Genomic DNA, 57,671 nt, shown 5'->3' with positions numbered 1-57,671 from the left:
TCAACAGATCATGTTATTACAACGACTGATTTATTGACTAATTTTATCAATCCGATTATTGTTTATTTAAAAGCAATCATCGCCGGACAACAGCCGGCTGCAGTGACAACGTATACAATAAATGCCGAAGTAACAACAAGCAACATCATAACGTTACCCGAAATTTCATTGGTTTCTACCAGTATAACGATGAAACGTATTGCTAATTTGGATCCTAATTTTGCAACTGTTGCAGGAGTGGCTTTATCCAATACCGTTATACAGCCTTCATCAGACAATGGTGTAAACAGTATGCTGGCACTTTCTTATTTTGCGGAACAATTTGAAGCCGCTTTTATCAATCAGCCTACTGCAGGCATAGTGCTTAAAGCCGCAACCGGAGCCAATTTAACCAAAGGAAACAGTGATACCACTGCAAATGCTCCTCTTTGGATGGTGCGTTTTGACAGCACAGGTGCCAATGGTCTTAAATTTGGTTTCAATAAAGAACAGGTCTACTATTTTGCTCCTATTCCGTTGGCAACCAGTTTACAGTCCTTCTCCGCTAAAATACAAACGTACCAACAAGGTAAAGCATATCCTGCTGATAGCGGTGTAACCAAAAATTACACGAGTATTGACATGGACAGCTGGGGCTTACAATTCTTACAGGCTGTTGATAAATTCCTAAGTCCGTCTTATTCTGTCCCTGCCTTTTTATTGACTGCAAGTGATGTCTTTGCCGGAGATCCTGATTATTTACAATTAATACTGGATGCCAAACAAAAACTGGCAGAAGCGATTGAAGGTACTATCGACTTTATTATTGAACCAACCGCAGGAAAAGGGCCTTCAAATATTGGCAATGCGCAGGACAAATGGAAACAACAAATCCTGATACAATTAGCAAATGCTTATCGTTATATTGCTTCTGTACAAACAACTGCGAGTATAAATTCAGCCTATTCGGGTAGCGAGTATGCCAATTCAAACAACGTGCCACCGAAGGCTCCATACGTTCCTGCCTTATACGGAAAAATGTTGGGGCTTGATCCTACGACTGCCGGATCTGACACTGTTCTTAAGTCTACTGAGTACTCTTTGTCAACGGCCAAAGTACCGACCGCCAATGGAGACTCTTGGTTGACGTATATGTTTGAAGCCAAAGATGCTGCAGAAAGTCGTAGTTTCGCTTTTGGAGATATGGAGTACAGCGTAAGTCATTTGGAATTTGATATTACCGATATACCGGATTTAGACGATTATCTGGCCTCTTCATGGTTGACATTTATTATTCCGCTTGATGGAGATATCGATCACAAAGACAGTCCACTGGCAGGTATGACCGATGTTGGCGAAACCACAATACCGGTACCATTGCGTGCCTATCCGACGCCACCGTCAATATCTGCGCAGAACTTTGATTATCCTTTGAACGAATCCAACCAACAGGAAGCCATAACGATACAAAACGCTCGTATTTGGGAGTACTATTACACGTATCAAAACCCATCTGCGGCACAGGATACCATAGTAACTGAAATTCAATTTAATGTTACCGATGAAAATCAGAGCTATTATGCCACTGCGAATACACCGAATTTGCCGTTATACCAAGCATTAGCACAGTTTATTGATTCCTATCCGCAAATCAGTGCTGATTTTGATAATTACCTGGCACTTCTTACACCTGCAACTTTAAATGCAACTTCACCTTTGGCAATCAATGCTCGTTATGCTATGCTGGCCTTTATAGATATCGTAAATGAAGTAGCAGAGCAATGGTCACTAACCAATCAGGTCAATCCAAGAAACCAATTCTTGAAGGCAATGGTTGGTACACCTGCACCTGCACCACCATTTACGTTGGCCTATACCATCACCGAAAGTCCTCAGGATGGAACGGATCATCTAATTGTCACTGTTGATTATAATAACCCACAATCTGCTGATGTCGAAATCAATGTCGGAATTAACGGTTATAGTATTGGATTGGTAGACGGCAAGAAAAATGAATTCCTGTATTACAAACTAAACGACTCCGGTGAGAAAGTTTATTTGATGTATGATGACCGAAACAATGATCCTTCAAGAACTGTTTTAATCAATGGTCTTGATATCTTAAGTGCGCAAAATGCCTGGAGCAGTGTCGCCGTAATCAGAAATGAAGAATTATTACAAAATGAAGACGGAACATGGGAAACAACTAATCCGTTGTTTATCTATCAGACTCCGCAAGTGATGTTCTATAATAAACTGATTCCGTTCTTAAATGCCGATAACGCAATAGCTATTAATACCATCGGAACTACTACTTATCCGGTACAGCCAACGCGTACCCTTAGTGTTCAGATGCTGGCGTTGTTCGATTCTTTAACAGAAAATATCAATGCAGCTGTTACGGAATTCACCATAAAAATGCAATGTGATTATACCTATGTCATTCCAACTACAACCTTCTCTGTAGACGTACCGGTTTTACTGGTTACTCCTACTACATTGACTGTTGCGGATCACGGAAAAGCTATCGCCGACATGATCACCGAAGGAATAAACACCTGGATGCTAAACAGTACTCCACAAAGTAATGCCGGAACATTTACGTTCATGTTAACAGCTTATTCAGTAACGGACAGCTATGTTCCAATATTACAGATTCCGTTTACATTGTCTTTAACAGATATTACACCACAGTAGCCTTTTTTTACTATTGTTTTAAAAGCAAAAATCCCAAATATACTTTTGGGATTTTTGCTTTTTATGGAGTACTCAAAAAATGTTGTTCCATAACATAGAATCCCTTTCATGCAATTAATTTTAACACCTGGAAACCTAATCCCACGAACTATAATCATACAAGTATTTTTCATCCTTTTTAACTTCATTAATTTCTCCAATAAAAGTGTTGAATTGCACCTCTTTCGAAGCGTCAAATCACAAATCATTTTCAAAATTCAGATCGCATCATTTCCCGTCTAACAAGCAACAAGCTGACGAATAAGTTCTTAATAATTTTGCTTCATAGCATTTTTAAAATATATTTGCAAATCACATACGTTAATTCAATCTAAATAAATATAAAAATGAATGTTAAAAATTTAATTTTACTTGGATCTTTTTCGGCTTTAATGCTGACAGCCGTTTCTTGCTCAAACGATGACGATAATAAACCGCAAGAACAAGGCATCGCTCCTTACACGGTACCGGCAACCTACACTTTTACAAGAGAAGGTGCTACATCTGTTGATTATTCAGGACAAACAACTCGTTTAGTAATGCTTGATGAATTGGGTAATTATATCAAAAATGCCGGAACTAACGGAACTGTGGCTGACAAAACCTTTTTATCTGATATGTATGCTAACAAGAATGCACGTTTCACCGGAGCAGGATTAAATGCATCCGGAAAACAATTAAAAGACAAAACAGCCGCATCTAAAGATTATTTTGTACTAAACCAAGGAGGTGGTTCAAGTGCCGAGCAGGTTGCTGTACGTGAAGTATTTGAAAATTCATTTGCAGATGCTCAGGCAGGAACACAAGGTACTACCGCAGCCCCGGGTGTTGCAGGAGTTTATCTGGACGGAACGAGCAAAAGAGTATTTGCTGCAAACGGTATGGAGCCACAACAACTTTTATTGAAAGGTTTAATGGGAGCTTGTCTTTTAGATCAGATTCTGAACAACTATTTGAGTACAAACAAATTGGATGAGGCTTCAAATAAAGAAAACAATACTAAAAAAATATTAGAAGCCGGAACTAAGTACACTACAATGGAACATGCATGGGATGAGGCTTACGGATACATTTACGGCACTGACAATCTTACTGTTACGCCTAATGTTTTTAAATACTGGAGCTCTTATATCAATCAGGTAAATGCTGATGCTGATTTCAACAAAACAAAAGCGGCTATTGAGTTGGCTTTCAGAACCGGTAGAGCTGCCATTATCGCCAATGACTATGCCGTTCGTGATGTGCAGATTGCCATTATTAAAACCAACTTATCGATAGTTCCTGCTGTTCGTGCGGTTTACTACCTTCAGGACGGAAAAGCAAAATTAACTGCAGGAGACCAAGGAGCAAAAGCATTACACTCTTTATCTGAAGGTTATGGATTTATCATGAGTTTGCGTTACACAAACAAACCGGGTACAAACAGTCCGTACTTTACTAAAGCTGAAGTGGATACCATGTTAGCTAAATTATTAAGTGGTACAAACGGTTTATGGGATATTGACGGACTATCTCCAAAACTAGATGAGATTTCTACTCAAATTGCAACAAAATTTGGTTTTACTGTAGCGCAAGCTTCAAAAGTAAACTAATTTTACATAAATTTGACTCTCAATAAAATAGCTTTTATATTGAAAATTTACGATTATGAAAAAAATAGTTTTAATTCTAGGTCTTATTGTTGGCATTTATGCCTGTTCTTCAAGTAATGATAATAAGGATACCGGAGGAGAGAGTAACTTCGACAGGACAGCAATGTTGACCAATTGGGCCGACAATATCATCATCCCGAGCTACACCAACTATCAAACAAAAGTAGCCACATTGCAGACCGCAGCTACCGCTTTTAATACCACTCCAAATGATGCAAACCTAAAAATAGTTCGTGCTGCATGGCTAGATGCCTACAAAGCATTTCAGTATACCGCAATTTATAATTTTGGTAAAGCACTTGATATTAATTTTAATGCCATGAGCAATACCTACCCTGCAGATGTCAATGGTATCAATGCCAATATCACAGGAACCTATAACCTTGATTTACTTTCGCAGTACAGCAGACAGGGTTTTCCGGGTTTAGATTATCTGTTGAATGGTCTGGCTAGCGATGATGCTGGTATTCTTGTTTTTTATACCACTAATGCAAATGCAGCCAAGTATAAAACCTACCTAGCTGCGGTTATCACTAAATTAAAACAAAATAGTGATGCCGTTCTTACCGACTGGAAATCCGGATATCGTGAAGCTTACATCAAAAGTAACGGAACTTCAGTAGGATCCTCTGTAGCGGAAACTACCAATAATTTTGTAAAGAATTTTGAGAAAGATGTGAGAACCGGAAAACTGGGTATACCTGCCGGAAAATTCTCCAATGGAACAACTTTCCCTGAAAAAGTAGAAGCTTATTACAAAAATGATGTTTCGAAAGACTTATTGAATATTGGTATAAAAGCATCACAAGATTTTTTCAACGGAAAATATTTTGCATCTGAAACCACAGGCCCATCACTAAAATCGTATTTGGATTTTGTGAATGCCACACGTGATGGAAAAAAACTAAGCGATATCATCAACACACAGTTTGCTACTATTTATACAACCAATCAGGCGCTAAGCAATAGTTTATCTCAACAGGTTATAAATGACAATACAAAAATGCTCACCTCTTATGATGCTTTGCAAAAAAATGTAATCTACACCAAATTAGATATGATGCAGGCATTGAATATTACAATTGATTATGTAGATGGTGATGGAGATTAATTATGACTCATTATATCCAAAACTATATTAATAAAACAACTCAGGCCACAACGCTAGCTTTTTTCAGGCTAGCGTTTGGTTTAATGATGCTTCTTAGTTTGCTCCGGTTTATGAGTTATGGCTGGGTCGAAAAATTTTATATCGAACCTCTTTTTCACTTCACTTATTACGGATTTGAGTGGATAAAACCTTTCGGAACATTAACTTACCTTCTTTTTATCAGTGCTCTAATCTCTGCTGTCTTTGTGGCTGTGGGCTTTTTGTACCGCTTCTCAGCGATCGTTTTCTTTCTAAGCTTTACCTATATCGAATTGATGGATAAGACCACATATCTTAATCATTACTATTTTATTTCGGTCATTAGCTTCGTTTTGATTTTTTTGCCGGCAAATGCAACTTTTTCACTAGATGCTTTTAGGAATCCTAAGTTGGCTTTTGAGAAAATTCCACGTTGGAACACTGATATTTTAAAGCTGTTATTGGCCATAGTTTATTTCTATGCGGGTTTAGCCAAACTCAATTCAGATTGGCTCTTTCAGGCTATGCCGTTAAAAATTTGGCTGCCAACCAATCATAATTTGCCTCTGATTGGCGGTTTTTTAAATCAGAATTGGGTGCATTTTACTTTTAGCTGGACCGGGATGTTATACGATCTCACCATTCCGTTTTTATTATTGTACAAACGCACACGCCTTTTCGCTTTTGTTTTGGTTGTTGTCTTTCATATTTTAACCAAAATTTTGTTTCCAATTGGTGTATTTCCTTATGTAATGATCATCTGTTCCCTCCTCTTTTTTGAAAATAGTTTTCACAAAAGAGTTCTGGTTTTTATAAGTCGATTTTTCAAACTAGATTATGCTATTTTTGACAATGGCAAAGAAAAAAAACCGACATTCTCTATTCTCTATAAAACAAAACTGGCATTACTCACAATCTTTCTGGTTTTTCAATTGACATTCCCTTTCCGTTATCTTTTTTATCCCGGAGAACTATTCTGGACTGAGGAAGGATTTCGCTTCTCCTGGCGCGTCATGCTAATGGAAAAAGCCGGTTATACACAGTTTACCGTAACCGACAGTATTACAAAAAAGACAATCCAAATAAATAACCGTCATTTCTTGACGACTTTTCAGGAAAAACAAATGGCATTCCAACCCGACTTTATACTCGAGTATGCCCATTTTCTACATGATTATTATCAAAAACAAGGTATTGTCAATCCCGAAGTCAGAGTGGACAGTTATGTTGCTCTCAACGGAAGATTAAGCAAACAATACATTGATCCCAATATCGATCTCGCAAAAGAATATGAATCATTCCATCGTAAAACATGGATCTTACCTTTCAACGATGAAATTAAAGGACTTTAACCTTATTGTAGTACTGCTTTTTACGATTAATGGTTTTGCACAAACGCAAATAGCAGGAACAGTAACAGATCAAAATGGTGAGAAATTACCTTATGTCGAAGTATTTACAACTGTTGGCACACAAAAAGTATATACCGACAAGCAAGGGCATTTTTCCCTGACAGTTCCAAATCCCGGAGATTACACGCTTTTATTTTACAAGGAAAACTATGCTGCTTTGGACGAACCTTTTACCGCACCAACTACGACAGTTAAAATTGTACTTCATAAAATGACCAATCTTTCAGAAGTAGTCATACAAAAAGAAAGAGATAAAGTTTTTGCCCTACGCAAACTAAAAGACGTTGAAGGGACAGCCATCTACGCCGGAAAAAAAACAGAAGTAATTTCTTTGGATAAAATAACCGCAAACAAAGCGGCCAACAACCCTCGTCAGATCTATGCACAGGTTGTAGGTCTTACGATTAATGAAAGCTCAGATGGAGGTCTGCAATTAAGTATTGGGGGCCGTGGATTAAATCCCAACAGAACGGCGAATTTTAATACCCGCCAGAACGATTACGACATTAGCGCGGATGTACTGGGGTATCCGGAGAGTTATTATGCAACTCCTACCGAAGCACTGGAAGAAATTCAGATTGTGCGTGGTGCCGCCTCTTTACAATACGGAACTCAATTTGGAGGACTCGTGAATTTTGTAATAAAAAGTCCAACTAAAAAGCCATTCGAATTTGTGACCCGAAACACTATTGGTTCTTATGGTTTGTTTACTAATTTTACAAGTCTAAGCGGAACAAATGGAAAATTCAGCTATTACAGTTTTTACAACTACAAACAAGGCGATGGTTTTAGACCGAACTCCGGATTTGACAGTAAAAACTTCTTTGCTAATTTAAACTATCAGTTTACTGAAAATACTTCCTTACATTTTGACTACACCTATTTTACTTACCTAGCACAGCAGGCAGGCGGATTAACAGATAAAATGTTTAATGAAGACCCTACGCAAAGTAACAGAGCCCGAAATTGGTTTGGTGTCAACTGGAACTTATTTGCTTTGCGCTTCAAACATCATTTTAACCATGATGCCGACTTCTCTATACAGCTATTTGGTCTGGATGCCAGTAGAAAAACGGTAGGATTCCGCCCAAACCGCATTTCAACGAATGATAAGGAAGGAACGGTCCGAGATTTAATTAAAGGAGATTTTGTGAATTGGGGTACAGAAGTCAGATATCTTCAAAAATATCAAATAAAAGGAAATACAAGTACTTTTTTAATTGGAGCCAAATACTATCAATCTAATAATACCGGAATTCAAGGTCCGGGCAGCTCAGGTAACGACGCCAATTTTAATCTGGCAACAGATGAATTTCCACTTTATCCAAACCAATCCGATTATCGTTTTCCGAATCTAAACTATTCCTTATTCGGAGAAAATATCTTTAGAATTTCACCAAGTTTTTCTATTACACCAGGCTTTAGAATTGAAAAAATAAAAACAAAAGCGATCGGTTCCTTCCGAAGAATAAATCTTGATCTTGCCGGAAATGTTCTTTTAGATGAGACCAAGTACGAAGACAATGTAAAAGACAGGAATTTTGTTTTGTTTGGTGTTGGCTTGAGTTACAAACCACAAAACGGTATTGAATTCTATGGTAATATATCACAGAACTATCGTTCAATTACTTTTAATGATATTAGAACTGTTAATGCAGGTCAATACATATCTCCTGATATTTCGGACGAAAAAGGATTTACTTCAGATATTGGTATTCGTGGTAAGTATAAAAACATACTTAATTTTGACTCTAGTATTTATGGTTTGTATTATAATGATAAAATTGGGGAATATCCTGCCGAAATAGGTGGTGCGTATGTGCGCGTCCGTGACAATATTGGAACTGCCTTTACCTATGGTTTTGAAACTATGGCTGATTGGAATTTAACCAATACCTTCCTAAACGAAAATCCAGATTGGTCGTGGAATCTTTTTGCCAATGTAGCCGTAACAAATTCGAAATATCTAAAATCGGAAGTACCTGGGGTTGAAGGTAATTCGGTAGAATTTGTGCCGCTTTTTAATATTAAAAGTGGAAGCGGGATTGGATATAAAAACTTCATGTCCAGTATCCAAATCACTTATGTTACTTCGCAATATACAGATGCGGAAAATTTAAAAACGGGAGAGAATAATATCGGTGATGGTATTACGGGTCAGATACCTGCTTATTTCGTTGCAGATTTCTCCAGTTCTTATAAATGGAGAAACTGGAAATTGGAAGCGGGAATTACGAATTTTACGGACAGTAAATATTTTACACGTCGTGCTACAGGTTATCCCGGCCCCGGAATTATCCCTTCTGACACAAGAACGTTTTATACTACTTTAGAATTTAAATTTTAAACCGTTGGCGCGCTTATTTTTAACACATAGAGACATAGTTCACAAAGCTTAACAAAAAGCGTTACGCTTAAAACAAATCATAAATCTATGTTTCTATGTGTTAAAGAAAATTTTACAACCAATTGGCGCGCTTATTTCTAACACATAGAGACATAGTTCACAAAGCTTAAAAAGGCGTTACACTTAAAATAAATCACATAAGCTATGTGTAAAATTATGATTCTCTTTAAACATGTCAAATTGCAAATCAAAATCTATGTTTCTATGTGTTAAAGAAAAATCATAACCTATTAGCGTAATATTTTTGACACATAGAAACATAGCATCCAAAACTTCTCAATAGAATCGGTAACTAAAAAAAACATCCGCAGAATCAATTGATCTTGCGGATGTTTTTTTATAATGAATTAATAAAGGCCAACAGATTTTCTCTTTCTGAAGCACTTAATTTCTTGTACTTCTCTTTGGCCTTCTGCCCTTCTCCACCGTGCCATAAAATAGCTTCTTCTACATTTCTGGCTCTTCCGTCATGCAGTAAATTGGTATGACCGTTTACAATTTTAATTAATCCAATTCCCCATAAAGCAGGAGTCTTCCATTCGGATCCCGATGCTTTAAAATCGGTTGCATTATCTGCTAAACCAGCTCCCATATCGTGCAATAAAAGATCGGTATAAGGACGAATCGTCTGATTGCGTAAAATGGTTATAGGATGCGTGGTACCGGTTTGAATTTTTGGAATATGACAACTTGTACACCCAATAGTTTCAAAAGTTTTCTTGCCTTTTAATACGTTTTGATCGGTATAATTCCTTCTTGCCGGAACCGCCAAAGTACTGGAATACATTGCCATTCGGTCTAAATTAGTTTCTGTAATTTCAGGCATTCCACCGTTTGGAATTGTTGTCAAATCTACTCCTTTTGGTCCACTTTCGTACGGAAATAAACTCGATGTAATCCCCATGTCACCCGATAAAGCAGCAGCTACCTGTTGTTTTACATTGGGCTGATTGGCTTTCCATCCAAATCGTCCTAATTTGCTTGAATTGCTAGCGAAATCATATACATAATTGGGTTTTCCGGAAATACCATCACCGTTCGTATCATTTTCATCGGCAAAACCTAAAATTGTACTTTCAGAAATCGCTTCAAGCAATCCTAAACCAATTATTTGATTGGCAATTCTGGGTGAAATTTGAACAGTAGCTAATGGACCATATCCTAAATTAGTAATGGTGTAAATCGGCTTTTGCAACGTCACTACAGTCCCATCGTCTAAAGTCTCTTTTATGGACTGATAGCTAATGGTAAACTGACCTTCTGCTGTTTGACCTAAAATAGCGTGGTCCTGCAATTGCGAACCGTAAACGGGGTCAGGAAAACCAATTCCGTTAGCGTCTTGCCCTGCCACTGAAATGCGGAAAAGCAATCCGGCTCTGTCTTCCCCATCAAACAAGGGAGGTCTGCCGCGTCCATCTTTAAAATGGCAACTTGAACAGGAATGGGCATTAAAAAAGGGGCCTAAACCGTCACGAGCGGTAGTAGAAGAAGGTGCTGTAACCCAGCTTTGTCTGAAAAATGAATTTCCGACACCAAAATCTGTTTGTTGGTCAAAAGTAAGTGTGGGCATGAAAAAACCAAAGGCCTCCTCACTGGTATTAAAAACGGTTGCTTCACCACCAGAAAACTGCTCACCATCTTCAGCCGTTAAAGGAATATAACTTTCTTCATTATTGTTATCATTATCACTACAACTAAAAAGTGTAATACAAACAATAACAAACCAATACGCTTTAAAATTCTTCATCTTTATTTACAGAAAAAGTGTTCTGCAAAGGAACACTTTTTGTTTTAATTAATCATTAAAATTGATTATCCGTTAACGATAATACCAATTTTTACAGCACCGGCCAATAAATTAGCTCCTAAATTTTGCAATTGTTGCGCAGCAGATTTTACTTTTGCACCTTCTACAGACGTCGGTCCTCCCGAGATCGCTAAATCAAACGGAATCAAAATAGCACCCACTTTTGTAGTTGATGCAGCTATTGCCGTTGCAGTATCATCGTAAACTTTACTATCAGCTTGTTTGACTAAATCTTCTAAAGACGGACCATCAATAGCTCCATATTTACCTTGATATACATTGATAACGCCTTGCATGTTCAGAACAATATCTCGGTGTGTATTATCGCTAAAACAAGAATGTTCGTCTTCTTGATTTGCATTTTCTACAGCAGTAATCATACGTTCCACAGGTAATTCAGTAAGAACTAAAGTTGTAATTCCCAGGTAAATATTTTTTATAGCTGTATCTTCCGATAAAGCCAAAAACTTAACTCTGTATACACCTCCTACTTTCCACTGTTGTACTAAATAATCCAGATTATCAGTTAGCAAATCAGCACAAAATTTCAAATAATCAGCTCTACGACCTTGGTTAGCAGCTGTTCCTCCAGCACCCGTTACATAATCTGTATAAGGTCTTTGTCCTGGCAAATTGGCTGATGGTAGTGTTAAATCTTGTCCCCATAATAAGAACTCGATAGCATGATATCCAACACTTACATTTAATTCGTCTTCATCTAAAGCATTTTCATCAGCTAAAACTTTTTTCGATAAAACCGGGAAATCAGTTGTATTATTAATGATTCCTGAAGCTGGAGTTCCGTCTACATAATCAATAAAGTTTTCATCTAAAGGCCATGAGTTCAAAAGTCCTTCCGGTCCATTATCATCATCAATTGGTCCGTTTGCAAAACGAAATGCTTCTGTAGTCCCGTAACTCTCTCTTGAAGTTTTCCATGCTGTTTTTGCAGCTGTAAAATTGGCAGCTGTCGGAGTGGTTGTAAAAGTAGTAATCGCTGTTTCTAAAAGTACCGCATCATCATATGCTTTTTTATAATTGGCATATACGATATCTGCGTAATTTGCAATCACCTGCTTTTTTGTAACGGCAGTTGGAGTATTAGTATCGTTATTCTCCTTTTTATCATCATTGCTACAGGCAAAAAAAGTTAATCCGGCCAATAAACCAAGAGCAACTTTAGGGTATACATTTTTCATTTGTTTTTATTTAGAATAGTTAAAGTTAAACAAATGTAAAAATAATTTTTAATATAAGCGAGTGGTCAACACTTTCTTAAAACAGCTTATTATCAAACTTTTACAAAAAAGCAACACGATCCGGAAGCTAAACTTCTAATCTTGTTCTAATTATCTTCTAATGTTATTTTAATGTTGCTCTGATAAATCTTTAAAAAATCTTCGTAAGTATAAATCGTACAATCCTTTAAGATTCCATAAAATCGATATACTCTGCTTTAAACATACCGTCAAAAAAAGCAGTCAGATGTTCTGCTTTCCCATGTAACATCCAGGTTAAATGTATTTTTTCGCCATCCCGAACCTGACGTACCAGTTTGTATTTAATTTTAAGCGCTTTCATTTCTGATTCACAAAGCGCAAGAGCATTCGATTCTCTATTACTGCGAATATAAAAGCTACGCGATTGATTAAGGCGATCTATTCGTTTTTGTAAAGAAGGCAATACGGCCAGTATAAATAAAATAGACAAACTCGCACAAGCCGAAGCAAAATAGTAGCCTGCTCCTATTCCCATTCCCACAGCAGCTACAGTCCAAATGGTGGCTGCGGTAGTGATTCCGCTAATGCGATTATTTCCGCGAAAGATCACTCCCGCTCCTAAAAACCCAATACCGGTCACGATATTTGATGCGATGCGATCGGGGTTTCCTGAACCTCCAATAGCAATTGACATGATGGTGAAAAAACAGGCTCCAAACGAAATCATAATCGTTGTGCGAAATCCAGCCACTTTACCATGATACTCCCGTTCAGCGCCTACAAGTCCACCCCATAAGAGTGCCAAAAAAAACCGAATTAAAATCTCAATATCAAAAATCATTTTTTATCTTTTAGTGGTAAATAATTAAAAAATGCATTTCACATAGGGTACAACCAAGATCGATCCTAATTGTTAATCATCGGGTCCAAATCGGCATCTTTATTACGTAAATCCAGACCGCCTTCGTAAACTGATTTCAGGTTACACAAGTAAAAATGCCAACCGTTTGAACAGCCTAATCTGACAAATTTCTTAGAAGAATCGTCCGTTGGAATGTTATGTTGTTTTAATTCGACAATGGTATAGCCGTTAAATTCACTCAAATTAACATCTACCAAACACGTTCCTTCAAAAGTAAATTGCAATTGGTCTTTTCCATTAACTGATTTTAGGGTTCCTTTCATATTATCATCATAAAGATACCACAACCATTCGTAACCGTTTCCTTGAGAAGCATTGTTGTTTTTATCTATTGTTTCATCAGCTGCATTAAAAAAATCAGCTTCTTTGAGAAACCATTTTTCCAATTCACCGGACTTGGTCCAGGCATTATAAATCGTAGCGAGATCTGCCTTGATTGCAATTTTTTTTGTAAAGGATGTCCAATCAAAATTTTCCATATCTAAAAATAGTTTTAGTTTAGTTAATATTTTTTTTTCGCTTTTATAAAACAATACTTAAAACTCCATGTATAAAAATCTTAACACTACTAAGATTTAAAACTTATATGTGCATATATCAAATAGTTGTCTTACAAAATATAAATTAAAAATAAAGTTTTTTATTGAAATACAGGCATGGTGTAATTTGAAAAATCTAAATCTTTTTGCCACCCATTTCACGAATTGGCACTAATTATTTTTTGCCACAGATTTGCTTCGCCAGTTCGCTATTGCTCGAGTCACAGATTAAAAGATTTTTTTTACTGTTTGCTGATTTATTGACAGAACAGGTGAACATCAAGAATTATCAAAAAAAATCTCACGTAGATTTTAGTCGAATAGCATAAAAAATCTGCAGAATCTGCGTGAAAAAGTATCTCAACTAGATGACATTGTCTTTTAGCTTGAGGGATATAGTTAAGATCAAACATTAAGTCACTGTATACAAATTATACCGTGCTTCTTTCGGCTAAAGCCAACTACATACCTATAAATCGTTTACCTCCAGCTAAAGCAGGAGGCAATTCAAATGGTAACAGATTCAAGTAAAAATAATTAACTACAACTTCAGTTAATCATACTATTCGATTTCAATCCGGATGATAGGATTGATTAGAGTCAAATCCATTTAATCTGTGAAATCTGTGGCGAAACAAAAAAATGGCCAAAGATATTCACTAATTCTCAAATGCAATCTGAGAATTGTTTAGAAACAAAAAACCATTTCAAAATAAAATCTTGAAATGGTTTTTGCTATAAAAACGATGTGTTTCTTAGTTCACACGTTTTACAGAAAGTTTGTCTAAGCAGAAATAAGCTGCTGTATTCATTCCGTACACTAAATCAGAGTCAGTTGAAGCCATTTGGAAAACAAGGTATTTAACATTCCCTAAACTTTGAAGATCTGATGTGCTTACATTGATCCAACCTGTTGGCATTACTAAAGATCCTCCAGTATAATCAGCTAATGAGCGTACGATAGGGCTTGTCACCACTCCGCTTGCATTAACTCCATAAATTAACAATTCAAAATGATCTCCTGATGCAAAAGCCCTTGCGAAACCATCTCCGTACAGACAACCGTAGTAAGGCCATGGGTGCATGTTTACTTTTAGTCCTTTCACCTGGTATGATGCTGTGTTACCAATTTTAATCCAGTTAGAGAAATTAGCTTCGCTAAAAGTAGTACCTGCCGGATTTTTAGGATCTGTATAACTAGACCAATACGCTAAAATGAATGGATCTCCTGTTGTTCCCGGAGTTCCTGCAGCAATTGTACCAGCAGTTCCTGAACCACTTCCTGCCATAGTTCCCCATTGATTCGCTACCCATCCGTTAGATCCGCCTGAACCTGCACCTGATCCGAAATTGGTAATATTATTTACGTTTGACACGATAAATCCATCCCAGTAATTATATCCTGATGATACGGCAGTGTGAGCAAATGTAAAGATGTCTACAGTAAGTTTGGTGTTAGACACATACGTATTTTCCCAGTATTTACCACCGCTAGTTGTTGTACCGTTGGTTAATAAGGCACTTGTAAGATTAAGAGTGGTTGTGGTTCCTATTGCAGGATCTGTAACCGCTTTCTTTCCTGTTACACTTGTATTGTATTTTACAGCGCTTGAGCTGTCATTCATTAAGGTATCGTCTTCATTGTTACAAGACGAAAGCCCTAATAGCAATCCTACGGTCAAAAAATAAACTACTTTTTTCATTATTTATAAAAATTAAGGTTAATATTCATGGTTAATTGTATTGAAATCTTTTTCTTTAAAAATAGGGGGCTCTTTAAATTATTTGCCCGTAGTAAAATTCAAATCTTCCACTTCCTTAAAGAAATTAGTCAGTAAATCTGAAGCTCCGATTTCTATTAATGTCGGCACATACACTTTTACAAAATCGACTCCCGGTAAATGCACTTTGTTTCCGTTGCTGTCAACAGCCCAGCTAATATCAATTGAAGGGTTTTTAATTCCGCCGTACCCCCACTCAAAAGTGCCTACATTAAATGCTTTTCCTGAACCGTCACTTACATCTTTTACAGGCAAAGACACTTTTGTACCTTTTACCGTATAAGAATCTCCCACCCATTGCGGATAGTAATTGTTATACTCTCCTCTTGCTGTTTTTGTGATAAAGCCATTGATGCTCTTATTGTCACTCCATTTAAGATACTCTTTGTCAAATTGCCAGTCTAAAGCCCCTGCTACAGGTACTTTATCCGGATTTGGTCTGTGGTAAGTCACTTCATAATTCTTAACTGTTGAAGATTTGCGGTATTCACTTCCTGCAATTTCATACCATTCATTATCGTCAGCGAGTCCATTTTTATTAGCATCGTAGGCAACGTATACACTAACAGGAGTAAATTTTACAGTTGAACTGCTGTTCATTTTAATTGTAAAATCACGTTTTCCGTAGGTATTAATTACCGTATGGTCAAAACCAACACTAATAGAACCACCAAAAGTACCCAGGGGGATCATGCTTTCTTCCATAAGTTCTTCGCGAACTCTTTCTAAAACTTCTGCCTTTGTTGCAAATTCATAATTATCCATGCCATAGTGCGGAGAAGGCAAATAATCCAGAAGCGTTAATGCTTTTGAATTGTAAGTTTTACCCGTTTCCGAAACCGTAACTTTAGTCGAAGCTTGTTTGACTACTTTATCTACCGTTACTGTGAAATCTACAGTGTAGTTGTTTGCTAAAGGAGCTATAAAATGTAAAATTTTCGCATCACCGATAACCGAATCTTTAGTTGCTCCGGCTTTATCAGTTACTTTTAAAGTCCATTTGTATTGCGGAGTAAGTCCATTACCGTTTTCGATTACAACTTCGGGATTTACCTCTACTGCTTTGTATCTTTCTACGGTGTAATCTGCTTTTAAGCTTAATTTGATGGTGGGAACCACAGCTGGTTTTGGATCAACGCTCACAGGATCCTCTTTTGGGTCGTCGGAACTACAGCCGCAAAAAGCACTGAAAGCCAACACATACAAACTATATTTTATATATTTTTTCATATCCTTATTCTTTTTCTTTTACTCTTTTTAGGTTGTATTTTTTTAACAAATGAAGATCTCCTGCTCCAGAAAATTTAGTAGCCATAGAAGACTGTTGAATGCATAATCCCATTGGTTCACTTACACAGTTCACTACTTTTATAAAATCTATACCAGGAAGATTTACTTTATTTCCTTTTTTATCAACTGCCCAGTCAATGTCTATATCCGGGTTTATTGCATTCGCATAACCCCACTCAGGAGCTGTGAAATTCCATAAAGTAGTCTGTGTAGGACGTACCGGTTTGAAATCAACATTCAATCTAATTCCTTCAAAAACAGTCGTTCCTTCGGCAATCCAGCTTGGGTAGTATTCTTTTTTAGTTTTGGCTCTTGGCAGGTAATACGATTCGTTCTGATTGTTCTCACAAAATAAATGTTCACGATCAGAAAAAGGATCATTGGGACCACTTACAACTACAGGTTTGCCTGCTGCCGGTCTATGGTAAGTAATTTTAAAATTCTTGATGGTAGTTTCCTTAGTGTGACTGCTTCCTGCGATTTCAAACCATTCGTCTTCGTCCGGTTTTCCATTTTTGTTTTTATCATAAGCGATATAAATAAGTCCGGGTGCTGGTGGATTTCCTTTATCGGTTAAAACACCTCCGTAAACTCTAAAATCTTTTTGTCCCGGAACATTTACAACTGTATGGTCAAATCCAACTGTAATCGATCCTCCAAATCCACCTAAATCAATCGGATAACCAACACTGGTTTCGTTTATCCTTCCCAAGGCAATTTTCATTACGTCAGCTTTAGTCAATCCGGTCGTATACAAATCATTGGCAAACATGCCCGGTGCAGGATTAAAATCATAAATAGCAGTTATATAAGGATTGTAATTTTTAACTTCATTGGTTACGTTTACAATCGTTTTTTTACTTGCTTTTTTATCTGCTTCTTTTACGTTTAGAGTAAATTCATATGCCCCAGCGTATATGGCAATAAATCTTAAGTCTTTTGTATTTCCAACGATAGAATCTGTCTTTTGATTGACTGGATTTTTTGTCATTACCCATTCATAAGTCGGAGCACTGCCTTTAGCGGAAGCTGTAATATCTAAAACATTAAACGCGGCTACTTCATACTTATCCTGAAGTGTAATTGCTATTGGGTTTGCAATGTCTGCTTCAGCTTTGTCATTATCGTTACTGCATCCTATGCACAAGAAGGCAAAGGCAAGCAACAATAAATGGCTAACATTTTTTTTCATAATTTCTGATATAATAATTTTGGTTTATATTCTTTGTTTAAGGTCTGGTTGCGATATTTTCACCTAAAAGATGCAAATCTGTGGCGCCCATTATTTCTGTCGAAGTTTCACCCAACCATCCGGCTTGCTGGTTAAGACCGTTGTAAACTTTTACAAAATCAATCCCCGGAAGATGAAGTTTCTTTCCGTCTTTATCGATCGCCCAGTCAATATCAATTCCGGAATCATTGTCATTGTTTGGAGCATTATCTGCATAGCCATATAAAAAGGCGTATTGCACGAAGTAACTTCCTTTACCACTTTCGTCAACGGCATTATCCGGTAATCTCGTACCTTTAAAAGTCATGGACTCCTGATTTCTAAGCCATTTTGGCCAGTAATCTAAAGAATGATTGTAGGCATTGTTTTGTACTAGATACCCGCTTTTTCCCTGATTGTCTTTCCAGTAGATGTATTCCATATCTACAAATCCTACACTTCCTGTTGTACCACCCGGAACTGGTATTTTGTTTGGATCGGGTCTGAAATAGGTGATTTCGTAATTGTGAATTGCTTTCTCCAATTTATGACCTGCTCCTTCTATTTCGTACCATTCGTCGTCAGGAAGACCGTTTTTATTTTTATCATAAGAAACCATTATTACACCTGCTTCACTGCTTCCTCCGCGCATAGTAGCGTCTGGTTTTGGATTCGCTTCTGCCCAAAATGCATTTCCTAATACTCTAAAATCACGTTTGCCTTTTATGTTCACAATAGTATGATCAAAACCGAAAACAATGTAACCTCCAAAGGCACCCAGCGAAAGCAGGTCTCCATTTTTCTTAGCCAGATAACTATTGGCTCTACTCAGGATTTTTTCAAAAGGTTCTCCGTCATTGGCGGCTGGTAAATCATTTATGAACTGTCCCGGAGCGGGTTTGAAATCAAATACTTTGGCGATATACGTTTTAAGTTCTTTGGTTTCTTTACTTACATTTACTTTCACTTTTTGGGTCTGTACATTCCCTTTATCGTTTATAGTTACTGTTAGTTCGTAAGTACCCGTTTCTGTTGCTGCGAATAAGGCTTCTTTTTCAGTTGTGTTAGCTAAAGAATAATTTTCTGATGGTGCTGTGGTTACACTCCAACTATAAGTGGCTTCTGTGCTTACGATCCCTTTAGAAATTACCGTTACTATTGCAGCCCTTTGTACGCTATACCCGGAATCATCTTGTCCTGTATTCCCGTTCTCTTTACTTTCGTCACCACCGGAACAATTTACCAGCAACAATACTGTCGGCAAAAGCAACACCAATCGGAACTGTTTTAAAGCTATTTTTAACATAATTTGGTTGTTTTAGTTTTTTAATATAAAAGCAATATGCGCGGGAATATTTCCTGCTGTTGTTTTCCATTTTAATTTGCCTTCAGGCGTGAAACAATAGATGTAGCCTGTCACCACATAATTCTGAGCGTCTGAAATGTATATTTCTTTGGTTTCCGGATTTACCTGAAGTCCATACGGAATCATAATCTGTTTCTCTGTTCCGTCTGTGATGATCTGATTGCTGATTATCTTTTTAGTTCTCGTGTCTAATATGCCATAACTTATCTTATTACTATTGGTGAGATAACTCCATGAAACCCCATAGAAATAGAGTAAATCGTCAACGATACACATTCCGGAAACCGGAAAATCCAACTGCATTTTTTTCTCATCAGTTTTGGTGTCGATAACAAAAAGGTTTGAAGGTGTATCATAATAGTCACCGCGGGAACTCACATAAATATCACCACGCCTGTCTATTTGCATACTAAAGAGATTTATACCCACGTCTATTTTTTTGATCTCAGTAAAGGTTTCCAGATCAATTACAGATACAGTTCTGTCGTAATTAGGTACACGGTAACCTCCGGAATTCGCTACATACAATTTGCCATTGTGTACGACCATTTGTTCCGGTTGATAACCTACTTTTACTTTTCTTTTTATTTCTAATGTCGTAGTGTCGATCTCGGCTACAAAGCCAATTTCGGCATTGGGATCAATAGCCACGGGGCCTGAGTAGGAACTTACATAAGCCTTATTTTTGTAGAAAGCCATATAACGACAATTGGGTACATCTATTTTTTTGATGCGTTTTGCTGTCCACTTGTCTATTACTTCTATTTTGTTCGAGCAGTTTATCACGGCGTAAACCTTGTTGCCGTATATTTTTATATCATTACCTACGTCTCCTAACTCTTTTACAACTGTCGGATTACGTTCAGAATAAATATCGGTTGTATAGTTTCCGGTCCTGTAATTAAAGATGTCTATACTGGCCCTGTTCATACCCATATTACCCTCATTAAGGAGGTAAAAACCTTCTATTTTGCCATCATTTCTTGGTGCGGCAACATTTTTGTCTGAGGATAGAAAAATGGTTTCGTCTTCTCTGCAGGAAGTAAAAGCAAGAGCGATAAATAAACTTAGCAGTATTTTTGAAAGGTTCTTTTTCATAGCGCAATACTTATTATAAATTTAAACGTACGACCCGGCATAGGGTAATTGTAGATCACCTCATAGTGTTGATTGAATGCATTGTTAACTTCTACAGTTCCTTTAATTTTATAATTTTTAACTGCGAAAGCTTTCTGTACCGAAAAATCGTGGGTGTACCAAGGCTGTACTTCATTAACCTTTATGTTGTTTACGTTTCCATTAAAACGTTTCCCTACATAGATATAACTGTAGTTGAAGTTCCATGATTCGTAGTTGGCGTTTAGTATTCCGGATCCGCTGTGCCAAGGCGTATAGGGGATTTGGTCTCCGTAAGATGAAATTTCTAAGCCTGCGAATTTTGTATAATCTCTGCTTTCAGAATAGGTATAAGTCAGATTGGCGACTAAGTTTAATTTGTTAAAATGAGTTCCCATATTCAGAACAGATTCTATTCCTTTTCCTTTAACTTGTCCGATATTGGTCATCATCCAGCGGAATAAATTTCCGGTTGGTGCTGCTACAATCTTATCTTTGGTATTGGTATAATAACCGTCAACCTGAATCGAAAAGGCATCAAAAAAACCTTTCCCTACAGGCAAATTGTAGGTAAAACCAAGGTCGTACTGGTTCATGTATTCCGGTCTCAAAGTACTGGAGCCAACCATGGTATAATACAAATCATTAAAAGTGGGCATTCTGAAAATACGCTTTGCAAACGCTCTTAGATTAAAATCATGTCCTTTAAATGGAGTGTAACCCAAAAACAGCGCGGGTGTTACTTCTGTTTTATCCGGAGCTTTTGCATTGTAACGCACCTCTTCTTGTACATGCGTGCCTACAAGACTTCCCAAGACTTTAAGTCCTCCAAGTCGGTAGGAACTGGCAAGAGAAACTAAAGCCGTATAACGTTGTGGATAAGAAAATAAGGTTTGGATTCCTTTTCTTGTTGCATTTAATCGGTTGTATTGCAAATCTGTAGACAACGAAACATCCCACGTTGGCGTTATGCTGTACATATTAACAGCAGAAAAATAGATTTCCTGTTGGTAGTAACTATCGTCAGATTGAGCGCCTTCGGTTACTGTTTCTCCTAAAATTCGGGTCGTATCTCGGGCAACATAATGTGTATAATCGTAGGCGTATTTTGCCCTGGCCTGAAATTTATACTTCTCGTTAACTTCTTTCACTAAAAAAGCCTGAGCGAAAAAATTCTTATCGTATTGTCTGAAACCGTCTTTAAACTTATTCGCCACAATAGCTCCCGGTGCTCCCCTATCTGAATCATAATAATACACCTTAGCATCCCAGGAACCTTTATTTATTTTTCCGTAAAGCCCTGATTCTACTCTTAAAGCTTCAATATCACTGTTCATTCGGGTCGCTGTAGTGTCATAAGCCAAAGAACCATCCTGATTGTTTCTGGTGTATCTGTATTTGTACTGCCCATTAGACTTGATGTATTCCGAACTTACACTCATGCTTACTTTATCGCTCAACTTCTGTTCCCATCGGAATGAAGGATTGATATAGTTGATAGACATCGTTTTGTAACGTACTAAAAGATTCGTTTTTTTGGTACCTTCAAAAACAGGTCGTTTCGTTCTTAAGTAAATCGTAGAAGCCGCAGCAAAGTCTTTGGCAGATTGAAATATTTCGCTTTTTTGTCCATTGTACATGGTTAAGGATTCCATATCGTCTAAGGAATATTTCCCTAAATCTGTCACTCCGTTTTGCGCATTGCCCAGTTGAATTCCGTCATAAAAAACACCTACATGATGGGTTCCCATATTACGGACATCAACCGTTTTAAGGCCACCAAGTCCGCCATAGTCTTTGATTTGGGTTCCTGCAAAATATCGTAATGCGTCGGCAACGCTATGGCTGGCCAGGTTTTCGAGTAATTTTCCTGAAAGCGTTTGTACGGGAATTACCTCCTGAAAAGGTTTTGATTTTAGGACGACCTCTTTTAAAACCCGTAAACTATCCTTTTTTACCTGAGCTTGAGGTAAAAACGGGATCAATACAATAAAAAAGAATACAAGCGTTTTTGTGGTATTATGCATCACTGATTTTATTAAATAAACTTTCAGAGATGTAAATAACAAGAAGCAATAAGACACATTCCGACTATAAAAATAGCAGGGAATATTCTTGTTCTTCAACTTTATACCACGAAAGTCTTAAACTATGTGATTATGGCAGGTCTCCTGACTTATTCTATCTTTAAAACAGCCTTCCCATTCGCTGTAGCAAACAGTGGCATTAGAAACGTTTAAAGACTTATATAGAACTTACAGTAGCGGGTCTGCTCAGGATTTACACCTGATTCCCTTTTAACTATTCTCTAAAAAAACTTAGAAAAATAGACCAAAATCTGCGGCAAATATACAATTATCTTTATAATATTAAGAACTATTTAATACAATTGCTCTTACCCTAATAAAATAAAAACATCTTCCGAGTGAAAAGACTTTTAATTACTGGTATCTTATTGGATCCAAATAAGTAGAAAACAACAACAAAAAAATAAAACCAAAAAGCCGAAAACGTAAGTTTCCGGCTTTTTAAATTTTTGGAATTTGGAATTCACACTATTGTCATTTCGACGAAGGAGAAATCACACAAGTTGCTCCATTCTCTATTTTTCGCAATTTTGTCATACTGAGGGACGAAGTATCTTCACGAGTAATTCCGTAAAGTAAAGCGCAACGGTATGGATTCAGCAAACGTAGATCCTTCGTTCCTCAGGATGACAAACTGTACGGAGTTTCTGGTGTGATTTCTCGACTTCGCTCGAAATGACAGAAAAACAAATTAGCTTTTGGAATTTGGAATTTGAAATTTCAAATATTAAAACTTAACTCCTCTTATCCGGTCTGATAATCATTCTTAAAGACTGATCTCGTGCAAAATAGGCTACCATCCAGTTCCAGAATGTATTCAGTCTGTTTCTATAAGTAATCAACGATATTAAGTGTATAAACAACCAGATAATCCAGGCGAAAAATCCTTTAAAATGCCATTTTGGACTTGGTAAATCTACTACAGCTTTATTTTTTCCTATAATGGCCATCGAGCCTTTATCGTTGTAAGTAAAAGCTTTAAGAGGTTTGTTGTGAACCATCGCTTTAAAGTTCTTAGCCAGATTTAACCCTTGTTGAATAGCAACCTGAGCTACCTGAGGATGTCCGTCGGGGAATTTTTGATCTCCTGCTAAAATAGCAGTATCACCAATAGCATATACATTTTCAAGACCATTCACTTTATTGTATTGATCCGTTGCCATACGCCTACCACGACCATAACTTTCTGTTGGAATACCTTCAAAAAGTTTAGCCGAAACACCGGCTGCCCAAATTAGATTTTTGGTCTGAATCGTTTCTCCGTTAGCAAAATGCACGGTGTCATTAATATAATCGGTAACACGGCTGTTTAGTTTTACGACAACTCCCAGTTTGGTTAATGCTTCTAAAGTATCTTTTTGTGAAGCTACACTCATTGGAGCCAGTAAAGCATCTCCCCCGTCTACTAAATAGACATTACTGGCAGATGTTTCTAATTCCGGGTATTCTTTGAGTAATATATTTTTACGCATTTCAGCAAACATTCCTGAAACTTCAACTCCGGTAGGTCCTCCACCGGCTACCACAATCGTTAATAATTTACGGCGTTTGCGGATGTCTTTGGTTATAGCGGCTTTTTCGAGGTTTTTAAGCAACGTATTTCGCATTTCGATGGCATCATTTAAGGTTTTCATCGGAATGGCGTTTTTCATCACGTTTTCCATGCCAAAATAACTAGTTTCTGCTCCTGTGGCAAAAACCAGATAATCGTAACTCAATTCGCCATTGTTTAAGATTACTTTATTCTCTGCAGGAACTACAGAAACCAGTTCTCCTAAACGAAATTGAAGGTTCTTTTTGCCGGCAAAAAACTTTCTATAGGGATAACTTATACTGGAAGGTTCCAGAAAAGCTGTTGCAACCTGATATATTAGTGGTGGGAAAAAATTGTAATTGTTCTTGTCTACAAGTGTAACTTGAATTTGAGGCTGATTTACAAGTTCCTTCGCCAGATTTATACCTGCAAACCCACCTCCAATAATGACTATTTTCATATATATTGTTTTACGAATAAGATAATTTTCTTTTAAAATCACCTTAAAAGTACAATATAATTAAACAGCTACAAAGCCAACATATCTTACTTTTTGAATTTTTTAACAGGTTTTTCAACTACATCGATTTTGTTCTGCAAAACATAATTTGCTAACAGTTTTTCGATCAACTCCTCTTTGGTTAAATGATGAAAAACAGTTTTCACTTTTGTTTTTAATTCAGCAGAAAGATCATGATTCGGTTTTGTTTTGAAAATTTGTTTTGCCCAAAGAAGTGTATTGTTCTCCTCTAAACTTACTGCTGTTGGTTTTTTAAATTCAATGAATTTTAAATCCAATTCTTTTTCAAATTCAGCAATTTCGGCTACTTCCTCCTCTTGCAGAACGGTTAAAGAAAGTCCTTTTGCACCTGCTCTGGCAGTTCTTCCACTTCTGTGAACGTAAGCTTCGTAAGTATCCGGCAAATGATAGTTGACTACATAAGAGATTTCTTTTACATCTATTCCTCTGGCAGCCAAATCTGTAGCAACCAAAATATTGATGTGTCCTTCACGAAATTGCTCCATAATTCTATCACGAATTCCTTGTGACAAACTACCGTGAAGTGCTCCTGAAGAAAAACGGTTTATAGCCAGATTTTTAGCCAATTTATTTACTGCTGCTTTGGTTTTGCAGAAAATAATTCCGCGTTCCCCTTCTCTGGAATTCAAAAAGTGCATCAGGACATCCAATTTTTCAATCGGATCAACCACAATGTATTCGTGATCAATTCCCTGATTACCAATTGTCTCCATATTGGCACTAACCTGAACTACATCTTTGTGTAAATAATTCTGAACCAGTTGCTTAATTGTTCCGGGCAAAGTAGCTGAGAACAATAAAGTACGGTGTTTTTTAGGCAATTCGGCAATGATTTCGTCTAAGCTTTCTTTTAGAATAGAAACCATTTCGTCCGCTTCGTCTAAGACCAAAAACTTTGTTTGTTTTAAGTCAACGGCTTTGCGTTGAATCAAATCAATTAAACGTCCCGGAGTTGCTACAACAATATGGGTTGGCTGTGCAAGACGCTCCATTTGTGGTTTTATTGGAATTCCACCACAAGTAGCTGCAATAGAAAGATTTGGAATGTGTTTTCCAAAATCTTCCAGATTTCTGAAAATCTGATGTCCAAGTTCTCTTGTTGGCACCAAAATAACAGCCTGAACAATTGGCGATGTGGTATCGATCAATTGCAATAATGGTAATCCAAAAGCTGCTGTTTTTCCGGTTCCGGTTTTGGCTAAACCTACCAGATCGTGAGTTTCAGCCAAAAGAAGCGGAATCGTTTTTTGTTGTATTTCTGTTGGCTCAACAATATTCAATTCGCTTAACGCTTTTAAAATTGGCGCTGAAATTCCTAATTCTGAGAATGGTTTAGACATGTTTTTTTTATTTTAAATTTATGAGTTTAGATTCCGGATTTACCTCTGGTCTCTAAATTATTGAACCATTAAGGGATTAAGTTTCATTAAGCGTTGAACTTAATTTTTCTAAATACCTTAATGGTTTTGTTGGATAAAATTCCAATTTTTTAAATTCCAAATTCCAATTGAAGGCACTCGCTTCGACTTCGCTCAGCGGGACAACCTGAAACCTGAAACCTGAAACTTGAAACCTGAAACTAAGAAACTTTCGCTACTCTCAATCCGGCTCGTTCATGATTTTCTCGCGGTATTTTTTACCGATTAGCAAGACCATTTTTAGCTTGTAATCGTCAACTAGCCATTCGCGGTAGTTTTTACTACATTGACTCAGACATTTTGCGTAACGTTTGATACGACAATCAATATCGTCATCCAATTCTTTACCAAGAGATTTTGCTTCTTGTAAAGTTTCTGTATTGTCTACACACATTGAAGCGTGTTGCTCTAATGATTTGTCTAATACTACTTTTGAACGTAAGTTTTGCTTGATGATTAGTTTGTGTTCTTCATCAACATCAAAAGTTACATCTGCGGTTTTACTGAATTTTGCGCGTAATTCCGGTGGCATGCTGTATTTGAAATACAATTCAATTTCCGTATCATCACGAAGGTTTTCAAGGTAAAACTCAGGCGATTTAAAGATGTGTTGCCAGTTTACCGGCTCACTCCATAAACCAAAACGGGCAGCATTATTACCCAAATCGATTACTGTAAACTCGTCTTTACCAGGTAATTTACGAGATCCACGACCAATCATCTGGTAGTATAAAGTTAATGATTTTGTTGCTCTGTTTAAGATAATAGTTTCAACTGTCGGCTCATCAAAACCTGTGGTCAAGATTCCAACCGATGTTAAAATCGCGTCCGGAGTCTTTTTGAACCATTGTAAGATATCTTTACGTTCTTCAGAACTGCTTGTATTATCAAGGTGCCTGATGTCGTAACCTGCTTCTCTAAACGTTTCATATACGTACAATGACGTATGAATACCATTATTGAAAATCAACGTCTTTTTTCCTAATGAACGTTCTGTATAAGCATGCAAGAGTTTTTCCTGCATGATGGTGTTGGTATATAAATCGTCAGATGATTTTACGGTGTAATCTCCGTTAATACCTACTTTAAGCGACGTTAAACCTACATCATAACTGTATGTGGTAGCACGCGCCAAAAATCCTTTATCAATCAATGAACTAATGGTATCACCCACAATAAGTTCATTGTAACTTTGGTGCATTGGTAATTTTATATTCGAACTCAAAGGAGTTGCTGTTACTCCAAGAATAAAAGCGTTTTTGAATGAGTTTAATAACTTACGGAACGAATTGTAATGTGCCTCATCGATAATAACCAAACCAATGTTGTCAAGGTGTAGCTTCTCGTCGTTGATACGGTTTTTTAAAGTCTCAACCATTGCCACAAAACAAGAAAAATCGTTCTGATCCGGTAATTCTTTTACTTTACTGTTGATAATTTTGTTGGAAACTCCGAAGCCTTTCAGCATTTTCGAAGTCTGTTTGCAAAGCTCGATACGGTGGGTTAAAACAACTACTTTTTTATCATTATTGGCCAAATAGCGACGAACGATTTCAGAAAAAATTACTGTTTTTCCTCCACCGGTCGGTAATTGATATAATAAATGATGTTGAGTAGGAGCATTGTCTAAACGATCAAAAATGGCATCGATGTCACCTTTTTGGTATGCATAAAGTTCTTTTTTCTCTTCTCTTTCTATTTCTAAAGTGTTTTGAGACATTGTAAATTTTTGGATTTTTGCAAAAGTACACCTAAAAAACAGTTTTTCATCTTATTTTAACTTAAAATAAATGATTCTTTTTAATAAGATTTTTTATAGGAAGTGTTTTTATTGGTCGATTTTCTCCAAAAGTATCTCAAATTCGTAGCTGTTTTTCCACTTTTGTTGCATTGTTTCTTGGTAAACAGAAACGATTCGGGTCTTAAATTCACTCAAAACACCATTAGAAATGGTAAAATGTACGAGCTGTTCAAAAGAATTCAGCATGCTCTTAAAAAACAATTCCTGCTTGATCGGGTTTTGAGCGGAATAAGTTTGTGCGATTTCAATATTATAAAGCATCACATCCGCAATTACAAACGGATCAACTCCCAGTGAAATAAAATGTTTGATGTATTTCTGTGCTACAGAGCGACGCATTTTTGCTTTTGGCCGCCTCTTGGCCTGTGGCTTTTTTATGGGAAAATATTCCTGCGAAATCTTAACCTTACACTCCTGTAAAAGCTTATCTTCTTTTGGATTAAAAGCAAAATCATAATAGGTTTTTACGGGACTGAATTTCTCATACAATTCGATAATTTGTTCTTCGAGTTGTTCTTTATTTAATTCTGCCAAGTATTTTTTTAAATCACGTTTACTCATTATCAAAGTTTAAGATTGTAAAAGTAAATTACTTTTGGGTTTCATACTCATAATGCCGACGATAATACTTAATTTTGCCTGTATAAACTCAAAAAACAAATACATGCTCAAGATTTTTAAAGTTACCGCAATTTTAGAAGGAATCTCTTTTTTAGTATTAATAGCCAATATGCTTTTTCTTAAAACAAACAATCCGGAACTCTACCACACTATAGTACGCCCTTTCGGAATGGGACATGGCGTATTATTTATTGCTTATGTTGTTTTAGCCTTTTTATTGAAAAAATCTCAAAACTGGGATTTAAAAACTTTCGCAATCATTCTAATCGCTTCTTTAATTCCTTTTGGAACTTTTTATATTGAAAAAAAATATTTAGAGCACAATGCATAAACTTTTGGATAAAATATTTAATTCTTTATATCCTGTTTTTAGAGATTGGGGAATGAGTCGCAACTTTGCGTCTTATGTCAGCCTGATTTTTAATATCATCATCTTGGTGGTGCTGGCTTATATTATTTATTATGCCGCCAAGTTTCTTTTGGTAACGTTGACAGCTGTTTTTGCGCAACGCACCAAAACAAAATTTGACGATTATTTAATTCAGAATAAAACAACGAGATATACGGCTTATCTGATTCCATTTTTTTTCATTTTTAAAGCCGTTCCTGTAATCTTAGATAAATACGAATACTGGGAATCAATTTTTGGAAAAATCGTTGGGGTTTATATTGTTTTGCTGGGTCTATGGATCGTTCGTACCATTTTTAATTCATTACGTGATTATTTAAAACAAAAACCGGAATACAGCGACAAGCCAATTGACAGTTTTGTTCAGGTCATCATGATCGTGCTTTGGATTTTTGGTGTTGCTATTATTATTTCGAAATTATTCGGAATAAAACAAGGCGAATTATTAACCATATTAGGAACACTTTCTGCGATTATCATCTTGATATTCAGAGATACTATTTTAGGATTTGTATCGAGTGTCCAGGTAGCCATAAACGACATGGTTCGAATTGGTGACTGGATTACAATGGATAAATTTGGCGCTGATGGTGATGTTATTGAAATTAACCTGACTACGGTAAAAGTTCGAAATTTCGACAATACCATAACCACAATTCCAACCTACGCTTTGAGTTCCGATTCCTTTCAGAACTGGCGCGGGATGCAAAAATCGGATGGTAGACGTATCAAAAGGCATGTTTTGATAAAAAGTAGCAGCATTCGCTTTCTGAACGATGAAGATCTGAATCAGATGAAAAAAGTACAGCTGATTAGCCCTTATATCGAAAGCAGACAAGCTGAAATTGAAAAATACAATGATGTACGCGGTATAGATAAAACTTTAGCGCTAAACGGCCGAAACATGACGAATCTTGGATTGTTCCGCAAATACATCATGCAGTATTTAATTACACATCCAGGACTTAATAAAGACATGCATATGATGTGCCGTCAATTGCAATCTACTGCTCACGGTGTTCCGTTAGAGATATACGCTTTCTCAAGTGATAAACGCTGGGCCAATTACGAATACATCATGGCCGATATTTTTGACCACGTCATGGCTTCTGTAGAATATTTTGACCTTGAAATCTTCGAATTACCTTCTAAGATAGGGCATTTCGAGTAAGTATCTTTTTTCTAAACCATATAAGTTATATAAGTTCATATTAACTGGAGTCAAAAAATTAGCGCAAAGCTTAAATGGACTTATATAACTTATTGGTTTAAAACCTCGCCTTTTCTCTAATCTTATTTCTTTATAAGTCATATAAGTTCATGCAAACTGGAGTCAAAAGATTAGCGTAAAGCTTAAATGAACTTATATTAACCGGAGTCTAAAATAAGCGCAAAGCTTAAATGGACTTATATGACTAATATGGTTTAAAACCTCGCCTTTTCTCTAATCTTATTTCTTTATAAGTCATATAAGTTATAAACTGGAGTCAAAAAATTAGCGCAAAGCTTAAATGAACTTATATTAACCGGAGTCAAAAATAAGCGCAAAGCTTAAATGAACTTATATAACTTATATGGTTTAAAAACCTTACCTTACTGCTTTATCTCTTCAAAGACAAATCTTCCATTCTTGTAATCTATCGGTACGTCGGGAACATAACAAGGGAGATTCATATAGGTGCCCACTACTCCACTTCCTAAAATCAGTTTGTTGTCTTTTTTAAGAAGCGCCAAAGGAACCCTTTTCCAACTGCCTCCAAAGGTGATGTAATGGTAATCTCCGCGCAAGATATTTTCTTTAATATCTCCTCTTACATCTCCGGAGTCTTTTCCGATTTTGTAATGCAAGATTTCGTATCGCCCATAAAATCTCTTATTATTCATTTTTAACCGCAGAATTGCAGTGTCTTTGTTGTTTACGGCGCGGTATAAAACACTTCTGTACGAGTCCTGACCTTCTTTTGAATTGCAGGATAATAAAACGACAACAACTAATAAAGAAACAATTTTAAGGGCTTTTACCATTACTTAATTTTTTATTATAAACGATCTTTTACAAACTCAATTTGTGTTTTTCCGTGTGCCAACGGCTTTCCGTTTTCGTCCAGATTAACCATTGTGGTATTATCAATTGTAATGATGATTTCACGCGTCATCATGTTTCTTACTGCACATTTCAAAACCAAAGAAGTAGTTCCGAATTTAACCACATCAATTCCAATCTCCACAATGTCGCCTTGTTTAGCCGAACTCTTAAAATTTATTTCGGACATGTGTTTCGTAACGACTCTCTGATTTTCTAATTGAATAATACTGTACAGCGCCAGCTCCTCATCTATCCAGGCTAATAATTGTCCGCCAAACAAAGTCCCGTTAGGGTTTAGATCTTCGGGTTTAACCCACTTTCTGGTGTGAAATCTCATAAATTTTATAGTATATTAACAAAAATAGGTTTTTATTACGGGATTTTTTCGTTAATTTTAAAGAAAAAACATGATGGACAGAGATACTTTTTTAAAAGAATTCAGAGGCGAAACTTTAGGAACAGTAAGTGCTCAGTCTTCACCAGATGAGCTGTTCCAAAATCAGACCATCCGACCGGTTTTAAAACTCCAAAACGATCTTTTTGTAGCCGTTTTTATCAATTATGTGAATAAAAACAAAGCTGATTTTTATTCGTATACCGTCGAAAAAAAATTGCAAACCATCGAAAACTCCATTCAGAAAGACATCAAATTCAGAAATTCTCTAAAAGGAATGGTCATTGCTTTCTTCACAGTTGACGAATACAATACCTACATTCAGAATTCTTCCAGCTTGAATAAAAGAATGATGAATTTAGTGATTGATCGTTTGAAAAGCCAGGTGCAGTTGTTTGAGTTGCAATCTAATTAACGGAAAGGTTATTTTTGTTTCAGGTTTCAGGTTTCACGTCTCAGGTTAAAACTGTGATTGTTGTTTTTAACACGAATTTCACGAATTGGCACGAATTAATTCGCTTAAGCCTTGAAATTTGTAATGAAGAAAAAAAATTCCACAGATTAAAGGATTACATTGATTAAATAATCTGTGCGAATCTTTTTAATCTGTGGCAAAAAAAATAATTCGTGCCAATTCGTGGTAAAGAAAAAATTTCCACAGATTAAAGGATTACATTGATTAAATAATCTGTTCGAATCTTTTTAATCTGCGGCAAAAAAAATAATTCGTGCCAATTCGTGAAATTCGTGGCAAAAAAAAAGCCATCTCAATACTCGAGACAGCTCTTCTTTTTTAAATAATATCATTTACAAATAACGCTCCTGAAAAACATTCTGGTGATGCTTTTGATGTCCTATTATTACAAAACCTAAGGCACGAACTGAGATCAGGTTATTTGAAGCTGTTCCGATAGCTTTAAGCTGCTCTGCGGACAAACTTTTATAAAATAACAAATTTGAATGTCGCAATGCCGAAAATTCAGTTAGTAAATCCTGAATACTTCTTCCGTTGGAATTGGTGTTTTCCACATATTCATTTTCGTCAAAACTTTGCAATGGCGTTTTATCGTATCTTGAAAATCGCAAAGCGCGGTAAGCAAAAATACGCTCCGTGTCAATTATATGCTGAATGATGTCTTTGATTGTCCACTTCCCTTCTGCGTAACGATAATCAAATTTATCCATTGGGATATTCTGTACAAATTTGATAAAAGCATGAAGCGAAATTTCTAATTCTTCTATCAAATTCACCTCTCCGGCTTCGCGGACGTAAGCTGCAAAACCGCCTGAATATTCGTTTTCTAATAATTCGCTTGAATTCATTTTCTATACTTTTTTTGTTTTTAAATCAATTTTTCACTCCTATTGTTACGCTGAATTTCTACTTGCATTTGTATTTCCGAAAAGCGATCTCGTAACAATTTTTTCGTATACTTTGATCAGCTCCTCATTTCCTCCGTTTTCTTTATTCAGTTCGTTAATACGCAATAAAGCATATTGCTGTATCGTCAATAAAGGCAGAACAATACGTTCTCTGATCTGAATGGATGCTATACCGTCGGGGTAATTCTCCATTAGCGTTTTGTGGTCTGCTATTTTAAGCAAAAGGCGCTTCGTTTCTACAAATTCATCGTAAATAATTTGCCAGAATTCACCAAATTCAGGGTCTTTTCTCATATAAGCTGTCAACGGGAAAAATGATTTCGCCAATGACATCATACTATTCTCAAGCAGCGTTCTAAAAAACAAAGAATTGTGATACAGGTCGTATACTTTATCCCACTGATTTGTATCTTCAAAATGCTTCAGGGCCGCTCCTACTCCAAAAAAACCGGGTACATTTTGTTTTAACTGACTCCATGAACCCACGAACGGAATAGCACGTAAATCAGCAAAATCCAATTGTTCTGACTTGCTTCTTTTAGATGGACGGCTTCCAATATTGGTTTTAGAATAATACTTTAAAGTACTCATCTTTTCCAAATAGGGAATAAATTTAGGGTGATTTTTAAAACTTAAATATTTATCGTATCCCAGTTCGGCTAACTGTGTCAGGATCTCAGTTTCATCGGCACTTAGCTCATTTTTTTCTTTACTAAAAACCTGATTGGTAACTCCTGCGCTTAATAAATTTTCAATATTATAACGACAAGAATCTAAAGTCCCAAAATTAGAACTGATCGTTTGTCCTTGTACTGTGATTTGAATTTCGTTATTTTCAATTTTTGGCCCCAAAGAAGCATAAAATTTATGTGTTTTTCCACCACCACGTGCCGGAGGTCCACCACGACCATCAAAGAAAATTACTTTGACATTGTATTTTCTTGAAATATCCGTTAAAGCGATTTTTGCCTGATAAATACTCCAGTTCGCCATTAAATAACCACCATCTTTAGTCCCGTCAGAGAAACCAAGCATGATTGTTTGTTTGTTTCCTCTTGCTTGTAAATGTTTGGCATATTCCGGATTGGTATACAACTGCTCCATGATTTCATGCGCCTTTTGTAAATCATCCACAGATTCGAAAAGTGGTATAATATCAACCGTAGGATTTTCCCAGTTATTTAAGCGGATCATAGCAAAAGTTTCCATTACATTCAGAGCACTTTCGTTGTTGCTGATAATATAACGATTAGCACCCGACTCGCCATTTGCATTTTGAATGGCTTTTATAGTTTGCACCGATTCTAAAGTAGATTTTGTGATTTCGTTCTCAAAATCATTCGGATCTAACGCTCCTTTTACCTGTGACAACACTACTATTTTTTCGTTTTCAGACAGGTTAAAATAATTATCTGGGAATACTTTTGATCCTGAATTTAAATAATGATCTACAACATCTTTAAATACGACATTGTGAATTTTACTATTCTGGCGTATATCTAAAGTTGCAAAATGAAATCCGAACAAATTGATTTTTACCAAAAAAGCTTCCAATTCATCCAAATATAACGACTGGTGCTTTTCTATAATGATGCTTCTGATTTTATTCAGTTGTGCCAATAATTCTTCTAATGTAATGTAGATTTCACCTTTAGAATAAAAAACAGAACGGTAAAGTTTATGTTCAAGTTCCGTTACCAAAGTATCAACACCTGAGAACGTTAACTTTCGTTTTAACTTTCTCATTTCAACATAATAACACTTTAAAATAGAAGTACGCAAACGTTCTGCTACTTTTAAAGTAATCTCTGTTGTTACAAAAGGATTTCCATCACGATCCCCTCCCGGCCAGAATCCAAGTTTGATTAATTGGTTTTGAATGGCTTCACCATGAAGGAGGTTCTTTTGCAGATAGTGAACAATTTCGCCTGAAGTTTCGTAGAAAACATTTTCAAGATACCAAATCAAACTAACCGCTTCATCATAAGGATTTGGTTTTTCATTTTGAATAAAAGGTGTTTTTCCAAGCTGTGCTAAAAGCTGTTTGATTTTAAGCAAATCATTCAATCGAATCGCCTCTGTTAAATCATTTATAATCCCTAAAACAGGTCCAGGGTAAAACTGTGTCGGATGCGCTGTTAAAACCGTTCTGACGTTAAAATTTTCAAGAAATTCAATAAGTTCATCATCTTTCTCTTTCGCGTCCGATCTTTCTTTAATATCACGAAGCGATCCGCGACCTTCCATATTGTTTACTTCGGGAAAAGCGGCGTCTTCAATAGCATCAAAAAGTACAATTTGACGTTCTATGTATTGAATAAATCGAAACATTAAGTCGATTTTTTCACTCTCAGAGCCGTTACTTAAATACTTATTAGAAAAGAAATCGAAAATTTCCTTTGGTGTCTCCTGTTTTTTAAAACCCGTTTCACAAGTTTCTGTAAATAAAGGCAGTAAAACACCTGTATTATCAATAGAATCAAAAGGTAATGTTATAAAAACACTATTATAAATATGATATTTTGAGAGAACGTCCTGATTAAAACGTTCAATTTTAGGTAACGTGTACATAATTGTGTTGTAGTTGGTTGGTTAATTAGTCATAAAAAAACCCCAAGAATAAACTTGAGGTTATATTTTAGTATAGCATTCAAGAAAGTATTACATATTTTTAAAAATAGTATGCATCAAACGCTTCTTATCGTTTATACTTTCTTCTAATGAAATCATTGTTTCTGTTCTGTAAACTCCCTCGATATCATCGATCATAAAGATTACTTCTTTTGCATGCTTGGTATCTTTTGCTCTGATTTTGCAAAAAATATTGAATTTTCCCGTAGTAACTGAAGCTACAGTTACGAATGGAATTTGATTGATTCGCTCTAATACAAATTTAGTTTGTGACGTGTTATTAAGGAATACACCCACATAAGCAATAAATGAATACCCTAATTTATCATAATCTAAGGCTAAAGAAGATCCCATTATTATCCCCGCGTCTTCCATTTTTTTTACCCTAACATGTACTGTTCCAGCAGATATCAATAGTTTTTTTGCAATGTCAGTAAACGGAACTCTCGTATTGTCTATTAACATATCTAAAATCTGGTGATCTACTTCATCTAAACGAAATTTACTCATAATTCTTTAATTAATATTACTAATTGCTATTACAAAGTATAAAAATATGCATAAAAAATAACAAATTCACATAAAAACTAAGTTTTTATCAACCCGTTAACAAATTTAATATTTTTATTTAAATAAAAATCTGCTTTTTGATTCAAATTCGGAAAATTATTAAAGTCATCAGAATAACTCGCTCCTTCAGCATCATATTCAAAATGTCCAAAATAATTCTCTAATTCACCTACTTCAACTATATAGGCATTGAACTCAATCTTATTTCCAATCAATTCTTCTCTGTATTGTGCGACAAAATTCGTAATTATTTCAATACCATCATAATTTATTTTGACATTTTTATACATAAAATCATAAAAAACGACTTTATTTTGTGAAATATTCAAATAATCATAAAATCTGTTATGAACTAAATCGTTTTCGGAAAGTATTTTAAAACTTGAAAAAAGTGAGAAAAATAGGAACTTCCGAGTGATTTCGCGGCTGTAGTCGTTTCTATAGTGGCCTGCTTCAAATAAAATCGTCGGTACACCTAAAAATTGAAACGTATCTCCTATGCAATTAATGTTAAATGAATCATCAAAACGACCGATTTGTCCGGGAATATACTCCTGCAAAACATCGTTTAGACCGGCAATTAAATTAATCGCCTGTAATCGGGTGGGATTTACTTCTCTTTCTTCATTATAAGAAGGAGCCAGAAAAGAAAGAGTTGCAGGTTTTCCGGTATCTCCCGCTCCAAAAATAGTACGCTGATCGTGCAGATTAAAACAATAATCCGGTTTAAATTCTTCAAATACTTTTCTGAGTACAATACTCTCCGGCTGCGTAAGATTCTGAGAATCACGGTTCAGGTCTATCTTATTGGCGTTTTCACGTGTGTAAAGTGCCGCTCCGTCAGGATTTAGAATTGGAATGCAATAAAAAGTAAATGTTTCAAGCATTTTAAGCGCAATATCAGATCCGCTATTAAGGACATTGATGAAATCAAAAAGCGCTTTTGTCGTTGTGCTTTCATTTCCATGCATTTGAGACCACAGATAAATCCGTGTTTTGCCTGTCCCAATTTCATAGCTATAGATCGGTTTATCCAAAACTGATTTGCCAATAACCTTAACCTGATTGTTCGTATTAAGCTTATCTAATAAAGGCTGAATATGGTCTAAAGTCAAATAACGACCTTCTATTGATTGTTCTTTGTATTGGTTAAATAATTCTTCTAATTTCATTGTCTTTTGATTAGTTTACAAAAGTAAACATCTTTATTTTTACAATTGTAAATAATCGAAAAAAGAATAAATTTAGAAATGTAAACACAATTCATGAATTTGTTTATGAATCTTGAAACTCCAATATTATCAATTACATCTAATGTTAATTACTACAATTAAATACTTAAAAATCAAACACTTAAAGCTATTAACGTAAAGTAATAAACTATATATTTTTACCTTTCTGTTTTAATTTCCAACTGTAAAATAGGTGGTCTGATTCCTTTTAATTACATTTGTAAATAGTTAACCTCTTTAATAAAATTTACAATGGTAAACATCGATGATTTTGTAAAAAGACTGGAACTACTCCTTGATTATTATGGATTAAATGCCTCTGTATTTGCCGACAAAATAGGCGTGCAACGTTCCAGCATGTCTCACCTGCTTTCCGGAAGAAACAAACCGAGTCTTGACTTTGTATTAAAAATTTCAACCATTTTTCCGGAGGTTGATCTGTATTGGATTTTAAACGGGACAGGAAATTTCCCTAAAAAAGAAAATGAATCTCTAAACAATACAACAGAGGTTGTTTCGGAAACGGAGCAAGTGCACACTCCTATTCCATCGAATGATAATCTCTTTTCAGCTGATTTGTTTTCGGGACTCCAAACTGAACCTGCTCCTAAAGAAGAAAAAAAATACAGTGCAGTCGCTAAAAGTTCAAATTCTGATCTGGAAGAAGACGAAATTGAAAAAATTATATTTTTTTACAAAAACGGAACATTTAAAGTATATGTCCCGTAATTAAAAAATTATGCTGTATTTGAAAATTTTTAAAAATATTTTTCATTTAAGCGATTCTCACACAGATTGAAAAATAGCGTCAATTTAGAGTACAAATCCGTTTTCAGGAATTTTACCTACGACTCCATCGTAATGTTTTTTCAAAACCTGTAAATCGTCCTCATAATTTCCGGTCGGGAAAAAAGGTTTTCCTAAATTCACTTCTTTTCTTCCCCAGTCAAAAGCCACGGGAACAATAGGTACATTCGCTTTAAGCGCGATATAATAAAAACCTGTTTTAATTTCTGCTACTTTTTTTCGCGTCCCTTCCGGAGCAACAGCCAAACGAAAGACTTCTTTACGTTCGAAAATAGCTGCTATAGAATCTACTTTGTTTAATCCTCCGGAGCGATCTAAGGGTTCTCCGCCTACATTTCTAAAATAATAGCCAAACGGAAATCGGAACAATTCTTTCTTTCCAACCCAATTCATTTCCAATCCGGAAATTCCTCTGGTGAAAATTCCTAGATAAAAATCATGATTGCTTGTATGCGGCATTACCATCAAGATGCATTTTTTTACTTCAGCATTTTCGATCCCTACTATCTTCCAGCCCATTAGCTTAAAAAAGATAAATTTATACAACTGTTTCTTCATTAAATTCTATTGTTTGGCACAAAATAAAAGATTTAAATGTTATTTTTGAGTAAAACGAGGACAAAATGATTCAAAAAATAATCAGTTATCTGATTCCAATAAAAATTTTCAGGAAAAAATCGGCAAGAAGCAAAATAATCGAAGTGACCTGGACTAATGGAGAATTGGTTTTAGATTCTGAAAACACCAATTATTCTTATGGCAGTTTACAGCGTATCTTAAGGTACGGTCTGCGAAATATTGGTTATAAAACAATTCTTGAAATGGAGCATATTCTGGTCCTGGGAGTGGCCGGCGGAAGTGTCATCAAAACTTTAATTGATGAAATTGAATATAAAGGAAAAATTACCGGTGTTGAAATTGATCCGGATATGATTCAGATTGCCAATGAATACTTTAACCTGAATCAAATAAAACAGCTTGACCTTATTATCGACGATGCTTTCGAATTTGTTTTAAAAACAAAAGACAAATACGACCTTATTATTATTGATGTTTTTGAAGATATAAAAATGCCGAACTTTCTGTTTGAAAGCTTCTTTAGCAACCGGATTTGCTCGCTTTTAAAAGATCGTGGTTTTGTACTTTTTAATACCATGATTCTCGACGAGGCACATAATGTAAGAAACAGGAAGTACATTTCGGAAATAAATACTAAATTGTTTACCTCAAAAATGTTACCCCGAATTGAAGTTCATAACGAATTAATAATCATCGAAAAAGTTGCCTAATTTACCTTTATGAAAACCTTAGTCTCTATTTTAAAAGCCTTGCCTCCAACAAAAGTCATTGACGCCAGTATTGATTTTTCAAAATACATTCCATTAGATCTATCTGTGACTAACAAAGAATTAGTTAAAAATAAGCCTTCGAATGTCGAAGAAATTGAAGATTTTATTTCAAATTATTTGGAAAGAAATGATGCCGAGATCGCCTTCGGTGGTTATATTGAAGGACGAAATTTATACCAAAGAAGCAGTATTTTTAAAGACGGTTCAAACCCGGAACGGAACATTCATATTGGATTGGATTTATGGGGAAAAGTAGAAACAAAGATCATTGCTCCGCTTGACGGAAAAATTCACAGCTTTAAAAACAATCTTGGTTTGGGTGATTATGGTCCTACTATTATTTTGGAGCACGAAGTCGAAAATGAAAAATTTTATACTTTATACGGACATTTATCGTTAGAAAGTATAGAAAACCTTACCGTTGGGGACATTTTCAAAAAAGGTGACTATTTAGCGACTTTTGGAAGTTCGACTGTTAATGGGGATTATGCACCACATTTACATTTTCAAATTATAAACAATATTGAAAATTACAATGGTGATTACCCCGGAGTTTGCAATATAAACGACTTAAATTTTTACATAGAAAATTGCCCCGACCCTAACTTATTATTAAAAATAACATAAATAGTTATGAAGAAAGCAATATTGATTATATGTTTGTCCTTATTAGTCGGATGTAAATCTAAAACAATCAAGAGAGATACTGAAGATTTGAAAATCACAAAAGTGGGAGCTTCTGAAATGAATTCCAATCAGCAGAAAAAAGCATATGATTTGGGGAAAAGAGTTTTAGAAACTTGCAACACTTCTAAATTTAAACCTTTTAACCAAACTGAAGTTACCCAATCGGTAATGGAAAATACAACCGAAGAGCGATTGACAAAAACCTGTCAGCGATTTCGTCAGTATTATGGAAGTTTTGTTGATTTGAAATTAGATGGGGTTTACAAAACCAAACACGAAGTCATTTATCGCTACCATGCCCTTTACACTAAAAAAGTTGCAAACAAAGAACTGCGTGTTTTTGTGAATGAAGAAAATTTAATTTCTGCCATAAAATCAATGGATTGGGAAGCGAATTTTGAGTCTAAATTAAACGATTAAAAAATATAGTATGAATTTAAAATTGCCTTTTTTTGTGTTGCTTTTTATATCAGCCTTTGCAAATGCTCAGGAAACGATGATAGTAAATGGTTCTAAACCATTTCCAGCTACACAAGAATATACCTTTATCTGCGAAAAATATGCTTATACGGGCGAGACAAAAGTCCAGCTTGCGAAAACAGAAAAAGGAGGGATTTTAAAACTATCGATTGATACCGCTAATGAAAAATCAAGAATTTTGGGTGGTGTTTATGTAGATCTGGCTAATGGAGATGTTATTCCGTGTGTTGACAAAAACGTAAAAGAGTCAACAGCCGGTAAAACAACTTCTTACTATTATTTTACGCCCGCAGAAATGCTAAAATTAAAGAAAACAGATATCAAGTCTATTCGATTTATAATTGTTGGAGGTACCGATGTTTTTGGGAATCAAACCGGGCATTTTACAACAGTGAATAAGATGGCTTATTTTTCTACTGCTTTTGATACTTCAAAAAAATCATACGATACTGCAAAAGAAATTAGCGTTCTGTAAATATACTTTAATAGAATAAGTCTTATATTTATGCTCTAATTGTACTAAAAAAATGAATTCAAACGAAAACTTAATCGCTAAGTTCTATACTGCTTTTGGAAATGCTGACTACAAGACAATGAGCGAATGTTATCATCCAAAAATACATTTTATTGACCCTGCTTTTGGCTTATTAAAAGAAGAACAAGTTTCTGCAATGTGGGAAATGCTGCTTTCAAGAAGTAAAGGCAATATTAAAATTGAATTTTCGAACATCAAAGCAGATGAATTCTCGGGTTCAGCCAATTGGATTGCTACGTATAATTTCAGCAAAACAAACAGAACTGTAGTCAATAAAATAGTAGCTGAATTTATTTTTCAAGATGGTTTAATCATCAAACATACCGACAATTTTGATGTTTGGAAATGGTCCAAACAGGCGTTTGGTTTCACAGGTCTTCTGCTGGGCTGGACAGGTTTTTTTCAGGACAAAATAAGGAAACAGGCTTTGTTATCGCTTAAAAAGTTTCAGGAATCCAAATAAATTAGTTAAATTGTGCATTACATAATTCACAATAGCTAAAAATTATTTTGAACTTCATTTAATATATCCGCCTTTTTTAAAGTTTTATTTCTTGTTGCTGCTTGATATCAAGTTAATTGTGTTTTTTAATCTTAATGACTAATTATGAAAGAAATTGTACACAAGAAATTAAATCAATTACAAGCAACAGCAATATGTGGAAATGACATTAGTTCCTCCTGCTTATATGTATCGGCATTAACCATTTTGTATGCAGGGCAATTTGCCTGGATTTCGTTATTGATTGTTGCAGTTGTTTTATTCCTTTTCAGAAGAATTTACGGAGAAGTGGTGGGTGCGATTCCTTTAAACGGAGGTGCATACAACGTCTTATTAAACACGTCAACTAAACGCTTGGCTTCTCTTGCGGCGACATTGACTGTTTTATCGTACATGGCAACTGCTGTTATTTCAGCATCAGAAGGAATGCATTATCTGCATGGTATATTTGATGGTTTAAACATCATCACCGCCACGATTGTTGTTTTGGTACTCTTTACCGGACTTGCCATTTTAGGAATTGGAGAATCGGCTTTTGTTGCCGTAATCATATTTATAACACATTTAGTCACCTTAAGTTTACTTGTACTGGCATCGTTGTGGTTTATTCTGAACAATGGATTAGAAACCTTCCACCTCAATTGGCAGACGCCTATAGCTTATGGAAACATAAAAACAGCACTTTTCCTTGGTTTCTCGGCAGCTATGCTTGGAATTTCAGGCTTTGAGAGTTCTGCAAATTTTGTTGAAGAACAAAAACCGGGAGTTTTTCCAAAAACCTTGAGAAACATGTGGGCAATTGTGAGTTTCTTCAATCCTGTGATTGCACTTTTATTGATAAGTATCATTCCATTAGCCGAAGTTGGTTCAAACAAAGAATCTCTTTTAGCCTATTTAGGACAAACAACCGGAGGTTCGTGGCTTGCGTGGTTGATCTCAATAGATGCGGTTTTAGTGCTTTGTGGTGCCGTATTAACCTCTTTTGTTGGGGTTTCAGGATTATTAAACCGAATGACCTTAGATCGTATTCTTCCCAATTATTTCCTTAAACAAAATAAAAGAGGTTCTCATTACCGAATCGTAATTAGTTTCTTGATTCTTTGTATATCAGTTTTATTTGTAACAAACGGACATTTAGAGTCATTGGCTGGTGTTTATACCTTCTCCTTTTTAGCTGTTATGGCCTTATTTGGAATTGGAAATTTACTGCTAAAATTTAAACGCAGAAAGCTACCAAGACCCGAACGCGCCAGAGGAATTGTTGTGGTTATCGCGGTTTCAAGTATTATTGCGGCCTTTATCGGTAATATGCAACTGAACATCAATTCGTTTTATACTTTCTTGAAATATATGGTGCCGTCCCTATTGTTTATTGGAATCATGTTAAACCGTATCTTCTTGATTCGGGTTCTGATTGAAGGTTTAGAGTATTTTTACCAACCATTAAGAAAAATGGTTATCGTTAGTAACCGTTACCTGCATAAAATGAGCTTAAAGATTAACTCACAGGAATTTGTCTTTTTTACCAAAGGTGATGACGTGGCTATTCTAAACCGAGTCCTGCAATATGTGGAAGGAAACGAAACAACCAAAAAACTCAAAATTGTTCACGTTACAAACGGCATGACAAGCAATGAGGAGTTACGAAAAGATTTAGAAGTTTTAGATCGTGCTTACGACGAAATTGATATCGAATACCTTGAAATTGAAGGTGTATTTGGCCCCGAAATCATAGATGAACTATCCGAAAAATGGAAAATCCCAAAGAACTTCATGTTCATAGGTTCCCCCGGAAATAAATTTTCTTACCGCGTTTCTGACCTAGGCGGTGTACGTTTAATAATGTAATAGTTAAAAAAACCCGACAGGTTTCCAAAACCTGTCGGGTTTAAATATTTATATTTTTTATTATTAAGATTTAAACCATCCCGCCACTAATTCATCTTCAAAAGATGTCGCGTCTTTATGGATAAATTCATTTGTGTTTTTATTATAAGAGTAATCTAGAGCCCATGTTTTATGGTTTTCTGCCATTTCTTTAATGCTTTTACAAACAAAAGCAATCTCTTCATCGGTAGTAGTTGGGTGAATAGACATTCTGATCCATCCCGGCTTTTTGATCAAATCACCAATGGTAATTTCATTGACTAATTTATTCGAAGTTTCCTGATCAACATGTAGTAAAAAGTGTCCGTAAGTACCGGCGCAACTGCATCCCCCTCTAGTTTGAATTCCAAATCTGTCGTTCAGTAATTTTACGCCAAGGTTAAAATGAAGATCTTCAACAAAAAAGGAAACAACTCCCAATCGGTTTTTATGTTGTCCTGCTAAGATTTTGATATTCGAAACTGCATCTAATTCATTAAAAACAAAATCAACGATTTCGTGTTCACGTTGTAAGATGTTCTCAATTCCCATTTCTTCTTTCAACTCAATAGCCAAAGCCGTTTTGATTACTTGTAGAAATCCAGGAGTACCGCCATCTTCACGATCCTCAATGTTATCAATATATTTGTGTTCGCCCCAAGGGTTTGTCCAACTTACCGTTCCACCTCCGGGACAATCCGGAATCATGTTGTTGTATAGTTTTTTATTGAAAATCAAAACACCTGAAGTCCCCGGTCCTCCTAGAAATTTATGCGGAGAAAAGAAAATGGCATCTAAATAAGATTCCGGATCTTCCGGATGCATGTCAATTTCTACATAAGGTCCTGAACAGGCGAAATCCACAAAACAAACACCATTATGCTGGTGCATTAATTTTGCAGCTTCGTGAAATGGAGTTTTTAACCCCGTCACATTAGAACATGACGTTATCGAAGCGATTTTGATTGTTCTTTCCTTATATTTCTCTAATAATTGCTCCAAATTATCCAGACAAAAAAGCCCTTTCTCACAAGATGGAATAATTTCTACATCTGCAATTGTCTCTAACCAAGAAGTTTGATTCGAATGATGCTCCATATGAGAGATAAAAACGATCGGCTTTTTCTCTGCAGGTACAATGGTACAATCTTTTAGATTTTCAGGTATTTTTAAACCTAAAATACGTTGAAATTTATTGACAACACCTGTCATTCCTGTTCCATCCGTAATCAGAACATCATCCTGATTGGCATTGGTATGACGTTTAATGATGTTTCTGGCATGATGATACGCTTTTGTCATGGCAGTACCTGACACGGTCGTTTCGGTATGCGTATTGGCAACAAAAGGACCAAATTCATTCAAAAGTTTCTCCTCTATAGGGCGATATAACCTTCCACTGGCAGTCCAATCGGTATAAATGATCTGTTTTTTGCCGTATGGAGAAGTAAATTCCTGGTCAACACCAACAATATGCTTTCTAAAATCCTGAAAATATGTTTCTAAACTGATGGTACTATTTTTGCTATTCATTAGTGTGCCTGTATTTGATTGCAAATATATTGCTTTTTTATAGAACTGAGAATTTATCAATTATAAACTTCAAACATTAGATAACCTTTTAGTATCTTTAATTAAATAGTCTTTTTTATAAAAATTTAACATAATATTCTATCGGATTAATAGGGCAATAAGAACTTAAACTATACTTTTTTATGGAAAATTTAGCAGTGGCAACTTTTGGTGGTGGATGTTTTTGGTGTATTGAAGCCGTAATTCAGCGTTTAAAGGGTGTAGAATCCCTGAAATCAGGATATTCAGATGGTTTTATTAAGAATCCACCCTACCGTGAAGTTTGCACCGGAAGAACGGGTCATGCCGAAGTAATTCAGGTAACCTTTAATCCTGACATAATTTCATACCATGACTTGATTACTGTTTTTATGACAAGTCACGACCCTACAACGTTAAACCGTCAGGGTGGTGATAGCGGAACACAATACCGTTCTATTATCCTGTACCATGATGACACTCATAAAGAAATCGCAGAACAACTTTTTGAAGAAGTAAAACCCATTTTTGCGGATCCGATTGTAACACAGTTAAAGCCTTTTGAAGTATTCTATGAAGCAGAAGATTACCATCAGAATTACTACAATGAAAATCAGGAAGCAGGATACTGTCAAATGGTGATCGATCCAAAAGTACAAAAACTAAAAAAGATGTACGCTGATAAATTGATTGGCTAATACGACTTTTACCACCAGATTACACCGGTAAAAATTATTTTCTCTCTGTTGAAAATCCAAATAATCTTTTACGCGGTGAAAAAAAAGAAAGATAATACGAAATGAAAAAATTAAAAATAAACAACCGATTTACAGCAGAATTACCTGCAGATCCTAACGAGACAAATGAAGTCCGTCAGGTTGCAAATACGCTTTTTTCCTATGTAAATCCAACAAAACCATCAAATCCACAACTGATTCATGCTTCAAAATCTGTAGCTGAATTGGTAGGGATTTCTGAAGACGAAATTCAATCAGAATCCTTTCTAAACGCATTCTCAGGAAAAGAAATTCTTCCTGAAACACGTCCTTACGCAATGGCGTATGCAGGACATCAATTCGGGAATTGGGCCGGGCAATTGGGTGATGGTCGTGCTATAAACTTAACAGAAGTAGAACATGATAATTCTTTTTTTACGCTTCAGCTAAAAGGAGCAGGAAAAACACCTTACTCCCGAACTGCTGATGGTCTGGCGGTTTTGCGCTCCTCCATCAGAGAATATCTGTGTGCCGAAGCTATGTATTATCTAGGTGTTCCTACTACCCGATCCCTTTCTTTAATGTTATCGGGTGATGAAGTTTTGCGTGATATTTTATACAATGGAAATCCTGCTTTCGAAAAAGGAGCTATTGTTTGTCGCGTTGCTCCGTCTTTCATTCGTTTTGGAAGTTTTGAATTGCTTACTTCTCGCAATGAATTGAAAAACCTGAAACAATTTGTAGAATACACCGTTAAATATTACTTCCCTGAAATTAAAGGAGAACCCAAAGAACAATATGTACATTTTTTCCAAAAAGTAGCCGACACCACACGTGAAATGATTCTGCATTGGCAAAGAGTTGGTTTTGTACATGGTGTAATGAATACCGATAATATGTCCATCCACGGAATCACCATTGATTACGGTCCATATGGCTGGTTGGAAAATTACGATCCTAATTGGACACCAAATACAACAGACAGTCAATACAGGAGATACCGTTTTGGCAATCAACCGCAAATTGCGCAATGGAATTTGTATCAATTGGCTAATGCGCTTTATCCGTTAATCAACGAAGCCAAACCTTTAGAAGACATTTTGGAGTCTTTTATAAACGAATTTGATTCCGATTACAAAATAATGTTTTTAAGCAAACTAGGATTGTTTACTTCAACCGAAACTGATAGTGAATTAATTGCTAATTTAGAAGCAACTTTACAGTTATCTGAAACGGATATGACGCTCTTTTTTAGAAATTTAAGTCTCATAAAAAAAGAGGATTCGATTGAAAATGCAATTGCAAAAATTAAAGATGCCTTCTATATTCCCGAAGAAATCACCAATACTATCTTAGAAAATTGGACGGCTTGGTTTTCATTATATCTAAAAAGATTAGCAACAGAAGTCCTTTCAGATGAAGATCGCTCCACAAAAATGAATCGTATCAATCCGAAATATGTATTGCGAAATTATATGGCGCAACTAAGCATTGACGCGGCAGATAAAGGAGATTTTTCATTGGTCGATGAATTGTATACCCTACTTCAAAAACCATATGACGAACAACCGGAAATGGAGAAATGGTTTGCAAAAAGACCGGATTGGGCTCGTTCTAAAGTAGGTTGCTCTATGCTTTCTTGTAGTTCTTAACTTTTTTTGCCACGAATTTCACCAATTAAACTAATTTCTTTTTTTATTCAACTCTGATTAGTGAAAATTAGTGTAATTCGTGTCAAACTTTTTTCTGCCACAGATTAGAAAGATTTGCACTGATTAATCCATTAAATCCTTTTAATCTGTGGCATTTTTTTTAGCTCAAATAATCAGTTTAAACCTCTTTATAGCCTTAAAGTATTTTTTGCCACGAATTTCGCGAATTAAACTAATTAATTCGTGCCAATTAGTGTAATTCGTGTTTAACTCCTTTTTTACTTCGCAGTAATAGAATCAATTATAAGATTGGCATGAACTCTGGAATTCTCAATAAACCATTTGTGTGTATGCATTCCTCCACAAACCACTCCGGCCAGAAATAATCCTTTTACATTTGTTTCCATCGTTTCCGGATTGTAAGTTGGTGTTTTTAACTCATCTTCAGACAGTTGAATGCCTGCATTTTGCAAAAAAGCCAAGTCAGGTTTGTAACCCGTTAACGCTAAAACAAAATCATTTTCGATAGTTATTTTTCCGTTTGGAGTTTCAATTTCAACCGTATTCTCTTTAATTTCGGTAATATTCGATTCAAAATAAGCTTTAATACTTCCTTCGCTAATGCGGTTTTCGATATCAGGTTTTGCCCAATATTTCACGCGATTGTTGATCTCGTTTTTGCGAATTACCATTGTTACATTGGCTCCTTTTCTCCAACATTCCAAAGCCGCATCAACTGAAGAGTTATTCGCGCCAACCACTAGTATATTTCTAAAAGCATATTCATGTGCCTCTTTATAATAATGACGAACTTTGGGCAACTCTTCCCCTTTTACCTCCATTTTAATCGGAATGTCATAAAATCCGGTTGCAATAATGACGTTTTTTGATTGGTATACTTTTTTATCTGTGTTAATTTTAAATGATTCGACACCCTCTTTTATAATTTCGGTGACTCTTTCAAATAAATGAATTGAAAAGTTAAAATAGCGGTGAATATTTCGATAGTATTCCAAAGCCTCCTGACGACCCGGTTTTGGTGGCAGACAGTTAAATGGAATGCCTCCTATTTCCAACCTTTCTGCTGTCGAAAAAAAAGTCATGTACAAAGGATAGTTAAAAATACTATTTACAATTGCTCCTTTTTCAATGATTAAATAACTCAAATTCTTCTTCTGGGCTTCTATAGCACAGGCCAGACCAATCGGACCGCCTCCCACAATGATCAAATCGTATTGTTCTGTCATAAAGCAATTACTTTTCCCAAGTTTTAAAAGGGTTTTTACTCAGATACGCGTTATAATATCTTGGATCATTAGTCACTTCCTCACCCAGCCATTCCGGTTTTTCAAAAGAGTCTGTCTCTGATTGTAATTCAATTTCGGCCATTACCAAACCTTCATTATCACCATAAAATTCATCCACTTCAAAAACATGATCTCCCGCTTTTATTTCAAAGCGGGTTTTCTCAATTTTGCCTTTTTCACAAAGTTTGAGTAACTCCTCTGCTTCATCAATTGGAATTTCATTTTCCCATTCAAAACGGGACATTCCGCCTTGATGACCAATCCCTTTAATGGTAATAAATCCCCTTTGACCTTTAATCCTAACGCGAACTGTTCTTTCCGGGATTGAACTTAAGTATCCCTGAGCAATTTTATTTTGAGTAAAAGCCTGTTCTTTAAAATCATCCGATTTTACAAGAAACTTTCTTTCGATTTCAATCATTTTAATATTTCAATTAAATTTCAATGCAAGTTACTTAATTTAATTCAGTAGTAAAATTGACAAATCACAAACTCCTTACTTTATATCATTTTTATCCTAACTCCCTCGCAATCAAAAACAAAACATTAAAATAACTGATTATTAATGCTTTACGTATTATTTTTTTGGTTAAATTTGATAGAATCTTAACTTCATACTTATGTCTAAAAAAGCACTTTATCTATTAGGCATTGCAATAACCATTATTTTGGGTACTTTTTTGTACTTGAAATTTTGTTGCAATTGTACGAAACCCGAAACAATTGATCCTATCGAAAAACCAATTGTAACGACTCCGGAGGCCTCTCTTGTCCCCTTTGTTCTAAATGGCTCGGGAATTGATTATCACACGACTGATAATATCAAATTCCTTAAAAACAATGCTGCAGTACTGGTCCCCATTGGCGATTCTGTAAATATTGGAATTGAAAAACTAAAAGCGTTTTTAACTTCAAATCCAAAGCAAAAAATAACCATTACCGGTTATGCCACAAGTGACGAAACCAATACCACTAAATTTGAAAATCTTGGAGTAGCCAGGGCAAATGATGTCAAAAATTATTTTGTAACGAAAGGCTTAACAGGATCTCAATTGGATACCAAAGGTGAAATTGTGGACAAATGGCAAACCAATTCAGATACTCTTTTTGGACCGGTTTCTTATAAATTTGAAGTTGCAGACACCACTACGGTCGCTACTGACGAGTGGAGCCTTTTGAAAGAAAAAATCAATACGGATCCTTTAACGTTGCATTTTAGTACCAGTAAATCCCGTAATATACTAGGTGCAGATGAAAAGCAAAAAGTAGCAGATATTGCCAAATATACAGGACATGATAAAGCCGCTGTGGTTTTAATTGTTGGTCATTCGGACAATGTGGGAAATCGTGATTCGAATGTTGCTTTGGGACAAAAAAGAGCCGAGTTCACTAAAAACTATCTGTCCAAAAATGGTATTGGTGCGCAAATCGAAACGGAATCAAAAGGACCTGATGAACCAATTGGCGATAACGGTACCCGAGAAGGTAAGGCAGCTAACAGAAGAACTGTAATTACAATAAAATAATTAATCAAAATATACGATCATGAATATACCTTGTATCTTAATACCTGCGCTAGTTGGATTAATCTGTGGAATTTTAGGTTACTTACTAGGAAGAATGAACTCAAAAAATGATGATTCACTAGCATTGTCTTTACAAGCTGATTTGGATGCCTGCAAAGCGAATACCAAGAATCTGAATGCCCGTATCGCTACTTTAGAAGCTGATTTGGCTGCTAAACCAACTATTAACAGTACAGCCCAATCATTTGCCGCTACAGCCGCTCCATTGTTGTTATTTGACAACGAGCTCGCTGCAACCGTTTTTGGTAAAAAAGTAAAGGAGAACGATCTTAAAGTTGTAGAGGGAATTGGACCAAAAATTGAAACCTTGTTTAATAATGCCGGAATCAAAACCTGGCAGGAATTATCGGCAACAACAACCGAAAAATTGCAATCTATTTTGGATGCTGCAGGTGAAAATTATGCCATACATAATCCGGGTAGCTGGGCGAAACAAGCGCTACTTGCCTACCAGGGAAAATGGCAGGAATTAAAAGACTGGCAAGACAGTCATATTGGAGGAAAAGAATAAAACCACAATTTATATAACCTTAAAAACTGGCTTCCGGCCAGTTTTTTTATGCTTTATCGAAAAATTCAGATGACCAGTTCTTATCTTTATTATACCACAATTGCCCTTCTAAAACTTCTAATGGGCAATCGAAATTATTGGTATACAGTGCGCCGGTTCCTAAGCCTTGTGGCATCTTTGAGTTTTGCAAAAACGTCCATTGTGAGATTGCATTCAGTCCGATATTGCTTTCTAATGCCGATGTAATCCACCAGCCAATATTGTATCGTTCGGCCAACGTAATCCACTCCTGTGTTCCTCTAAAGCCCCCAACAAAACTAGGCTTAAGAATAATATATTGTGGTTGGATTTTTTGGATCAGTTTTTCTTTCTCTTCTATTGAAAATACTCCGATTAATTCTTCATCCAATGCAATTGGAAATGGTGTTACCTTACATAAATCAGCCATTGCCATTACATTTCCTTTCTTAATAGGTTGCTCAATACTATGTAACTGAAATTTATTAAGTTGATTTAGTTTATCTAAAGCTTCACTTAACTCAAAAGCACCATTGGCATCTACTCTAATTTCGATTTGTTCTGCAGAAAAATGACTTCGAATGAACTGTAACAGCTCTAATTCTTTATTAAAATCAATCGCTCCGATTTTGAGCTTTATGCAATTAAAACCATCGGCCAGTTTTTCTTCTATCTGCTGTTTCATAAAAGACGGTTCACCCATCCATACCAAACCATTTATTGAAATTGACTTTGTATGATTAGTAAAATCGGAAGGAAACAGTACGTATGGGTTATCACTTTTAAGGGACAAAAAAGCCATTTCAATTCCAAATTGTATGGAAGGAAACTCCAATAAGGCTTCCCAAAGTTTCGTTTCACCTAAATGAATGTTCTCGCAAGCCCAGCTTAGTTTTTCTTCATAATCGTCGCGATCATCTGCGCTTAAACCTCTTAAGATTCCGCACTCCCCGATTCCTTTTTTACCGTTTTCTTCCAAAACAATAAACCAGGTTTCTTTTTCTGTCATAATGCCTCTTGAGGTTCCAGACGGGCGCTTAAACTCTAGCATGTATTTGTGGTAGGTGGCTTTCAATATACTGTGTGTTTTTTTTAAACCATATAAGTGATGTAAGTTCATTTAATTGTTGGCGGAAAAGCAAACTTATATTTTCTTATATCACTTATATGGTGAAATTTAATTGGCTAAATGCTTTGTGTTTTTTAAACCATGTAAGTCATATAAGCTCATTTAATTGTTGGCGGAAAAACTAACTTATATTTTCTTATATCACTTATATGGTGAAATTTTAATTGGCTAAACGCTATGTGTTTTTAAACCATGTAAGTCATATAAGTTCATTTAATTGTTGGCGAAAAAACTAACTTATATTTTCTTATATCACTTATATGGTGAAATTTTAATTGGCTAAACGCTATGTATTTTTTAAACCATGTAAGTCATATAAGTTCATTTAATTGTTCGCGGAAAAACTAACTTATATTTTCTTATATCGCTTATATGGTGAAATTTTAATTGGTCAAAAACTTTGTGTTTTTTAACCTTGTAAGTCATGTAAGTTCATTTAATTGTTGGCGGAAAAGCAAACTTATATTTTCTTATATCACTTATATGGTGAAATTTTAATTGGTCAAAAGCTTTAAAATTCTTTCGTAATCTTCTGATTTAATGCCTGCTTTCTGGAAGGTTGTAAAATCCAGCTTTGTTTTATCTGTCCAGCTTAAGCTGTCTGTTACGTTCTGATTTTGGTATTTTTTGTAGATAGACTTGGCTGAACTGTAATCGTCGCTTAAAAGGTATACGTGTGCCAGATTCAGTTTTACCGCTAACTCTGTGTCGTCTAACTTTTCGCCCTCTTTCAGGAACTTAATTGCTTTTGCGTATTGTTTGGTCAAAATGTAACAATAGCCAATCGAAGCATAATCTAATGCGGTTGCTTTTCCATCGTTGATTATGCCATTCAATTTCGGAATGGCTTCGTTGTATTTCTGTTGTTTGATCAAAGTGGCAATCTGTTTGTGCAAATCACTGTAAACATTTTTAGAGATTCCTGCATCATTGTAACAGGCCGCTCCAAAGTCTTTGTATACTTTGGTTCTTTCAATTGGCAATAACTTTTGAAATTCAGCATAACGATATTGCTTCATTATTTTATTCAATATGCAAACACAAAAATCATCCGAATTGGCCATTTTTTGAGCCATTGTGGATGTTTTACACAAACTGATAATTTCATTTTTATTATCCTGATTCCAGCCACGATTGAGTTTTGTATCTACCCAAGGCACAACTTCTAAAACGATTTTTTGACTTAAAATCCAATTCTTACTTTCAAAACCAAACCAGATTGTAGTCGTATTTTCTTTTAAACAAGAAGATTTGTCCAAAGACAGGCGTTTTGCATCTTTGCTAACCGGTTCGACCTGAGCAAAACAGGCTGCGTCGGTTTTCCCGTCGCTTACATACTTCTTTGCTTTTTCGCTTGAAGTGAAAATCGAATAAGTACATTGATCATCTCCTGAGATTTTTGACATCAAGAAAACAGCTCCTGCTGAACCCTGTCCTATTCCGTAAGGATCCGGTATCGCTTTTAGTACCGAAACTAAACTACTTGCCATTTCCTGATTTTTGTCTAATAGCGTTATTCTATAGACAATCTCAGTTGTACCAACAGGTAAATCTTCGGTGTTTACGGTCATTCGGTCGCCGGCAGAAACCAAAAATTCTTTTGTAGTTGCACGTTCTTTATCCCAATAGCCGTCTTTTTGAGCGTAAATATTGTAGAAAGAACAAACAGAAACGAAAAGCAGTATTATTTTTTTAGTCATCATTTTAAGCATTTTGCTCACTGGTATTAATCATATCCTGAATTCGTTTTTCGGCCTCTGCTTTTGTAATTCCTTCGTAAAAATCTTTAACAAAGGGGTGATCGTAATCTTTGTGTGGAAAAATTACCGGTCTGCAGTTCCCTTTCTGAGTGACTACCGTTGTTGGAACACTTTCTGAAAAAGTATAGTCTTGCATAGCGTTGTTTAACCATCCGAAATATTCTGTTTCATGCTCTTCATTGTCAAAATTATCAAGATAGTCCTGAAAACTTTTCTCACTCAAAGAAACCCAAAATCCATACTCCAGATCTTCACAATGATCATTTACTTTCTGAAATAATACACAACGTATAAATCTCCCTACATGATCCGGAGATTTAATGACACAAAAGTCTTCATCAATCACCGCTATTTCTTCTTTATCAACCTCAGAAAGACGAGAATAAGCATCAGGCGAAATATACGTTAGTGCCGGCCAACCCTCATGCTGCTCTCCGCAACATTCACAAATAAATTTTGTACTATCCATTTATTATTTTAATTGAATAAACGCTTCAATTTGATTTCTAATTCTTCGAAAAAATCGCTAATACGAGTAGCATTTTAATTTTACAATTCGATTGATTCTCCGATTTCAAGCAGCATTAAATCTTTGCCTTTGTCAAAAAATTGACGAATAGATTCTTCGTGATCAATTTCGATATAACCAAATGTATCAAAATGGTAACCAAGGATTTTATCACATTCTACAAAGTCTGATGCGATTATAGCATCTTCTACATCCATCGTAAAATTATTCCCAATTGGAAGTATCGCTAAGTCCAATTTGGTTCGCAGCGGGATTAATTTCATGTCCATTGTAAGCGCTGTGTCTCCGGCGATATAGATGTTTTTATGTTCTCCTTCAATTACAAAACCTCCCGGATTTCCACCATAACTTCCGTCTGGAAAAGAGCTTGAGTGAATCGCGTTTACATATTTTACTTTTCCGAAATCAAACTTCCAGCTTCCGCCATGGTTCATCGGGTGAGCTGTGAAACCTAATTTAGTATAATAATTTGCAATTTCCGCATTAGAAACGATAACGGCATTGGTTCGCTTTGCAATAGCTTCAACATCTAAAACATGATCGCCATGTGCGTGTGTCAGCAATATATAATCTGCTTTTAATGTGTTTATATCAATATCAGAAGCTTGCGGATTCGCTGTTATATAAGGGTCAACAATAATATGTTTTCCTCCAACTTCAATTCCTAATGATGCATGTCCGTAAAAAGTAATTTTCATTTTTATAAAAATTTAAGTTGAACTTCTTTTATCTTCCTCCTAAGAAAAGATTAACAATAATGTCTGAGATTAAAGAAATCATACATACCGTTAACAACAAAGAAAGAAGAAAGGTACTCAAGGCTAATTTCTTTAACTCCGGATCTAATAACTTAGGTTCTTGATTTTTAGCAACCGTAATCAAATGTTTTGTTAAGGGGATGTATGCCAATAAAAACAGGTACTGATCAAAATTATAATCACTTAGAATAGCAAAAACAACTACTAAAATCATTGCTGTAACAATCAATGCGAAATGGTATTTTTTTGCCTTTTTGCCCCCCATTTGAACTACAATCGTGTTTTTACCCGATTTACGATCTGATTCTTCGTCACGCATATTGTTCAGGTTTAACACTCCAACACTCAATAAACCAATCGAAATGGCTGGCAGAATCAAAAGCGGATCAACTTCTTTAGAATATAAAAAGTTAACGCCCAGTGTACTTACTAATCCGAAAAAGACAAAAACAAATACATCTCCGAAACCTTTATATCCATAGGCTGAATTTCCTACTGTATAACGAATAGCCGAAACGATAGCGGCAACTCCAAGCAAAAGAAAAAAGATAGAATAACCAAAATTCGACTCCCCGAAAGCAAAATAAATTAAGGTAATCGCAGATAATAAAGTTAAAATCGAAGTGATTATTATCGCTTTTTTCATTTCCTGAGGGGTGATCACACCACTCTGAATCGCTCTTTTGGGCCCTACTCTGTCTTCATTGTCCGTTCCTTTTACTCCATCACCATAGTCGTTTGCGAAATTGGACAAAACTTGTAAACCAAGCGTTGTTAGAAGTGCAAAACCTAAAATTTTCCAACTAAAAACTTCTGTTGGTGTATTTATAGCTTCTGTTGGGTTGGATAAAGCGTAAATACTTCCAACTATAATTCCCGAAACTGATAATGGCAACGTGCGCAATCTTGCGGCTTCAATCCAATGTTTCATTCTTTTTTTATTTTAGATTTTAGAGTGTAGATTTTAGATTATTTTGTTCTGATTGAAAATTATGGATTCAAAAAATCTACAATCTAAAATCAGAAATCTAAAATGTATTATGGCAACCACTTGTTTTCTCCAAAATTTGGTTTTCTTTTTTCTAAAAATGCATTTCTTCCTTCTTTTGCCTCTTCTGTCATATACGCCAAACGAGTTGCTTCTCCTGCAAAAACCTGCTGTCCAACCATTCCGTCGTCCGTTAGATTCATCGCAAACTTTAGCATTTTTATAGAAGTCGGTGATTTTTGAAGAATTTCCTGTGCCCACTCATAAGCGGTATCTTCCAGTTCGTCATGTGGAATGACAGCATTTACCATCCCCATATCCATTGCTTCCTGAGCAGAATAATTACGTCCTAAAAAGAAGATTTCACGTGCTTTTTTCTGACCTACCATTTTAGCAAGATACGCAGATCCGTAACCACCGTCAAAACTCGTTACATCGGCATCAGTTTGTTTGAAAATAGCATGTTCTTTACTTGCCAAAGTCATATCGCAAACAACATGTAAGCTATGTCCGCCACCCACTGCCCATCCCGGAACAACGGCAATAACCACTTTTGGCATAAAACGGATTAAGCGCTGCACTTCAAGAATATTCAAACGGTGTTGACCGTCTTCTCCTACGTACCCTTGGTGTCCACGAGCATTCTGATCTCCTCCGCTGCAAAAAGAATACACTCCGTCTTTAGTCGAAGGTCCTTCTGCAGAAAGTAACACTACTCCAATCGAAGTATCTTCTTGTGCATCGTAAAAAGCCTGGTATAATTCTGAAGTTGTCTTTGGACGAAAAGCATTTCTAACATTTGGTCTGTTGAAAGCAATTCTTGCAACTCCATTACATTTTTTATAGGTTATATCTTCAAATTCTCTGGCAGTGATCCAATCCATTTCTATTTGTTTAATTTTAATAATTTATAGTGTAAAAATAAACCATTTTTACATTTTTACCTACTCTATTTGGTTTTTGGTGTTTACTAAAACCGGCTTCAAATGTTAACAATTGGTATTTCCCTACAAAAAATAACACTATTTAACATTTGTTTTAAAAAAAAATAAGTAATTTTACACCCTTATAATCAGCAAGATACATTTTATTTTGTTGTTATTTGATTGATTTTCTTTCACTGATTTATTAACCTAAAAAATGACTTTTTTTGAGAAAATTTAAAAAATTTGTCGCTCATTTTTTTACGGTTTTTATTAGTAAACCAATAATTAATGAGCAAATGATTTATGCATTTGTTAAAACTTCAAGGAGGAAATAGTAACACCTAAGGTTAAATGCTGGAAATGTATCCGTGTTAGTACAAAAATGAATACGAAAAGAGGAAAAAATACTAATTAAATACTTTCCAAAAGTTATTCTATACAACCAATGGCTTAGCCGTGAATTTGATTTTTTGCTTTTAAGATGAATGTATCAATTGTTTAAAGACATACCCATATAAAGAAGTAATTTCTAAAATTTTTAAAGCTATTATTTTTTTAATGGATTCGAATTATTTTATTTCTGTTTTTTTTTAATTACAATTTTTTTTAAAACTAGAATAAAAAAGAGAAAGGCTACTTGTAATGAGTAGCCTTTCTTGTTAGTAGTATTTGATCAAGTCCAAAAACTTGTGGAGAAGTGAAAATCTCGCAAAGACGCAGAGTCGCCAAGTTTTTTCCCTG

At 35.6% G+C, this 57,671-nt stretch carries 49 protein-coding genes and 1 riboswitch (1 of these 50 only partly in view); of the genes, 19 read left to right on the top strand and 30 right to left on the bottom strand.

The annotated features are described in order from the left end of the window. From AB674_RS13820 to AB674_RS13800, 5 genes are all read left to right on the top strand, one after another. Positions 1 to 2,676, top strand: partial view of a hypothetical protein gene (locus AB674_RS13820; RefSeq protein WP_047777489.1) — the end only. Its footprint begins 5,895 nt before the window's first position; 2,676 of the gene's 8,571 nt are visible here — the last part of the coding sequence; the start codon falls outside the window, past its left edge; it ends in the stop codon at positions 2,674 to 2,676. 386 nt (positions 2,677 to 3,062) lie between these two features. Then, entirely contained in the window at positions 3,063 to 4,307 is a 1,245-nt protein-coding gene (locus tag AB674_RS13815) for a DUF4856 domain-containing protein (protein WP_047777487.1), read from the top strand. Between the two features lie 55 nt (positions 4,308 to 4,362). Then, positions 4,363 to 5,478 (top strand): imelysin family protein, encoded by a 1,116-nt coding sequence (locus AB674_RS13810; RefSeq protein WP_047777486.1) that lies wholly within the window; start codon positions 4,363 to 4,365, stop codon positions 5,476 to 5,478. 2 nt (positions 5,479 to 5,480) lie between these two features. Beyond that, entirely contained in the window at positions 5,481 to 6,848 is a 1,368-nt protein-coding gene (locus AB674_RS13805) for an HTTM domain-containing protein (RefSeq protein WP_047777484.1), read from the top strand. Next, on the top strand, positions 6,829 to 9,255 hold the full coding sequence (locus tag AB674_RS13800) for a TonB-dependent receptor domain-containing protein (protein ID WP_047777483.1): 2,427 nt from the start codon (positions 6,829 to 6,831) through the stop codon (positions 9,253 to 9,255). The genes AB674_RS13805 and AB674_RS13800 overlap by 20 nt, the downstream gene beginning before the upstream one ends. Positions 9,256 to 9,652: 397 nt before the next feature. Here AB674_RS13800 and AB674_RS13795 read toward each other — a convergent pair whose 3' ends face one another. From AB674_RS13795 to AB674_RS13730, 14 genes are all read right to left on the bottom strand, one after another. Continuing rightward, the gene (locus tag AB674_RS13795; protein WP_053004276.1) at positions 9,653 to 11,062 is read right to left on the bottom strand and encodes a di-heme oxidoredictase family protein; all 1,410 of its coding nucleotides are present in this window, start codon (positions 11,060 to 11,062) and stop codon (positions 9,653 to 9,655) included. 65 nt (positions 11,063 to 11,127) lie between these two features. Continuing rightward, complete coding sequence (locus AB674_RS13790) at positions 11,128 to 12,321, bottom strand: imelysin family protein (protein WP_047777481.1); 1,194 nt, start codon at positions 12,319 to 12,321, stop codon at positions 11,128 to 11,130. 226 nt (positions 12,322 to 12,547) lie between these two features. Continuing rightward, on the bottom strand, positions 12,548 to 13,183 hold the full coding sequence (locus tag AB674_RS13785) for an MgtC/SapB family protein (RefSeq protein ID WP_047777479.1): 636 nt from the start codon (positions 13,181 to 13,183) through the stop codon (positions 12,548 to 12,550). 65 nt (positions 13,184 to 13,248) lie between these two features. Continuing rightward, positions 13,249 to 13,743: an SRPBCC domain-containing protein gene (locus AB674_RS13780; RefSeq protein ID WP_047777599.1), complete on the bottom strand. Its 495-nt coding sequence runs from the start codon at positions 13,741 to 13,743 to the stop codon at positions 13,249 to 13,251. Between the two features lie 815 nt (positions 13,744 to 14,558). Beyond that, the gene (locus AB674_RS13775) at positions 14,559 to 15,506 is read right to left on the bottom strand and encodes a DUF4465 domain-containing protein (RefSeq protein ID WP_053004275.1); all 948 of its coding nucleotides are present in this window, start codon (positions 15,504 to 15,506) and stop codon (positions 14,559 to 14,561) included. A gap of 78 nt (positions 15,507 to 15,584) precedes the next feature. Continuing rightward, positions 15,585 to 16,814 carry a hypothetical protein gene (locus tag AB674_RS21915; RefSeq protein ID WP_131701547.1) on the bottom strand — a complete coding sequence of 410 codons (1,230 nt, stop codon included), beginning with the start codon at positions 16,812 to 16,814 and terminating at the stop codon, positions 15,585 to 15,587. A gap of 4 nt (positions 16,815 to 16,818) precedes the next feature. Continuing rightward, a complete protein-coding gene (locus AB674_RS13765; protein WP_053004273.1) occupies positions 16,819 to 18,066 on the bottom strand; it encodes a hypothetical protein in 1,248 nt (415 codons plus the stop codon). Positions 18,067 to 18,103: 37 nt separating this feature from the next. Continuing rightward, on the bottom strand, positions 18,104 to 19,390 hold the full coding sequence (locus tag AB674_RS13760; RefSeq protein ID WP_047777478.1) for a hypothetical protein: 1,287 nt from the start codon (positions 19,388 to 19,390) through the stop codon (positions 18,104 to 18,106). 12 nt (positions 19,391 to 19,402) lie between these two features. After that, positions 19,403 to 20,548 (bottom strand): DUF5074 domain-containing protein, encoded by a 1,146-nt coding sequence (locus AB674_RS13755; RefSeq protein ID WP_047777476.1) that lies wholly within the window; start codon positions 20,546 to 20,548, stop codon positions 19,403 to 19,405. Continuing rightward, the gene (locus AB674_RS13750) at positions 20,545 to 22,593 is read right to left on the bottom strand and encodes a TonB-dependent receptor (protein WP_053004272.1); all 2,049 of its coding nucleotides are present in this window, start codon (positions 22,591 to 22,593) and stop codon (positions 20,545 to 20,547) included. Before AB674_RS13750 ends, AB674_RS13755 begins: the two co-directional genes overlap by 4 nt. A 116-nt stretch (positions 22,594 to 22,709) precedes the next feature. Continuing rightward, a riboswitch (cobalamin riboswitch) is annotated at positions 22,710 to 22,917 on the bottom strand. A gap of 470 nt (positions 22,918 to 23,387) precedes the next feature. Beyond that, the gene (locus AB674_RS13745) at positions 23,388 to 24,647 is read right to left on the bottom strand and encodes an NAD(P)/FAD-dependent oxidoreductase (protein WP_047777475.1); all 1,260 of its coding nucleotides are present in this window, start codon (positions 24,645 to 24,647) and stop codon (positions 23,388 to 23,390) included. A gap of 86 nt (positions 24,648 to 24,733) precedes the next feature. Further along, complete coding sequence (locus AB674_RS13740; RefSeq protein ID WP_047777471.1) at positions 24,734 to 26,068, bottom strand: DEAD/DEAH box helicase; 1,335 nt, start codon at positions 26,066 to 26,068, stop codon at positions 24,734 to 24,736. A 259-nt stretch (positions 26,069 to 26,327) separates the two neighbouring features. Further along, entirely contained in the window at positions 26,328 to 27,866 is a 1,539-nt protein-coding gene (locus AB674_RS13735) for a DEAD/DEAH box helicase (protein WP_047777470.1), read from the bottom strand. 108 nt (positions 27,867 to 27,974) lie between these two features. After that, positions 27,975 to 28,508, bottom strand: a complete 534-nt coding sequence (locus AB674_RS13730) for a DUF6155 family protein (protein ID WP_047777468.1) — start codon at positions 28,506 to 28,508, stop codon at positions 27,975 to 27,977. A 103-nt stretch (positions 28,509 to 28,611) separates the two neighbouring features. Between AB674_RS13730 and AB674_RS13725 the strand changes: the two genes are divergently transcribed. Further along, positions 28,612 to 28,899, top strand: coding sequence for a DUF3817 domain-containing protein (locus AB674_RS13725; RefSeq protein WP_047777466.1), 288 nt, complete (start codon positions 28,612 to 28,614; stop codon positions 28,897 to 28,899). Continuing rightward, a complete protein-coding gene (locus AB674_RS13720) occupies positions 28,892 to 30,148 on the top strand; it encodes a mechanosensitive ion channel family protein (protein ID WP_047777464.1) in 1,257 nt (418 codons plus the stop codon). The genes AB674_RS13725 and AB674_RS13720 overlap by 8 nt, the downstream gene beginning before the upstream one ends. A 422-nt stretch (positions 30,149 to 30,570) precedes the next feature. Here AB674_RS13720 and AB674_RS13715 read toward each other — a convergent pair whose 3' ends face one another. Continuing rightward, positions 30,571 to 31,002, bottom strand: a complete 432-nt coding sequence (locus AB674_RS13715; RefSeq protein WP_047777462.1) for a hypothetical protein — start codon at positions 31,000 to 31,002, stop codon at positions 30,571 to 30,573. Between the two features lie 14 nt (positions 31,003 to 31,016). Continuing rightward, positions 31,017 to 31,400 (bottom strand): acyl-CoA thioesterase, encoded by a 384-nt coding sequence (locus AB674_RS13710; protein ID WP_047777460.1) that lies wholly within the window; start codon positions 31,398 to 31,400, stop codon positions 31,017 to 31,019. A gap of 70 nt (positions 31,401 to 31,470) precedes the next feature. Here AB674_RS13710 and AB674_RS13705 point away from each other — a divergent pair, with 70 nt between their 5' ends. Further along, positions 31,471 to 31,872: a hypothetical protein gene (locus AB674_RS13705; protein ID WP_047777458.1), complete on the top strand. Its 402-nt coding sequence runs from the start codon at positions 31,471 to 31,473 to the stop codon at positions 31,870 to 31,872. Between the two features lie 392 nt (positions 31,873 to 32,264). On the opposite strand, the gene AB674_RS13700 is transcribed toward AB674_RS13705, so the two are convergent. From AB674_RS13700 to AB674_RS13685, 4 genes are all read right to left on the bottom strand, one after another. Then, positions 32,265 to 32,780 (bottom strand): DinB family protein, encoded by a 516-nt coding sequence (locus AB674_RS13700; RefSeq protein WP_047777456.1) that lies wholly within the window; start codon positions 32,778 to 32,780, stop codon positions 32,265 to 32,267. Between the two features lie 45 nt (positions 32,781 to 32,825). Then, positions 32,826 to 35,411, bottom strand: a complete 2,586-nt coding sequence (locus tag AB674_RS13695; RefSeq protein ID WP_047777454.1) for a phosphoenolpyruvate carboxylase — start codon at positions 35,409 to 35,411, stop codon at positions 32,826 to 32,828. Positions 35,412 to 35,501: 90 nt separating this feature from the next. Further along, complete coding sequence (locus tag AB674_RS13690; protein ID WP_007805990.1) at positions 35,502 to 35,981, bottom strand: Lrp/AsnC family transcriptional regulator; 480 nt, start codon at positions 35,979 to 35,981, stop codon at positions 35,502 to 35,504. A 77-nt stretch (positions 35,982 to 36,058) separates the two neighbouring features. Then, positions 36,059 to 37,213 carry a M14 metallopeptidase family protein gene (locus AB674_RS13685; RefSeq protein WP_047777451.1) on the bottom strand — a complete coding sequence of 385 codons (1,155 nt, stop codon included), beginning with the start codon at positions 37,211 to 37,213 and terminating at the stop codon, positions 36,059 to 36,061. Between the two features lie 312 nt (positions 37,214 to 37,525). Here AB674_RS13685 and AB674_RS13680 point away from each other — a divergent pair, with 312 nt between their 5' ends. Further along, the gene (locus tag AB674_RS13680) at positions 37,526 to 38,002 is read left to right on the top strand and encodes a helix-turn-helix transcriptional regulator (RefSeq protein WP_047777450.1); all 477 of its coding nucleotides are present in this window, start codon (positions 37,526 to 37,528) and stop codon (positions 38,000 to 38,002) included. An 84-nt stretch (positions 38,003 to 38,086) separates the two neighbouring features. On the opposite strand, the gene AB674_RS13675 is transcribed toward AB674_RS13680, so the two are convergent. Next, the gene (locus AB674_RS13675) at positions 38,087 to 38,638 is read right to left on the bottom strand and encodes a 1-acyl-sn-glycerol-3-phosphate acyltransferase (protein WP_047777448.1); all 552 of its coding nucleotides are present in this window, start codon (positions 38,636 to 38,638) and stop codon (positions 38,087 to 38,089) included. Positions 38,639 to 38,703: 65 nt separating this feature from the next. Between AB674_RS13675 and AB674_RS13670 the strand changes: the two genes are divergently transcribed. The 6 genes from AB674_RS13670 to AB674_RS13645 all read left to right on the top strand — a co-directional run bounded on the left by AB674_RS13670 (position 38,704) and on the right by AB674_RS13645 (position 43,481). Next, positions 38,704 to 39,369 (top strand): spermidine synthase, encoded by a 666-nt coding sequence (locus AB674_RS13670; RefSeq protein ID WP_047777447.1) that lies wholly within the window; start codon positions 38,704 to 38,706, stop codon positions 39,367 to 39,369. 9 nt (positions 39,370 to 39,378) lie between these two features. Continuing rightward, positions 39,379 to 40,056, top strand: a complete 678-nt coding sequence (locus AB674_RS13665; RefSeq protein WP_047777445.1) for a peptidoglycan DD-metalloendopeptidase family protein — start codon at positions 39,379 to 39,381, stop codon at positions 40,054 to 40,056. A 6-nt stretch (positions 40,057 to 40,062) separates the two neighbouring features. After that, positions 40,063 to 40,536, top strand: a complete 474-nt coding sequence (locus AB674_RS13660) for a hypothetical protein (RefSeq protein ID WP_047777443.1) — start codon at positions 40,063 to 40,065, stop codon at positions 40,534 to 40,536. A gap of 10 nt (positions 40,537 to 40,546) precedes the next feature. Beyond that, positions 40,547 to 41,071: a hypothetical protein gene (locus AB674_RS13655; RefSeq protein ID WP_047777441.1), complete on the top strand. Its 525-nt coding sequence runs from the start codon at positions 40,547 to 40,549 to the stop codon at positions 41,069 to 41,071. A gap of 52 nt (positions 41,072 to 41,123) precedes the next feature. Then, positions 41,124 to 41,594: a nuclear transport factor 2 family protein gene (locus AB674_RS13650; RefSeq protein ID WP_047777439.1), complete on the top strand. Its 471-nt coding sequence runs from the start codon at positions 41,124 to 41,126 to the stop codon at positions 41,592 to 41,594. 144 nt (positions 41,595 to 41,738) lie between these two features. Beyond that, positions 41,739 to 43,481 carry an APC family permease gene (locus AB674_RS13645; RefSeq protein WP_047777437.1) on the top strand — a complete coding sequence of 581 codons (1,743 nt, stop codon included), beginning with the start codon at positions 41,739 to 41,741 and terminating at the stop codon, positions 43,479 to 43,481. Between the two features lie 63 nt (positions 43,482 to 43,544). Here the strand turns inward: AB674_RS13645 and AB674_RS13640 are convergent, their stop codons facing one another. Further along, positions 43,545 to 45,032 carry an aminotransferase class V-fold PLP-dependent enzyme gene (locus tag AB674_RS13640; RefSeq protein WP_047777436.1) on the bottom strand — a complete coding sequence of 496 codons (1,488 nt, stop codon included), beginning with the start codon at positions 45,030 to 45,032 and terminating at the stop codon, positions 43,545 to 43,547. Positions 45,033 to 45,214: 182 nt separating this feature from the next. Between AB674_RS13640 and msrA the strand changes: the two genes are divergently transcribed. Both msrA and AB674_RS13630 read left to right on the top strand, forming a co-directional pair. Continuing rightward, complete coding sequence (gene msrA, locus AB674_RS13635) at positions 45,215 to 45,748, top strand: peptide-methionine (S)-S-oxide reductase MsrA (RefSeq protein WP_047777434.1); 534 nt, start codon at positions 45,215 to 45,217, stop codon at positions 45,746 to 45,748. Positions 45,749 to 45,849: 101 nt separating this feature from the next. After that, positions 45,850 to 47,418: a protein adenylyltransferase SelO gene (locus tag AB674_RS13630; RefSeq protein ID WP_047777433.1), complete on the top strand. Its 1,569-nt coding sequence runs from the start codon at positions 45,850 to 45,852 to the stop codon at positions 47,416 to 47,418. Between the two features lie 278 nt (positions 47,419 to 47,696). On the opposite strand, the gene AB674_RS13625 is transcribed toward AB674_RS13630, so the two are convergent. Both AB674_RS13625 and AB674_RS13620 read right to left on the bottom strand, forming a co-directional pair. After that, entirely contained in the window at positions 47,697 to 48,665 is a 969-nt protein-coding gene (locus AB674_RS13625) for a YpdA family putative bacillithiol disulfide reductase (protein ID WP_047777431.1), read from the bottom strand. A gap of 7 nt (positions 48,666 to 48,672) precedes the next feature. After that, positions 48,673 to 49,146 carry a CYTH domain-containing protein gene (locus AB674_RS13620; protein ID WP_047777430.1) on the bottom strand — a complete coding sequence of 158 codons (474 nt, stop codon included), beginning with the start codon at positions 49,144 to 49,146 and terminating at the stop codon, positions 48,673 to 48,675. Between the two features lie 199 nt (positions 49,147 to 49,345). On the opposite strand from AB674_RS13620, the gene AB674_RS13615 reads away from it, so the two are divergent. Continuing rightward, the gene (locus tag AB674_RS13615; RefSeq protein ID WP_047777428.1) at positions 49,346 to 50,251 is read left to right on the top strand and encodes an OmpA family protein; all 906 of its coding nucleotides are present in this window, start codon (positions 49,346 to 49,348) and stop codon (positions 50,249 to 50,251) included. Positions 50,252 to 50,270: 19 nt separating this feature from the next. After that, positions 50,271 to 50,822: a hypothetical protein gene (locus AB674_RS13610; protein ID WP_047777426.1), complete on the top strand. Its 552-nt coding sequence runs from the start codon at positions 50,271 to 50,273 to the stop codon at positions 50,820 to 50,822. A 46-nt stretch (positions 50,823 to 50,868) separates the two neighbouring features. Here AB674_RS13610 and AB674_RS13605 read toward each other — a convergent pair whose 3' ends face one another. The 6 genes from AB674_RS13605 to AB674_RS13580 all read right to left on the bottom strand — a co-directional run bounded on the left by AB674_RS13605 (position 50,869) and on the right by AB674_RS13580 (position 56,888). Then, positions 50,869 to 51,915: an o-succinylbenzoate synthase gene (locus AB674_RS13605; RefSeq protein ID WP_047777591.1), complete on the bottom strand. Its 1,047-nt coding sequence runs from the start codon at positions 51,913 to 51,915 to the stop codon at positions 50,869 to 50,871. A gap of 548 nt (positions 51,916 to 52,463) precedes the next feature. Then, the gene (locus AB674_RS13600) at positions 52,464 to 53,669 is read right to left on the bottom strand and encodes a tetratricopeptide repeat protein (RefSeq protein ID WP_047777589.1); all 1,206 of its coding nucleotides are present in this window, start codon (positions 53,667 to 53,669) and stop codon (positions 52,464 to 52,466) included. 4 nt (positions 53,670 to 53,673) lie between these two features. Continuing rightward, positions 53,674 to 54,198, bottom strand: a complete 525-nt coding sequence (locus tag AB674_RS13595; RefSeq protein ID WP_047777425.1) for a DUF2199 domain-containing protein — start codon at positions 54,196 to 54,198, stop codon at positions 53,674 to 53,676. An 80-nt stretch (positions 54,199 to 54,278) separates the two neighbouring features. Continuing rightward, complete coding sequence (locus AB674_RS13590) at positions 54,279 to 54,956, bottom strand: metal-dependent hydrolase (RefSeq protein WP_047777423.1); 678 nt, start codon at positions 54,954 to 54,956, stop codon at positions 54,279 to 54,281. A gap of 28 nt (positions 54,957 to 54,984) precedes the next feature. Then, the gene (menA, locus tag AB674_RS13585; protein ID WP_047777421.1) at positions 54,985 to 55,947 is read right to left on the bottom strand and encodes a 1,4-dihydroxy-2-naphthoate octaprenyltransferase; all 963 of its coding nucleotides are present in this window, start codon (positions 55,945 to 55,947) and stop codon (positions 54,985 to 54,987) included. A gap of 107 nt (positions 55,948 to 56,054) precedes the next feature. Continuing rightward, on the bottom strand, positions 56,055 to 56,888 hold the full coding sequence (locus AB674_RS13580) for a 1,4-dihydroxy-2-naphthoyl-CoA synthase (protein WP_035681238.1): 834 nt from the start codon (positions 56,886 to 56,888) through the stop codon (positions 56,055 to 56,057). Positions 56,889 to 57,671 lie beyond the last annotated feature (783 nt).

This window comes from Flavobacterium sp. ABG (assembly GCF_001027725.1).
Taxonomy (GTDB): domain Bacteria; phylum Bacteroidota; class Bacteroidia; order Flavobacteriales; family Flavobacteriaceae; genus Flavobacterium; species Flavobacterium cupriresistens.
This window is presented reverse-complemented; position numbering and strand designations above follow the sequence as displayed.

Coding starts and splice junctions, on each gene's coding strand:
- AB674_RS13815 (WP_047777487.1), top strand. CDS start 3,063: ATGAATGTTAAAAATTTAATTTTACTTGGATCTTTTTCGGCTTTAATG.
- AB674_RS13810 (WP_047777486.1), top strand. CDS start 4,363: ATGAAAAAAATAGTTTTAATTCTAGGTCTTATTGTTGGCATTTATGCC.
- AB674_RS13805 (WP_047777484.1), top strand. CDS start 5,481: ATGACTCATTATATCCAAAACTATATTAATAAAACAACTCAGGCCACA.
- AB674_RS13800 (WP_047777483.1), top strand. CDS start 6,829: ATGAAATTAAAGGACTTTAACCTTATTGTAGTACTGCTTTTTACGATT.
- AB674_RS13795 (WP_053004276.1), bottom strand. CDS start 11,062: ATGAAGAATTTTAAAGCGTATTGGTTTGTTATTGTTTGTATTACACTT.
- AB674_RS13790 (WP_047777481.1), bottom strand. CDS start 12,321: ATGAAAAATGTATACCCTAAAGTTGCTCTTGGTTTATTGGCCGGATTA.
- AB674_RS13785 (WP_047777479.1), bottom strand. CDS start 13,183: ATGATTTTTGATATTGAGATTTTAATTCGGTTTTTTTTGGCACTCTTA.
- AB674_RS13780 (WP_047777599.1), bottom strand. CDS start 13,743: ATGGAAAATTTTGATTGGACATCCTTTACAAAAAAAATTGCAATCAAG.
- AB674_RS13775 (WP_053004275.1), bottom strand. CDS start 15,506: ATGAAAAAAGTAGTTTATTTTTTGACCGTAGGATTGCTATTAGGGCTT.
- AB674_RS21915 (WP_131701547.1), bottom strand. CDS start 16,814: ATGAAAAAATATATAAAATATAGTTTGTATGTGTTGGCTTTCAGTGCT.
- AB674_RS13765 (WP_053004273.1), bottom strand. CDS start 18,066: ATGAAAAAAAATGTTAGCCATTTATTGTTGCTTGCCTTTGCCTTCTTG.
- AB674_RS13760 (WP_047777478.1), bottom strand. CDS start 19,390: ATGTTAAAAATAGCTTTAAAACAGTTCCGATTGGTGTTGCTTTTGCCG.
- AB674_RS13755 (WP_047777476.1), bottom strand. CDS start 20,548: ATGAAAAAGAACCTTTCAAAAATACTGCTAAGTTTATTTATCGCTCTT.
- AB674_RS13750 (WP_053004272.1), bottom strand. CDS start 22,593: ATGCATAATACCACAAAAACGCTTGTATTCTTTTTTATTGTATTGATC.
- AB674_RS13745 (WP_047777475.1), bottom strand. CDS start 24,647: ATGAAAATAGTCATTATTGGAGGTGGGTTTGCAGGTATAAATCTGGCG.
- AB674_RS13740 (WP_047777471.1), bottom strand. CDS start 26,068: ATGTCTAAACCATTCTCAGAATTAGGAATTTCAGCGCCAATTTTAAAA.
- AB674_RS13735 (WP_047777470.1), bottom strand. CDS start 27,866: ATGTCTCAAAACACTTTAGAAATAGAAAGAGAAGAGAAAAAAGAACTT.
- AB674_RS13730 (WP_047777468.1), bottom strand. CDS start 28,508: ATGAGTAAACGTGATTTAAAAAAATACTTGGCAGAATTAAATAAAGAA.
- AB674_RS13725 (WP_047777466.1), top strand. CDS start 28,612: ATGCTCAAGATTTTTAAAGTTACCGCAATTTTAGAAGGAATCTCTTTT.
- AB674_RS13720 (WP_047777464.1), top strand. CDS start 28,892: ATGCATAAACTTTTGGATAAAATATTTAATTCTTTATATCCTGTTTTT.
- AB674_RS13715 (WP_047777462.1), bottom strand. CDS start 31,002: ATGGTAAAAGCCCTTAAAATTGTTTCTTTATTAGTTGTTGTCGTTTTA.
- AB674_RS13710 (WP_047777460.1), bottom strand. CDS start 31,400: ATGAGATTTCACACCAGAAAGTGGGTTAAACCCGAAGATCTAAACCCT.
- AB674_RS13705 (WP_047777458.1), top strand. CDS start 31,471: ATGATGGACAGAGATACTTTTTTAAAAGAATTCAGAGGCGAAACTTTA.
- AB674_RS13700 (WP_047777456.1), bottom strand. CDS start 32,780: ATGAATTCAAGCGAATTATTAGAAAACGAATATTCAGGCGGTTTTGCA.
- AB674_RS13695 (WP_047777454.1), bottom strand. CDS start 35,411: ATGTACACGTTACCTAAAATTGAACGTTTTAATCAGGACGTTCTCTCA.
- AB674_RS13690 (WP_007805990.1), bottom strand. CDS start 35,981: ATGAGTAAATTTCGTTTAGATGAAGTAGATCACCAGATTTTAGATATG.
- AB674_RS13685 (WP_047777451.1), bottom strand. CDS start 37,213: ATGAAATTAGAAGAATTATTTAACCAATACAAAGAACAATCAATAGAA.
- AB674_RS13680 (WP_047777450.1), top strand. CDS start 37,526: ATGGTAAACATCGATGATTTTGTAAAAAGACTGGAACTACTCCTTGAT.
- AB674_RS13675 (WP_047777448.1), bottom strand. CDS start 38,638: ATGAAGAAACAGTTGTATAAATTTATCTTTTTTAAGCTAATGGGCTGG.
- AB674_RS13670 (WP_047777447.1), top strand. CDS start 38,704: ATGATTCAAAAAATAATCAGTTATCTGATTCCAATAAAAATTTTCAGG.
- AB674_RS13665 (WP_047777445.1), top strand. CDS start 39,379: ATGAAAACCTTAGTCTCTATTTTAAAAGCCTTGCCTCCAACAAAAGTC.
- AB674_RS13660 (WP_047777443.1), top strand. CDS start 40,063: ATGAAGAAAGCAATATTGATTATATGTTTGTCCTTATTAGTCGGATGT.
- AB674_RS13655 (WP_047777441.1), top strand. CDS start 40,547: ATGAATTTAAAATTGCCTTTTTTTGTGTTGCTTTTTATATCAGCCTTT.
- AB674_RS13650 (WP_047777439.1), top strand. CDS start 41,124: ATGAATTCAAACGAAAACTTAATCGCTAAGTTCTATACTGCTTTTGGA.
- AB674_RS13645 (WP_047777437.1), top strand. CDS start 41,739: ATGAAAGAAATTGTACACAAGAAATTAAATCAATTACAAGCAACAGCA.
- AB674_RS13640 (WP_047777436.1), bottom strand. CDS start 45,032: ATGAATAGCAAAAATAGTACCATCAGTTTAGAAACATATTTTCAGGAT.
- msrA (WP_047777434.1), top strand. CDS start 45,215: ATGGAAAATTTAGCAGTGGCAACTTTTGGTGGTGGATGTTTTTGGTGT.
- AB674_RS13630 (WP_047777433.1), top strand. CDS start 45,850: ATGAAAAAATTAAAAATAAACAACCGATTTACAGCAGAATTACCTGCA.
- AB674_RS13625 (WP_047777431.1), bottom strand. CDS start 48,665: ATGACAGAACAATACGATTTGATCATTGTGGGAGGCGGTCCGATTGGT.
- AB674_RS13620 (WP_047777430.1), bottom strand. CDS start 49,146: ATGATTGAAATCGAAAGAAAGTTTCTTGTAAAATCGGATGATTTTAAA.
- AB674_RS13615 (WP_047777428.1), top strand. CDS start 49,346: ATGTCTAAAAAAGCACTTTATCTATTAGGCATTGCAATAACCATTATT.
- AB674_RS13610 (WP_047777426.1), top strand. CDS start 50,271: ATGAATATACCTTGTATCTTAATACCTGCGCTAGTTGGATTAATCTGT.
- AB674_RS13600 (WP_047777589.1), bottom strand. CDS start 53,669: ATGACTAAAAAAATAATACTGCTTTTCGTTTCTGTTTGTTCTTTCTAC.
- AB674_RS13595 (WP_047777425.1), bottom strand. CDS start 54,198: ATGGATAGTACAAAATTTATTTGTGAATGTTGCGGAGAGCAGCATGAG.
- AB674_RS13590 (WP_047777423.1), bottom strand. CDS start 54,956: ATGAAAATTACTTTTTACGGACATGCATCATTAGGAATTGAAGTTGGA.
- menA (WP_047777421.1), bottom strand. CDS start 55,947: ATGAAACATTGGATTGAAGCCGCAAGATTGCGCACGTTGCCATTATCA.
- AB674_RS13580 (WP_035681238.1), bottom strand. CDS start 56,888: ATGGATTGGATCACTGCCAGAGAATTTGAAGATATAACCTATAAAAAA.